This window comes from Methylobacterium sp. J-118, assembly GCF_057836565.1.
Genome location: NZ_JBYQFA010000001.1, coordinates 223,741 through 280,221, shown reverse-complemented (window position 1 = coordinate 280,221; position 56,481 = coordinate 223,741). Strand labels below are relative to the sequence as shown.

Genomic DNA, 56,481 nt, shown 5'->3' with positions numbered 1-56,481 from the left:
CGGAGCGAGGCCCCGAAGGCCGACTCGGGCAAGGCCGAGGCTCCGGCGCAGGAATCGTCGGCCGGCTACGGCAACCACGGCGCCGCGGCGTCCCCCGCGGCCCAGCAGCGCCCGGCGGGCGACAACGGCCCGGCGGTGGCCAAGCTCGCCCGCGAGTCGGGTGTCGACCCGTCGGGCGTGAACGGCTCGGGCAAGGACGGCCGCGTCACGAAGGGCGACATGCTCGGCGCCCTGGCCAAGGGTCCGGCCCCGGCCGCCCCCGCCAAGGAGGCCCGCCCGGCCCTGCCGCGTGCGCCCTCGGCGCCGGACGATGCGTCGCGCGAGGAGCGCGTGCGCATGACGAAGCTGCGCCAGACCATCGCGCGCCGGCTCAAGGATGCCCAGGACACGGCGGCGATGCTGACGACGTTCAACGACGTCGACATGTCGGCCGTGATGGCGATGCGCAGCCAGTACAAGGACATCTTCGAGAAGAAGCACGGCACGAAGCTCGGCTTCATGGGCTTCTTCACCAAGGCGGTGATCGGCGCCCTCAAGGACGTGCCGGCGGTCAATGCCGAGATCGACGGGCAGGATCTCGTCTACAAGAACTACTACCACATCGGCATCGCGGTCGGGACCGATAAGGGCCTGGTCGTGCCGGTGGTGCGGAACGCTGACGACCTGTCCATCGCTGGGATCGAGAAGACGATCTCCGGCTTCGGCAAGAAGGCCCGGGACGGCAAGCTCTCCATCGAGGACATGCAGGGCGGCACCTTCACGATCACCAACGGCGGCATCTACGGCTCGCTGATGTCGACCCCGATCCTCAACGCCCCACAATCGGGCATCCTCGGCATGCACCGCATCGAGGAGCGCCCGGTGGTCCGCGCCGGCAGGATCGAGGCGCGGCCGATGATGTACCTCGCCCTGTCGTACGACCATCGCATCGTCGACGGTAAGGAGGCCGTGACCTTCCTGGTGCGGGTGAAGGAAGCACTGGAGGATCCGGCCCGGCTCGTTCTGGATCTGTAAGGGCGCAACCGCGATCGCGGCATCGATCGGAAGAAGACTGATCGATGCCGACCATCGCGATCGTCGAGGGCGTTCGGATCGTGATATTTCTCAACGAACATCTTCCTCCGCATCTGCACGCGCTGTTCGCCGGCCAAGAAGCCAAGCTTTCGATCGCCACGGGAGAAGTCCTCAGCGGGAAGCTGCCGCGCGCGAAACTCAAGACGATTCAGACGTGGCTGGGTGCCAACCGCGAAGAAGTCGCCTACATCTGGCGAGAGATCCGGGCCGGACGCTACAGCGGAGGGATGATCGCGTGACGACACATCGGATCGCCACCGTGGAGGCTCTGGACTACCCAACACTCCGTATCACGTTCGACGACGGTCTCGGAGGCATCGTCGACCTGTCGGATCTGATCGCCGACGGACCCATCTTCGCGCCGCTGAAGGACGAAGCGTATTTCCGGACGGTTGCGGTCGGTGAGCACGGCTGGACCTTCGGCTGGAACCTCGATGTCGAGGGCGAGGAAATTGATTTCTGTCCCGACGCGACGCGGATCCGGATCGAGACCCAGATCGTGGAGGATCTGGCGAGCCGGTTCGAGACGCGACGCGTTGCAGCCGCATGAGTGAGCCGATGAACGGACCAAAGGTCGCCATCGTCACCGGCGGCAGCCGCGGCATCGGGCGGGCGGTGTCGCTGCTCCTGGCGGAGCGCGGCTACGCGGTCTGCCTGAGCTACGTGGCGGATGCCGCCGCGGCCCAGGCGGTGGCGGAGGCGATCACCGCAAAAGGCGGCCGAGCGCTGGCGGTGCGCGGCGACGTCGGCGACGAGGCCGACGTGATCGCCCTGTTCCAGGCCGCCGACGGCCTCGGCCGGCTCGCCGCGCTCGTCAACAACGCCGGCGTGGTCGACGTGAAGTCGGATGTTGCCGACATGAGCGCGGTCCGGCTGCAGCGGATGATGCAGACCAACGTGGTCGGCAGCTTCCTGTGCGCCCGCGAGGCGGTGCGGCGGATGTCGACCAGGCGCGGCGGGGCCGGAGGCGCCATCGTCAACCTGTCCTCGGTGGCGGCGCGGCTCGGCGGCCCCGGCCAGTTCGTGGACTACGCCGCCTCCAAGGGGGCCATCGACTCGCTGACGATCGGGCTCGCCCGGGAGGTGGCCGGGGAGGGCATCCGCGTGAACGCGGTCGCGCCCGGCATCATCGCCACCGAGATCCATGCCAGCGGCGGCGAGCCCGACCGGGTGGCGCGCCTCGGCCCGGGCGTGCCGATGGGCCGGGCCGGCACCGCCGAGGAGGTCGCCGCGCCGATCGCGTGGCTGCTCTCGGAGGAGGCCGCCTACACCACGGGCGCCATCCTCGACATCGGCGGCGGCCGCTGATCCCGACCTGACATTCCCTGCCCGTCCTGACGCGGCACGACCGAGCGGAAGCGAACGCACATGTCCTACGATCTCGTCGTCATCGGCACCGGCCCGGGCGGCTACGTCTGCGCGATCCGCGCGGCCCAACTCGGCCTGCGCACCGCCGTGGTCGAGAAGCGCGCGACCCACGGCGGCACCTGCCTCAATGTCGGTTGCATCCCGTCCAAGGCGCTGCTCCACGCCTCCGAGGCCTTCGAGGAGGCGAGCAAGCATTTCCCCGATCTCGGCATCGAGGTCAGCGGCGTGAAGCTCGATCTCAGGAAGATGATGGCCTTCAAGGCCGAGGGCGTGGCCGGGAACACCAAGGGCGTCGAGTTCCTGCTGAAGAAGAACAAGGTCGACACCTTCCACGGCACCGGCCGGATCGCCGGCGCCGGCCGGGTCGAGGTGGTGTCCGAGGATGGCGGCAACCAGATGCTCGAGACCAAGAGCATCGTCATCGCTACCGGCTCGGACGTGACGCGGCTGCCGGGCGTGACCATCGACGAGAAGGTCGTGGTCTCTTCCACGGGCGCCCTGGAGCTGGACCGGGTGCCGAAGAAGCTTCTGGTGATCGGCGCCGGGGTGATCGGGCTGGAGCTGGGCTCGGTCTGGCGCCGGCTCGGCTCGGAGGTCACCGTGGTCGAGTATCTCGACCGGGTGCTGCCGGGCATGGACGGCGAGGTCGGCAAGCAGTTCCAGCGGATCCTGACCAAGCAGGGCATCGACTTTCGGCTCTCCACCAAGGTGACCGGCGTCGAGGTCGGCAAGAAGGGCGTGGGCGTCACCGTCGAGCCGGCCGCGGGCGGCACGGCCGAGACGCTGCAGGCGGACGTGGTCCTCGTGGCGATCGGCCGGGTGCCCTACACCGGGGGTCTCGGCCTCGAAACGGTCGGCGTCCAGCGGGACGAGAAGGGCCGGATCCTCACGGATGCCCATTACGCCACCAACGTCACCGGCATCTACGCCATCGGCGACGTGATCGCCGGACCGATGCTCGCCCACAAGGCTGAGGACGAGGGGGTCGCCATCGCGGAAATGCTGGCCGGCCAGTCCGGCCACGTCAATTACGGGGTGATTCCCAACGTGGTCTACACGTTCCCGGAGGTGGCCTCGGTGGGCAAGACCGAGGAGGAGCTGAAGAAGGACGGCATCGCCTACAACGCCGGCAAATTCCCGTTCACGGCCAACGGCCGCGCCAAGGCGAACGGCACGACGGAGGGCTTCGTGAAGGTACTGGCCGACGCCCAGACCGACCGGGTGCTCGGGGTCCACATCGTCGGGGCGGATGCCGGCAACCTGATCGCCGAGGTCGCGGTGGCGATGGAGTTCGGCGCCTCCTCGGAGGATATCGCCCGGACCTGCCACGCGCACCCGACGCTCACCGAGGCGGTGAAGGAAGCCGCGCTCGCGGTGAACAAGCGCGCGATCCACGTCTGAGCGGGCGTTCGTCACCCGGGATTCCCCGGGAACGGGCGACGGCCAGATCGGTCGAGACCGGGCTCGCGCTCCCCCCTCCCTTGCGGGGAGGGGAGGCAAGCGGCGCTTGGTGCTTGGCTCATCCACCGACACTGCGCGAACGCGGTCCGCGCACGGGTGAATACTGCCCCGCCCCGTCCTGCTGTGTCGGCCCGTTCAGGCGATCTTGCGCCGGGGATTCGGCAGATCCGCGATCCGCAGCAATGCGCTCGGCGCAGGCGGCGCGGTCAGGGCGTTGAGGAGATACGGCCGGCGCAGGCCGAGGGCGTTGTGCAGGGCGAGGTCGATGTCGCGGGCGTAGAACGGCATCCGCAGCACGGCATCGACGCCGAAGTAGCGGCCGGCCTGCGCGACCGATTCCGGCTCGGAGGTGGTCAGCAGGGTGATCCGCGTCGCGAGACCGAGCGGCTGGATCTGGCAGGCGAGTTCGAGCCCGTCGATGCCGGCTAGCTTCACGTCGATGAAGGCGAAATCGTAGGCCGCGAGCTTCAGCTGCTTGAGGGCATGGCGGCCGTCATCCGTCTCGTCGAGGGTGATGGCGAACCCGCTCCGGGCGACCACGCGGCTGATGGCCGAGCGCCCGGCCGGCGTCGAGCAGGCGAGCAGCGCCCGCGTCGGCGTACGGCGGCGGGCATCCGCGTGAAGCAGCTGCTCGATATGGCTCGGGTCCAGGGGCGTCTTCAGGACCTCGTAGGCGCCGAGACTCGTGGCGATCTCCTGCCATTGCGCCAGCACGCGATTCGCGACCAGCACCAGGCAGGGCGGCTCCGCGCCCGCCCGCCGCGCCACAGCGACCGCCTCGGGTCCGCTCAGATCCTCCAACTCGAGGCCGACGAAGGCGAGGGTCGGGCGGTGCCGGAGCAGGATGTCGCAGAGTGCCTGCCCCGAGGTCGCCTCGTCGATCACGGCGGCGGGATCGAAGCGGCGCACGACGTTGCAGAGTGCCGCACGGCGACCCGCGTCACAATCCGCGATCACGACCCGTGCGGGCGTCAGCCCCCCCTCAAGCTCCATGACGTCCGTCCAAGCCATCCCAGTCCGTATCCGTCAGAGTGGCTGCAGATGGTGACAAAGCTCTTAAAGAAATCGACTGTTCACTCGTTCGAACGGATAAGCTGTCAATTCAGACCAAAATCGGCTCGGAATTCCTTGCCTATAATAATCTATGTGAGCGGCCGGCCCTCGGATGAGCCGCCGCGTAGGCACTCATCAGCCGGGCCGCGTCGACCTGGGTGTAGAGCTGCGTGGTCGAGAGGGAGGCGTGACCGAGGAGTTCCTGAATGGCGCGCAGCTCCCCTTTGCGGGCGAGGAGATGCGTGGCGAAGGAGTGCCGCAGGGCGTGCGGCGTCGCGCTGTCGGGCAGGCCGAGGGCGCCCCGGGCGCGGGCGACGGCATATTGGATGATCCGCGGCGACAGCGGGCCGCCCCGGGCGCCGACGAACAGCGGCCCGTCCGGCGCCAGGGGCAGCGGGCAGGCGGCGAGATAATCGGCCACGGCCTGCGCGACCACGGGCAGGATCGGTATCATGCGCTCCTTGCCGCCCTTGCCGAGCACGGTGACCTGATCGGTGCCCGGCAGCGGCGCGTCCCGACGCGTGAGGCCGAGGGCCTCGGAGATACGCAGACCCGCACCGTAGAGGAGCGCCAGCACGGCGGCATCCCGCGCCAGAACCCAGGGCTCGCGCTCCTCACCGGCACGGATCTCCGTCCCGGTGAGCGCCACCGCGGCGGCGACCGGCAGGGGACGCGGCAGCCGGCGCGGCACCTTGGGCGAACGCACGCCGCCCAGCGCCGAGACCGTGCCGTACCCCTCGCGTTCGAGGTAGCGCCCGAAGGACCGCAGGCCGGCGAGCATCCGCATCAACGAGCGCCCCGAGACCGCGTCGGCCCGGCGCGCGGCCATGAAGGCGCGGAGGTCGCGCACCTTCAGGGCCAGGAGCATCGGGATCGTCGGCGTACCCTGGCGCGTCGCGAGGTGGCGGAGGAATTGGCGCAGGTCGCGCTCATAGGCCTCGACGGTATTGGGCGACATCCGCCGCTCGCGCGCCAGCCCGTCGATCCAGGCCAGAACGACGGCGCGCAGGCGCGCATCGCCCGGGATCAGCAGGAGGTCGTCGGTGGTGGCATCGGCGCTCATGGGTCCAATCGACCGGTTCCCCCTTGCCGGACGCTTAACGCGCGCCGCGATCCACGCCCGACGTCACGGCGCTCGCCGCGCCCCGAGCCCTGTGCCAAGCCCCGATCATGACGTTCCTCACCTATGCCGGCGCCGCCCTCGCGGAAATCGCCGGATGCTTCGCGTTCTGGTCCTGGCTCCGGCTCGGACGGTCCGCCTGGTGGGCGCTGCCGGGCCTGGCCGCGCTCGCGGCCTTCGCCGTCCTGCTGACCCGGGTGGACAGCCCGGCGGCGGGGCGCGCCTTCGCGGCCTATGGCGGGGTCTACGTGGCCGCCTCGGTCCTGTGGCTGTGGCTGGCGGAGGGCCAGCGCCCGGATCGATGGGACCTCGCGGGCGGTGCACTCTGCCTCGCCGGGACGGCGATCATCCTGCTGGGCCGCCGGTGATCGGTCGGGTTCAGCGGCCCATCCCGTAGAACTCGGCGTTCGGGCGCAGATCCGCCACGCTGGCGATCCGGTTCGACAGGGCGAACAGGGCGGTGATCGCCGCGATGTCCCAGATGTCGCCCTGGCTGAACCCGTGCCCGGCGAGCGCGGCATGGTCCTGCGCCTCGACGGTCTGCGCCGCCGTCGCGACCTTGATGGCGAAGTCGAGCATCGCCCGCTGCCGCGGCGTGATCTCGGCCTTGGCATAGTTGATCGCGATCTGGTCGGCGATCCGCGCGTCCTTGGCCCGGACCCGCAGGATCGCCCCGTGGGCCACGACGCAGTAGAGGCAATCGTTGGCCGCGCTGGTGGCCACCACGATCATCTCGCGCTCGGCCTTGGTGAGGCCGCCGGGCCGGTCCATCAGCGCGTCGTGATAGGCCATGAAGGCGCGGAACTCGTCCGGACGATGGGCGAGCGCCAGGAAGACGTTGGGCACGAAGCCCGCCTTCTCCTGCACGAGGGCGATCCGGGCGCGCAGATCCTCCGGCATGTCGGAGAGATTCGGCAACGGAAAGCGGCTGATCGGCGTGTCCGCAGGCATCGATCGTCCCTTGGTGAAACCAGGCGTTCACGATACGTACGGCAGCCTCGGGCCGTTCGTCGAGCCGTGGAGCCCATGATCAGCCCTGTAAACAGCTCCGTCCGTATCCTCGGCATCGATCCCGGCCTCCGGCGCACGGGCTGGGGCGTCATCACCGCGCAGGGCACCAAGCTCACCTACGGCGATTGCGGCGTCGTCACGTCGGACGGCGACCTGCCGCTGGCCCTGCGGTTGCGCGAACTGTTCGAGGGGGTCGGGCGCGTGGTCGAGGCGGTGCGGCCCGACGAGGTCGCCGTGGAGGAGACCTTCGTCAACAAGGACGCGCAGGCGACGCTCAAGCTCGGTCATGCCCGGGCCGTGTCGCTCCTGGTGCCGGCGCTCGCCGGGCTACCGGTGTTCGAATACGCCGCCAACCTGATCAAGAAGACCGTGGCGGGCTCCGGCCACGCCGAGAAGGTCCAGATCCAGGCGATGGTGCGCTTCCTGCTGCCCAAGGCCGAGTTCCGCGTCGCCGACGCCGCCGACGCGCTGGCCATCGCGATCACCCATGCCAGTCACCGGGACGCGCACGCGCTCCGCAGGGCGCATCTGCCCGCGGGCAAGCGCCGGAGCCTGACAGGCCAGGCGGCCGCGGGGCAGGGGCTCGAAGGGAAGGGTTTCTCCGCCGCCGCAGCCGCGCGCATCGAGGCGGCGCTGGCGAAACAGGGCTGACGGGATCGGGATATCTTGGTGGGGGAAGTAGGACTCGAACCTACGAAGCTTACGCAGCGGATTTACAGTCCGCCCCCTTTGCCGCTCGGGACATTCCCCCAAGGCGGGTTTCTCGCCCGCGGCGCCCTTATGGTGAGGGGCTCGCCGGGTGTCAACGCTTGTCGTGCGCCGATCCGCCGAACCCGGTGCATCCGGCCGCCCGGCGCGAAGGAAACGCGAACGTTCCGCGACCGGAGGGATTCACAAAGGAATCGGGATCGGCCACGGTGCGCGGATGTCGCCCTGCTTCGCCGGCCATTGACCCGCCCCGCCCCGTCCCTGCGGTCCCACCAGCGCACGCTGATGGCCCTGGTCGACGCCATGGCGCGCGGCGAGGCGGCCCATATCCAAAAAATCCTCGCGGCGGTGACGCCCGGCGGCGGCAAGTCGCTGCTGCCGGTGATCGCCGCGCAGAGCCTGATCGCGGCCGGCCTGGTCGAGCGCGTCGTCTGGGTGGTCCCGCGGGATTCCCTGCGCCTGCAGGCCGAGGAGGCCTTCGCCGATCCGCTCTGGCGCAGCGTCTTCGGACACGCCCTCAGCGTGCGCGCGGCCGATAACGAGCGCGACCCGGCCCGCGGGCTCTCGGGCTACATCACCACCTATCAGGCGGTCGCCGCCGCGCCGGCGCTGCATCTCGCGGAAGCCAAGGCGCACCGCACCCTCCTGGTGATCGACGAGGTCCACCACCTACCGGTGCCCGGCCGACCGGGCGCGGAGGCGGCCGACGCGGAGGATGCGGAGGCGGGGGCCTGGTCCCGGGCGATGCTGCCGGTGATGGAGGCGGCCGCGATCAGTCTCTATCTGTCCGGGACATTGGAGCGGGCGGACGGGCGCCGGATCCTGGGGCTGCCCTATCACCCCGCCGCGCCGGGCCGCGGGCCCGAACTCAACCTGGAAGCGCCCGGGCTCGCGGTGGTCGGCTATTCCCGGACGCAGGCGCTGAGCGAGCGGGCGGTGCTGCCGGTCACCTTCGGGGCCATCGACGGCGAGGCGAGCTGGCTCGAGGGCGGCCGGATCTCCGGCGACGCGCCCCGAGTCGGGCCGCACCGGCTGGGCGCCGGATCGGTGCGGGTGACCACGCGGCCGGCCCTGTTCACGGCCCTGCGGACCGGTTTTGCCCGGGATCTCCTGAGCGAGGCGTTCTTCGCCACCAAACGCCTCCGGGCCCGCCGCCGGGCCGAGCACCGCCTCGCGCCGGGCGAGCCGGCGCGGGGCCTCGGCAAGCTCCTCGTGGTCGCGCCGGATCAGGCGAGCGCGCGCGCCTATCTGACGACCCTGCGCGGCTGGATGCCGGCGGGGCAGGGTGAGCGCGACGTCCGGCTGGCCACCTCCGGCCAGGGCGACGCCCACGCGGCCCTGGCGGCGTTCCGGCTGACCCCCGAACCCGCCGTGCTGGTGACGGTGGCGATGGCCTACGAAGGGCTCGACGCCCCCGAGGTCGCGGTGGTGGCGGCGCTCACCCATATCCGCTCGCGGCCCTGGCTCGAACAGATGCTGGCGCGGGCGACCCGGGTCGATCCGCATGCCGGCGCCTACGACACCCAGCAGGCCCTGATCTTCCACCCGGACGACCCGCTCTTCGCCCGTTTCCGCCTGGAGCTCGAGACCGAGCAGGGCAGCGCCGCCCGGCCCCGACGCGAGCGCCCGGCGAGCGCCCTGGTCCCGGAACGGACCCCCTGGCGCGACGAGGATCCGGGCGGAATCACCCCCCTGGAGAGCAACGCCATCGGGCTCCGCTACGCCCTGCTGCGCCCGCGCCTCGTCGAGGCTGTCCCGACGGCGCCCGCCCCCGAACTGCCCTCGATCACCGAGCGCACCCTGCGGCAGAGGCTCGCCGCCGCGGTAGCCGCGCAGGCGGTGGAGGACGAGGCGTCCCTGCGGGTGCCCCGCGGCGGCAATCTCGCGCATCGCTACAACGCCGTGCTAAAACGCGTGCTCGGCAAGGGCCGCGCGACCATGACCCTGCCCGAACTGGAGGCAGCGCTGAGCTGGCTTGAACGCAACCGCCTGTCGGACCATCTCGACCGTCTCGACGGCGATGCCCGCTACGCGTGGTCCGCCCGCCAGCGCCGGGGCCCCTGGCCGCCGGCACGCGCCGCCGGCCGATAGGGCGCTCGCCGCCGAGGTGGGCACCGGGCCGGTGTGAGCCCGCGCGGCGGATCAGGGGCTTGGAGCCGCCGCAGGAGGCGAGGAGAATGCCGTGACCGAGAGCCTGCCCGCCGCCTTCTCGGCGACCCTGATCGACGCCGCGCCCCCGGCGTCTTGGCCGGCCCCGTTGGCCGCGCTCTGGTGGCTGGCCCGGGATCCGTCCGGATCGGGTTCGACGGCCTGGGAGCGGGCACACGCCCTGGTGCAGGAGGCGCCGGGTCGTGATGCGGCCTGGGTTCACGCCCATCTCCACCGGATCGAGGGCGACGCGGAGAATGCCCGCTACTGGTACGGCCGCGCAGGCCGACCGGAATCGCGCCGGACCTGGGCGGAGGAACGGGCCGCCATGGCCACTGCGCTGTTCGACCCGGCCTGATCCGCCACGTCGCGAGGGATCGAAATCCGGTCCGACGCCGTTCCTGCCGGGCGTCGAACGCACACCCGCATCTTATAGGCGAGTCGGATTTTCTTTGATCTACTACAGGTTTAATCTTGTTCGATTGATCCCGCGGCCTGAACGCTCCGGGCGTTCATCAGCTCGACCTCCCTCGTCTCACAACGTCAGATCAAATTTTTCTTCGACAGAACACGCCCGCGCGATCGAACGCCCGTCATTCGGCCAATCCTGAATAACTACGTTCTTTTTTCGCTGGCATAGCGGCGAAAACTGACTATGGGTACGCACATCGATTCCGAAATCAGGGGAACACGCTGGTCGCCGTGATGAGCTTGGCTTGTTTGATCTGCGGCGTGTGTCTCGCCGCCGTCTCGTTGCGCGTTCCCGCCCGCTCCGCCACGTTGGAGCGCTGGAGCGGCGTCTGTCTCGTGCTCGGTCTCGGCCTGCTCGGCGTCGCGCTGCACGGCGCCCGCGGTTAGGATGCGTCGCCGGGGCCGATTCTCGGAACGCCCCGCGCCACCGCCAGTTTAACGCCCGCCCGACGCCTCAGTCGGGCTGTGATCATCGGAGCGGACTCATGAGCCTCCTCGGCAGCATCGTCGGCAAAATCCTCCACCCCTTCGGCGGCGGGAGCGCGGATGCGGCACCCGCACCCACGGCGGGTTCGGGCGGATCGGCCGGCTCGAGCAATCCGTCCACACCCTCGACGGCGGGCGCTCCCGGCGGCGGCGAGCCGGTCGACGTGGCGGCGGTCCTCACCGGCCTCGCGGAGAAGAACTCGCAGACGCTCGACTGGCGCCACTCCATCGTCGACCTGATGAAGCTGCTCGACCTCGATTCAGGCCTTGCCTCGCGCAAGCAGCTCGCCGACGAGTTGCACTACACCGGCGACAAGGACGATTCGGCCGCGATGAACATCTGGCTGCACAAGCAGGTCATGCAGAAGCTTGCCGAGAACGGCGGCAAGGTTCCGGACGACCTCAAGCACTAGGACTGGCCCGCGACCGTCGAACGCAAGCCCCGGCACGGCGCGCTGCCGGGGCTCCCACCGCCTGTGGACCCGTTCTGTATCCCGGCCTCTGCCTTGTCCTGAGGCGTCCGAGGCAGCGGGTCTCGAAGAAGCTCTCCAGAGTCCGGGGCGATCCCTCGATCCCTCCTTCGAGGCCTCCGCTACGTTGCGGAATCTCAGGATGAGCAGTCAGACCGGATCCCTCATCCCCCGACGTCCCCGCTCAGCGTCCCGTGCGAACCCGCGTCCAGAGTCGCGTGACGAAACGCTGCGTGCGGTCGTCCCAGGCGGTGTTGATCGACAGGCGCTGCATCGTCGCCTCGTCCGGGTAGATACCGGGATTGTTCAGGATCTCGGGCTTCACGAAGCGCTTCGCCGCGAGGTTGCCGCTGGCATAGGCCACGAAGTTGGTGTTGGCCGCAGCCACCTCCGGCCGCATCATGTAGTCGATGAAGGCGAGCGCCTCGGCCGGGTGGGCGGCGTCCTTCGGGATCGCGAAGGTGTCGAACCACATCAGCGCCCCCTCCTTGGGCACCACGTAGGCGATCTCGATCCCGTTCTTGGCCTCCTCCGCCCGGCGCTTGGCCTGCATCACGTCGCCCGAGTAGCCGACCGCCACGCAGATGTCGCCGTTGGCCAGGGCCTGGATATACTCGGAGGAGTGGAACTTCCGCACGGTGCCGCGCACCTTGTAGAGGGCATCCGTCACCAGGGTCAGGTCGTCCCAGCGCTTGGAATCGGCCTTGGCCCCGAAGGCCGGGAGCATGCTCGGGATCAGGTCCTCGGGGGAATCGAGCATCATGATCCCGCATTCCTTGAGCCTGTTGGCGGAGGCGGGATTGAGGACGAGGCTCCAGGAGTTCAGCGCCGCGCCGGCGCCCAGGCGCTCCCGCAGGGCGGCGACGTTGTAGCCGATGCCCGTGGTGCCCCACATGTAATCGACCGCGTAAGCGTTGCCCGGGTCGTAGACCGCGAGGCGGCTGCTGACCTCCGGCCAGAGGTTGCCGAGGTTCTTGAGCTTGGTCTTGTCGAGGAGCAGGAAGGCGCCGGCCCGGATCAGCCGTTGCAGGTACGGCCCGGACGGCACGACGATGTCGTAGCCGGACCGCCCCGCCAGCAGCTTGGTCTCCAGGATCTCGTTGTTGTCGTAGGTGTCGTAGACGACCTTGATGCCGGTCTCGCGGGTGAAGGCGTCGAGCACCGTCGGGTCGATATAGTCGGACCAGTTGTAGATGTTGAGGACCCGCTCCTCCGCGGCCGGAGCCGCGGCGCCGAGGGCAGCCAACAGGGCGGCCGCGACGGCCGCCAGAACAGTGCGGCGGGGGCCGGTCACCGGCTCCTCGCGGCCACGACCACGATCTCGACGAGGTATTCGGGTCCGGCGAGCTTCGCCTCGACCGTGGCGCGGGCGGGGGGATTCTCCGGCGAGACCCAGGCGTCCCAAGCGGCGTTCATCTCCGCGAAGGTCGCCATGTCGGCGAGGTAGACGGTGGCCGAGAGGATGCGCGCCTTATCGCTCCCGGCCACGGCCAGCAGCCGGTCGATCTCCACCAGGATCTGCTGGGTCTGGATCGTCACGCCGGTGCCGACCGTATCGGCGGCCACCTGCCCGGCGAGGTAGACCATGTCGCCGAAGGCAACGGCCTGCGACATCCGCTTGCCCGGCTCGATCCGCTGAACATCCATACCCGTCTCCACTACCTCGGAACAGGCGTATCTGCCGCGGCCCCGGGGCGGCCGTAAAGGGCGGCGCGTCCGCGCGCCGCGGGAACGGGCGGAAATTCGACGTCCCGTCACCGGGTGCGGGCAACCGTCGCGGGCCGCGGCGCGTTCTGCCGGCATCGTCAATCACGCACTGGGGTTTGTCATGGGTATCCTCTGGACCATCGTCATCGGCTTCCTGGCCGGCATCATCGCCAAGTTCGTCATGCCGGGGCCGAATGAGCCGTCGGGCTTCATCCTGACCACGATCCTCGGCATCGTCGGCGCCTTCGTGGCGACCTTCATCGGCCAGGCGGTCGGCTGGTACGGCCCCAATCAGGGCGCGGGCTTCATCGGGGCCATCGTGGGCGCCGTGGTGGTGCTGTTCATCTACGGCCTGATCGCGAGCCGGCGCAGCACCACGATCTAAGCGTTCCGGGACGCATGAAACGAGAGGGGCGCCCCGCGGGGCGCCCCTTTTTTGTCGCTCGGAGGCCAGCGGCCGCTCAGAGATGCTCGGAGGCGGCCTTCACGGCGCAATGGCCGGTCGCCCCGCGCACCGCGAGGCCGACACCGACGACCAGGGCCAGCAGGCTCAGAAACTTGTTGGGCCGCGGCTGCGCGGCTGCGGCGGCGATCCCGAGGCCTAGGGCCACCGAGACGGCGCGTTCCGTTGTCGACAGGTTCGGCTGTCCACTTAAGATATCGTGCATCATGTCGTTGGCCATGGAAAAATCCCTGCGTTGAGGTCGCCGGGCGAACGCGGAGGGGCCGGTCGCGTTCCCGCCGCCATCCGAACGGATTGCCGCCCACGGCAGGGGTACCGCCGGGCCGACATTCCCTCCGTGGCGGCGGATCGCCCGGAGGCGGGGACATGACGGCGGCATCGCGCCGCGGTTACGGGCCGAAGCGTCTGGGCGACAGAACCCTGCTCCCCCGGCGCGGCAGCGACGGGCTCCCGGTTCAGCGCGGTGTCGGCGCGGCCCAAAGAAAAAGGCGCGGCCCCGGAAGACCGCGCCCGTCATTGACGTCCCGCACCGGCCGGGGCCGGTTCGGGGCGCGGCTTACTCGCCCGCCTCGCGGCGGCGCTCGCCGCGGTGACGGCCGCCCTCGCGGGGCTCGCGCGGCTCGTCGCCGCGCTCGGGCCGGTCGGCGTCGCGCTGGGCCTTCACCTTCTCGGTGATGTCCTCGCCGGTCTGCTGGTCGACGACCTTCATGGACAGGCGGATCTTGCCGCGGTCGTCCTGGCCGAGGAACTTCACCTTGACCTTGTCGCCTTCCTTGACGACGTCCTGCACCTTGGCGACCCGGTTCGCGGCGAGTTCCGAGATGTGGACCAGGCCGTCCTTGGCGCCGAAGAAGTTCACGAAGGCGCCGAACTCCATGCACTTCACGATCGTGCCGTCGTAGATCACGCCGATCTCCGGCTCCGCCACGATCGAGCGGATCCAGTTGTAGGCCGCCTTGATCGCCTTGCCGTCGGCGGAGGCGATCTTGACGATGCCGGTATCCTCGATGTTGATCTTGGCGCCGGTCTTCTCGACGATCTCGCGGATCACCTTGCCGCCGGTGCCGATCACGTCGCGGATCTTGTCGGTCGGGATCTGCATCGTCTCGATGCGCGGCGCGTACTCGCCGAGTTCCGGACGGGCGGCCGTCAGGGCCTTGGCCATCTCGGCGAGGATGTGGGCACGCCCGTCCTTCGCCTGGTCGAGGGCGACCCGCATGATCTCCTCGGTGATGCCGGCGATCTTGATGTCCATCTGGAGCGAGGTCACGCCCTCGTCCGTGCCGGCCACCTTGAAGTCCATGTCGCCGAGGTGATCCTCGTCGCCGAGGATGTCGGACAGGACCGCGAAGCGCTCACCCTCGAGGATGAGGCCCATGGCGATGCCCGCCACCGGACGGCGCAGGGGCACGCCGGCATCCATCAGCGACAGCGAGCCGCCGCAGACCGAGGCCATCGAGGACGAGCCGTTGGACTCCGTGATCTCCGACACCACGCGGATCGTGTAGGGGAACTCGTGGGCCGGCGGCAGCACCGGGCGGATCGCCCGCCAGGCGAGCTTGCCGTGGCCGATCTCGCGACGGCCCGGGGAGCCCATCCGGCCGGTCTCGCCGACGCTATAGGGAGGGAAGTTGTAGTGGAGCAGGAAGCGCTCCTTGTAGGTGCCTTCCAGCGCGTCGATGAACTGCTCGTCCTCGCCGGTGCCGAGCGTCGCCACCACGAGCGCCTGGGTCTCGCCGCGGGTGAACAGCGCCGAGCCGTGGGCGCGGGGCAGCACGCCGACCTCGGAGAGGATCGGGCGGACCGTCTTCACGTCGCGGCCGTCGATGCGGGCGCCGCTGTCCAGGATGTTCCAGCGGACCACCTTCGACTGGGCCTCCTTGAAGGCAGCCTTGACCTTCTCGGCCGGGAATTTTTCCGCGCCCTCCGGGCAGAGGGCGGCCATCACCTTCGCCTTCACGGCGTCGACGGCGGCGTAGCGCTCCTGCTTGACGGTCTTGGTGTAGGCGGCGCGGAGTTCGGCCTCGCAGACCTCCAGCACCGCCGTCTCGACGTCGGCGTTCTCGGGGGCCCTGAAGTCGCGCGGCTCCTTGGCGGCCTTCTCGGCCAGGCGGACGATCGCCTCGATCACCGGCTGGAAGTGCTTGTGGCCGAACATCACGGCGCCGAGCATCACGTCCTCGGAGAGCTCCTTAGCCTCCGACTCGACCATCAGCACCGCGTCCTGCGTGCCGGCGACCACGAGGTCGAGGGCCGATTCCTCCTTGGTCTCGGTGACCGACGGGTTCAGCCGGTAGCTGCCGTTGATGTAGCCGACCCGGGCGCCGCCGATCGGGCCCATGAACGGGACGCCCGACAGGGTCAGCGCCGCGGAGGCCGCGACCATCGCGACGATGTCCGGATCGTTCTCGAGGTCGTGGGTCAGGACGGTGACGACGACCTGGGTGTCGTTGCGCCAGCCCTGGACGAAGAGCGGACGGATCGGGCGGTCGATCAGGCGGGAGACCAGGGTCTCCTTCTCGGAGGGCCGGCCCTCGCGCTTGAAGTAGCCGCCGGGAATGCGGCCGGCCGCGTAGGCGCGCTCCTGGTAGTTCACGGTGAGCGGCATGAAGTCGATGCCGGCCTTCGGCTCCTTCGTGGCGACCACGGTGGCGAGCACCGAGGTGTCGCCGTAGGTGGCGACCACGGCGCCGTCGGCCTGACGGGCGACCTTGCCGGTCTCCAGCACGAGCTTGCGGTCACCCCACATCAGCTCTTCGCGTTGAACGTCGAACATTCTTGATCTCTTCCTTGCCTGCGGCGGGCCCAAGCCCGGCGCCGCCCGGGGGCAAGACGGCGAGACACTTCCACGGCGAAGTGTCTCGCGATCCTGCCCCGATGCCGGCGCCTCGAAGCGGCCCGCTTGTGGGGCGGCCGGACCCATTCCGGCAGCCCCCGATGGTGAAACGCGGCCCCGGGCCGGGCCCGGAACCGCGCGAAACGTGCCTTAGCGGCGGATGCCGAGACGCTCGATGAGGGCGCGGTAGCGGGCCTCGTCCTTGCGCTTGACGTAGTCGAGCAGCGAGCGGCGCTGCGAGACCATCTTCAGGAGGCCGCGCCGGGAATGGTTGTCCTTGGCGTGGGTCTTGAAGTGGCCGGTGAGGTTGGCGATCCGCTCGGTGAGGATCGCCACCTGGACCTCGGGGGACCCGGTGTCCTTGGCGTCCTTGCGGTGTTCCTTGATGAGCGCGGTCTTGCGCTCTGCCGTGATCGACATCGCATGCCTTTCGGGTTGTGCTGGTCGGATGCGGCGCCCCAAACGGGCGCGCGCGGGCTCGGCGTTCGGCCGGTGCCGGGATGTCGTCCAGCACGGTCACAGCGCCAAGCGGCTCAAGCCCCGCCCGGTCACCCGGGTCGAAGCTGCCGGATCCATACACGAAACTGCCAGTTATGCCAGCCCCGGGCCCGATCGCGGGTCCTTGAGGAAACGGTTAACGCCCCGGTGCTAAGCGGGAGCCCGCACGAAACGCGGCCCGGCAATGAACGGCACCCTCTCGGATGCGTGCGGTGTCCTGCTCGCGACGCTGCTCGGCGTTCCCCTCGTCGTCCTGCCGGGCTACGCGCTCGGCGCGATCACCGGCATCCTCGGCTTCCGCACGCTCGCGACCGGCGACCGGCTCCTCTGCGCGGCGCTCCTCGGCATCGGGCTCCTGCCCGCCCTCGACGGGCTGCTGATCCAGGCGGCCGACGTGCCGGTGGCAGCCCTGGCGAACGCGGCACTCGGGCTCGCCGCCCTGAGACCGGCCCTCCGGGACCTGCGCGGTCCGGTCGACCGGGGGGCCCTGGCCCTCGCCGCGCTCTGGCTCGGGATCGTGGCCTATGCGCTGATCGACATCGACACCGGCGTCGCCCTCTACCAGCCGATCACGGTCATCGACCTCGTCAAGCACGCCGCCCTGACCCGGGGGATCGTCGAGCACGGCCTGCCGCCGGTGGATCCGTTCTTCGCCCGCCCGGAGCGGGCCGGCTACTATTACGGGTTCTACACGCTGACCGCCCTGGTGGACTGGGCCGGGGGCCGCCTCGTCGACGGGCGCACCGCCTTCGCGGGACTCGCCTTCTGGACCGGCATCGCGCTCCTCGGCCTGCTGGACCGGCTCCTCGCCGCCACTGGGCTCGTCGGGGACATCCCGCCCCGGCTCCTACGCCGGGCCGTGCTCGTGCTCCTGCCGGCGGGCGGCCTCAACATCCTGCTGGTCGCCTTCAACCGGGCGACCTCGGGATACTGGATCCCCATCCCGGAATGGCTGAACGAGCAGGTCGTGAACTGGCCGACCTCCCTGGTCTGGGTGCCGCATCACGTCGCCGCCGCCCTGGCGGGATGGCTCGGCCTCCTGGCGCTCGCCGAGATCGCCGACCGGGCGGAGTCGGATCGGCGCGCGCAGAGTGCCGGCATCGTCACGGCGGGGACGGCCTTCGCGGCCTGCGCGGCGCTGTCGGTCTGGGTCTGCCTGGGCACGGTGGCGGCGGCCGGGATCTGGCTGGGGCTGCTCGCCGTCGAGCACCGCTGGCGCGCCGCGGCCCGGCTCGCGGCGGCCGGGCTGCTCGGCGCGGTCCTGGCCGCGCCCTACCTTCTCGGCCTCCTGGCCAACCGGGCCGATACCGGCGGCACGATCCAGTTCGCGGTCCGGCGCTTCGGCCCCGTGGAGCCGCTTTTCGACGAACCGACCCTTGCCCTGCTCCGGCCGATCCTGCTGCCGGTCAACTACTACGTCGCGCTGGGGGTCTTCGCGGGGGGCGCGCTCCTGTTCTGGCGGATCGTCCCGCGGCGCGAGGCCCATGCCCGCGAGGCGGGCCGGCTGCTGACGATCGGCGCGGTGTCGAGCCTGCTGCTCGGTGGATTCCTGCGCTCGGCGATCCTCTACAACGACCTCGGCGCCCGGGTGGTCCTGCTCGCGCAGGTAGCGGCGCTGGGCTGGACCGTCGTGGCCCTGACCCGGACCCGCGACGGCACCCGGCTCAGACTCGCGGGATCGCTCGGCGCGCTCCTGCTCCTCGGCTACGCCACGACGCTCTACGGCTTTGCCGGGATGCGCGCCTATCCGGCCGCCGGCCATCCCAGATTCGCCTTCCTCAACGGCCGCCCCGACATCGACCGGGCCCTGCGCGCGGCCTATGCCTGGGCCGGCACGCACCTGCCCCGGGACCTGGTCCTGCAGGCCTCGCCGATCCCGGCGCGGGTGTTCCCTTTCGGCCTCTACGGCGGCCAGCCGGTGGCGGTGGCCGACCGCGAGGCGCGCCTGTTCGGCGCGGCCCCCGGGGCGGTCGCGGCGCGGCTCGCTACGGTCTCCCCGATCTTCGGCGCGACCCTGACCGGCGCGGAGGTGCGCCGCCGGGCCGCCGAGGCCGGCATCGGCGCGCTGGTGGTCACCGCGGCGGACGCCGCCTGGAACGCGCCGGACTCCTGGATCCGGCGCACACGAGCCGCCTATGCGGCGCCCCTCGTGCGGATCCTGCGCGTCGAGGACCTCGATGATTGAGGCTCCCACGCGCGCCGGCCGGATCCTGCGCTGGCTCGGCGCCCAGGCGCTGCTGCACGCGGGCGCGCTCGCCCTCGGCTTCGGCGGCTTCGTGCTGCTGTTCCAGACCGAGCTCTGCGCCGGCATGACGATCCTGTTCTACCGGGGCCTCGTCCTGCTGCTCGCGGCCTTCCTGATCACCCTCGCGGCGACGGCGTCCCTCGCCGGTCTCGGCCGGGGCTGGGGCCTGCGCCGCCGCGACGCGCTCGGGGCCTGCGCGCTGTCGCTGTCCCTGAACCTGAGCGTCCTCGTGGTCCTCCCGGTCACGGTCGACCGCTCGATCAGCGTGTTCCTGCTCGGACAGATGGCGGCCCATCCCGACGAGAGCTTCGATGCGGAGCGGGCCCGGACGCTGTTCGAGGCGATCTATCTCGGGGAGTTCCGCCAGATGGAGCGGCGCTTGGCCGAGCAGACGGCCTCGGGCAACCTGGCGCCCACGGCGGACGGGTACGTCATCACCCCGCAGGGCCGCGCCTTCATCCGCCTCGCCGGCCTCGTCGCCCAGGCCTTCCGGACCGATACAAGGCTGGTCGAGCCGCTGCCGACGCCCGAACCCGCGCCCGCGCAGCGGTGGAGCCTGCGTCGGGACCGGCCGGAGTGACGGGCGCGACGGCGGGGTCCGGTTCGACCGGCCGCGGGGCGTGCATCTTGCTCCGGCGCGCAGCAGGGTCGATCAGGGGGCGATCAACGTGGATACGCGCACGATGGCGGAACCGGCCGTGACGGGGCAGGGCAGCGACGCGTCCGGAGCGGACCGGACGCTGGCCCGGACTCTCACCGCGCCGGGGCTCGTCGCGATCGGCCTCGGCGCCACGATCGGCGCGGGCATCTTCGTGCTGACCGGGACGGCGGCGGCGCAATATGCCGGCCCCGCGCTGAGCCTGTCCTTCGTGATCGGCGGGATCGCCTGCGGCTTCGTCGGCCTGTGCTACGCCGAGCTGGCGGCCATGATCCCGGAGGCGGGCTCCACCTACACCTACACCCGGGCGAGCCTGGGAGCGTTTCCCGCCTGGATCATCGGCTGGGACCTCGTGCTCGAATTCGCCGTGGCGGCCGCGACCGTGGCGGTCGGGTGGTCGGGCTACGCGCAGTCGCTCGCGGCGGATTTCGGCCTGCGGCTGCCGCCGTCCCTGGCCGGCGCCCCCGGCGACGGCGGCCTCGTCAACCTGCCGGCGGTCGCCATCGTCCTGCTGCTCACCGGCCTGCTGACGCGCGCCACCCGGGAGGCCTCCCGGGTGACCGGGCTGCTGGTGGGCTGCAAGGTGGCGATCATCCTGGCCTTCGTGGCCGTCGGCGCGGTCCATCTCCGGCCGGAACTCTGGCACCCCTTCGTGCCGGACAATGCCGGCGCCTTCGGCGCCTATGGCTGGAGCGGCGTGTTCCGCGGGGCCGCGGTGGTGTTCTTCGCCTTCGTGGGGTTCGAGACGGTGGCCACCGCCGCGGGCGAGTGCCGGGCGCCGCAGCGCGACGCGCCGGTGGGGCTGATCGGCTCGCTCCTGATCACCACTGTGCTGTACGTGGCGATGGCCGCCGTGCTCACCGGCCTCGTCCCCTACCGCGACCTGGACGTCGCCGATCCGGTGGCCAAGGCGGTCGACGCCATCGGGCTGTCCGCCTTCGCCACGGCGGTCAAGGTCGGTGCCCTGATCGGTCTGACCACCTCGGCGCTGACCGCCCTCTACGGGCAGGGCCGGATCTTCTTCGCCATGGCCCGGGACGGGTTCCTCCCGAAGATGTTCTGCCGGGTCCATCCGGTGACCCGGGCGCCGGTGGCCAGCCAGCTGGTGATCGGCCTGTTCACGGCCGCGGTGGCGGGACTCGTGCCGATCGACGTCCTGGGCGAGATCGTCAGCATCGGCACGCTCCTGGCGTTCTGCCTCGTCTGCGCCACGGTGCTGATCCTGCGCCGGACCGATCCGGACCGGCCGCGCCCGTTCCGCGTCCCGGCGGCGACGCTGACGGCCTGGCTCGGCATCCTGTCCTGCGTCGCGCTGATGGCCTCGCTGCCGGCCGAGACCTGGATCCGCCTGGCGATCTGGCTCGCGATCGGGCTCGCCGTCTATGCCGGCTACGGCCGGCACCACGTCCGGATCAACTGAGGAGATTGATGGTCGCCTGCGTCAACCCGTCGAGGATGCCCGAGGCGCTGAGGTTGGCCTCGTAGTTCCGGACCACCGTCTGCAGATCGGCCGTCTCCGTTGCGGCATTCACGTTGGGCAGGCGGATATAGCCCCGGCTGTCGGCGGCGGCGCTGGATGGGTCGTAGCGGGTACGGAACGCGCTGGTGTCGCGCACGACGCGGCCCACCGGATCGCGCGGGCTGTCGGCGACGACGGGCGTGAACACCGCGATCTTGCGGGCGTAGGGCACCCCGCCGGGCGTTTCGGCGGCCGAATCGGCGTTGGCGAGGTTCTCGGAGATCGTGCGGATCCGGCCGCTCTGCACCTGCCGGCCGGCGGCCAGCGCGTCGGAGGCCGAATGGAGGGCGCTGGTATCCGGCATGCGAGGGCCTGGTCGGGCGTCGGGGAAACCGTCACCGTTTCTTTGACGAACAGGCTTAACCGCCGGTTAAGCGCCTCCCGGAACGGCCGTCGCGACGTCGTGCACCGCGGCGGCCCTCACGGCGCCTTGCCGGAGAGGCTCAGCGCCTCCCGGAGATCCCGCCCGTCGGTCAGCCGCAGGTTCCGGCGGCGCAGGGCGGCCAGCATCGTGCGATCGGGGAACGGGCAATAGGGTAGAACTTCGGCGGTCCGGCCCTCCGGCAGGGCGCCGGTGCGGGCGACGGCGTCGAGCAGCCGGTCCAGCATCCCGCGCCCGTGGGCGTGGAGCGCCACGGCCGCCCTCGTGGCGGTGGTGCCGGGGGGCAGGGGCACCGCCTCCTGGTCGAGGATCGCCCCGGTATCGATGGCGGCGGCCAGGCGGTGGAGAGTCATGCCGAAGCTGCCCGGACCCTCCGCCAGGGCGTGGATCGTCGGCACCGGGCCGCGGTGGCGCGGCAGCAGGCCGGGATGGCCGTTGATGCCCCCGAGCCGCGCCAGCCCGATGGTCTCGGGCTTCAGGATCTGGTCGAAATGGTAGGTGAGGATCAGGTCGGGGGCCGTGTCCCGCAGGGTCTGCGCCACGGCGGGGCCGTTGACGTCGTCGACCGTCAGGGTCGGGATGCCGAGGCGCCGGCACAGGGTCTTGAGCGGCGTCGATTCCGGCGCGTCACCGCTGCCGGCCACCGCCTGGGTCAGGGGTGCCAGCGGGCGCAGCAGATCGGGCAGGCCGAAATTGACCGCCAGATAGGGCAGGATCCCGGGGCCCGAGCGGGCGAGGTGCCGCCGGACCTGCCCGGTCAGGCCGCCGCTCGACGGCCGCTCGGCATTCGAGAGACCCACCAAGGCGATGTCGGCCCGATGATCGGCGACGAGCCGGCGCACCACGCGGGCGTTCGGCAGCGCCTCCAGGACGAACAGCGCGATCCGGGGGCGGCCCATCAGCGGCGCTTCCGCCGCTGGAACCGGAACGCGTAGAGCCCGGCCCTGCGGACGCTCTCCGGCAGGAGCAGCACAGTGCGCGCCAGAGCCGTGAGGATGAACGGGAAGGCGATCACGTCGCGGTTGGCCGTGATGCCCTTGGCGATGCGCACGGCCGCTTCCTCGGCGCTGATCTCCAGGGGCCGCCAGCCCTTCAGCTCGCCGCCCATCGGGGTCTTCACGTAGCCGGGCGTCACGACGTTGACCTTCACGCCCCGCGGCCCGACCTTCTGGCGCAGGGCCAGGCCGTGGGCGACGAGCGCCGCCTTGGCGCCGCTATAGGCCGGGGCGTCCTGGAGCGGCGCATAGGCCGCCAGGGACGACATCAGGACGATCTGCCCCTGGCCGCGCCGGAGCATCAGCGTCAGGCTGGGCAGCACCACGTTGAGCGAGCCGGTGTAGTTGATGTCCGCGGTCTCGAAGGCCACGTCCTCGGACTCGACCTGCCCCTCCTGATTGCCGCCGTTCACCGCGGCGTTGGCGACGACCAGATCGAGGGGTGCGGCGGCATCCGCCCGGTGCACGAGCGCCACCGTGGCGGCCCGGTCTCGGGTATCGAGGCGAGCGGTCTCGACGGCGGCGCCGCTGGCGCGGCAATCCCGGGCGACGATCTCGAGGCGCTCGGCGTTGCGGCCGACGATGATGAGGCTCACGCCGGTCCGGGCGTAATGGCGCGCCAGCGCGGCGCCGATGCCGCTCGACGCGCCGGTGATCAGGATACGGGGCATGCGGCGGGTTACGCTGCCCGGCGTGGAAAGATCAAGGCCTCGCCGGACTCACCGGCTGTGAAAGCCGTGTCCGAGGCCGAGACGGACCCATACGGCCATGAGCATGATCAGTAGACCGGCGCGAGCTCGCCGTTCCGGTCGGCCGCCTCGCGGATCGCCCGCGCCGCCGCCAGCATCGAATCGGGCAGGGCGGATTCCATGCGCGGCACGGAGCCGGCCACGGCCCGGTCGATGGCCTCCTTGGAGAAGAAGCCGCCATTGACCTGCGTCCTGTGCAGGACGACCCGGCGGAAATCGGCCATCAGGCCCATGTCGGGCGGCGTCGGGTTCTTCCAGAATCCGTCCAGATCGCCCTGATGGGTCAGCTCGGCCATGTTGTAGATCGCGGTGCCGACCGCGTGGGTCGGGCACCCCATCTCCAGGGACAGCATGCCCACCGTCGAATTGACGATCACCACGCCGCGGGCCCCCTTGATCAGGGCCGGCAGGTCACCGCCGTCGATGAAATCGAGCCGGTCGCTGACGCCGTGCCGCCGGGCCGAGTCCCGGGCGAACCGGCGCCAGTTGATCAGGCCGCTGTCCAGCGGATGCAGCTTCACCAGAAGCCGGGTCGGCGCCGCGGAGGCGTCCGCGAAGGACTTGATCACCCGGTCCATGAAGCCCTCGACGCCGAGGAACGGCGAGTGGACCCGGATCTGGTAATCGCTGTCGAGCTGGAGCGGCAGCAGGAAGTAGTCGCAGCCGACCGCGCGGTAGATCTCGTCGCAGCGCGCCGCCTCGCGGCGGGTATGGGCGCGGCGGGCGAACTTCTTGATCCAGCCCGCGTACTCGGCGGCGATATGGGTCGGCCGGTGGCTGCGGAAATGCGGGAAGAGGTAGGGGAACAGGATGTTGGCGAGGTTGTAGCCGACGTCCCACACGCTCCGGCGCGCCATGTCGCCCGTGGAGGGCATCGCCCGTCCGGGCTGGGGCAGCCGCCGCGCCAGGGCGCGGATCGCGTCGGCCGTCCGGGGCAGGGACGAGAAGCCGTTCACGCCGCCGAGCTCGCAGGTGATCCAGTTCGGGCGGATATAGCCCTCCTCGAACACGTGGACCCGCAGGCCGCGGTATTCGGCGATCATCCGGGCGGCCTTGTGGAACGGCCGGCAGTCGCCGAACAGCACGATGTCGGTCACGCCCTCGCGGGTCAGATAGGCCTCGAGGTACTCCCCCCAGGCCTCGCGGCGGCCGCGGTAATTGTCCGCCGCACCGGTCCAGAACAGCCAGTCGCCGGGGCAGAGATTGATGCGCCGGACCTCATGGCCCCGGGCGCGCAGCGCCTTCCCGAGATCGGAGAAGAACGGCGTGGCGATTCCTTGCAGGAACAGGAAGGTCGCGGGGCGGTTCCGGACTGCGTCGAGGGCGGGTTGTTGCATTCCGCGGCGCTTCTATCCTTGACCCTGTGACCGGCTGAACCGCACCGGCGAGAGACCCTGAGGTGGCACGGCGCCCGGCGGCCCCGCAATCCGAGGCCGTGCCGCAGCACGGCTTTTCCGCACCCGCGTGACCCGTCTGCAACGGTCGCACGGCAGCGGCTCCGCCTGGATTGAGCGGGCAATCACGGCGACGGTATGTCCGAATCCTTTCAAGGACGTGGCGCCCGCGCGACGGACCTTGGGTTGTCCCCGAAATCCCACACCATCCCATGCCGGCGAAAATGCGCTACAGGCGGGCGGAGCCCTTCGATCGCGCGGAGCCGGACGCCCAGACCATGCCCCTTGAACCGACCCCGTCGCTCTACGCGACCGGCCGGACGATCCGCCGGCTCCGGGCCGAGATCGAGGCCGCGACGGGCCTCGCCTTCGCGCGGGCGCATCCCGGCGCGGCCGGCGCGGTCTGGGGTGCCGGGAGCCTGGCCGACCGGATGCTGGCGCTCGCCGGCCGCCGCCGCCTCGTGGTCGCCCCCGGCCCGCTGCTGAGCCCCTACGACGATCCGGAGCGCGGGTTCTCGTCCCTGCGGATCAGCCTCGACGGCAAGCCGCTCGGCGGGGAGGGGGGAATTCACTACCTCGATCCCTGGACCCGGGCACCGGTCGGCCGCGTCGCCTGCGCGGAGCGGGTGGCATGGCTCGCCGCGCGCTTTTCCGAGAACGACCGGCGGGTGGTCTATGTCGGGATGTCGCGCTGGAAGCGGCCGGCCCTCGACGTGCTCGCGGCCGGGCCCGCCGGACGGCCGGTCCACACCATGACCACCGAGGCCGCGATCGCCGCGGGGCGGCGCCACCGCGGCCGGATCCTCGCCTGGGCGACCCGGGCGCCGGGCCGGCTAGAGGAGGCCTGCGCCGGGGCCGGGCTGCCCCTGGCCCGGGTGGAGGACGGCTTCCTGCGCTCCGTCGGCCTCGGCGCGAGCCTCCAGCCCGGCGCCTCCATCGTGGTGGACGATCTGGGCATCTACTACGACCCGCGCCGGGAGAGCCGCCTGCAGCGCCTGCTGGCGGAGTCGGACTTCACCCCGGACCTCGTCGCCCGGGCCCGACGCCTCCGCGAGGAGGTCGTGGCGCGCCGGCTCAGCAAGTACAATGTCGGCCTCGACGCGGCAGCGCTCGACTGGCCCGCCGGGCGGCGGATCGTGCTGGTGCCCGGGCAGGTGGAGGACGACGCCTCGGTGCGCCACGGCTCCCCCCTGGTCCGCTCGAACCGGGCGCTGCTGGAGGCGGCGCGGCGGCGCAACCCGGATGCGTTCCTGCTCTACAAGCCGCATCCCGACGTGGAGGCGGGCTTCCGCCCGGGCCTCATCCCGGAGGCGGAGGCGCTGACCCTCGCCGACCGGATCGTGGCCGGGATCAGCATCGTCGACCTGCTCGACCGGGTGCACCACGTCGAGACCATGACGTCGCTCGCTGGGTTCGAGGCGCTGATCCGCGGGCTCAGCGTGGCGACGCATGGCCGGCCGTTCTATGCGGGCTGGGGGCTGTCGGAGGATCTCGCGCCGGGGGCCGACCGCGGGCGCAGGCTCGGCCTCGACGAGCTGGTCGCCGGCGCGATGATCCTCTATCCGCGCTATCTCGATCCCGTGGCGATGAAGCCGTGCAGCCCGGAGCAGCTCCTCGATCGCCTCAGCGCGGCCCGGGAGACGGCCCCGCGCAGCGCGCTCTCCATCGGCCGCACCGCCCATCTGGTGATGCGGGCCCGCTACGGGCTGCTCAATCCGCTGGTGCGGGCGCTGCGCAGCCGCCGCGGCGTGGGCCGCGAGGCCGGGGGCGGCCCGGGATAGGGCGTGACGTGCCCGCGACATCAAAGCGATAGCGCGGGCTTCTAACCTCGGCGGCCAGCCGTTCGCCCCGGGGCCGGCCCCGATCCTGCTGGATCAGGAACGGCCCGCAACACCTTGCTCCCGCGCGCTCTTCACCGCCGGACCCGCCCGGTCCCGGCCACGAGGATGCCCGCTCAAACGTCGAGTGCCCGAGTCTTGACGACGTTCCTCACCGCCACCGGCCTCGCCCTCGCGCTCTGCCTTCTCCTGGAGGTCGTCGTGGGCGATTCGATCACCCGGGCGAGCCTCGCCCCGCGCGACCTCGCCCTGCGCCTCACCGGCTATCTGCTGATCCTGCTGTTCTGGTTCGCCTTCTCCTGGCGTCCCTGGCTCGCCGGGCTGACCTGCCTGATCTCGGTCGCGGCGCTCGTCTACGTGAGCCGGGCCAAGCGCTCGGTGATCGGCGAGCCGCTGCTGTTCAGCGATTTCGCCCTGCTGCCGCAGGTGCCGCGCCATCCCCAGCTCTACTACATCCCGCCCCTGTGGGATCCGCGGGTCTGCGTTCCCGCCCTCCTCACCCTCGCCGCCACCGTGATCTGGTACCGCACCGAGCCGAGCGTGCTGCCGGCCGCCACCCTCCCGCGGATCCTGGCGCTGATCGGCCTGCCGCTGCTGCTCGGGCTGCTGGTCCGAGCCGCACCGCATCCGCCCCTCGCCCGGCTGATCGCCCGCTGGTTCCCCCGCCCCGACCTGGAGGCGGACGTGGCCCGGGTCGGCCTGCCGGCGAGCCTCCTCGGCTACACCGCCCGGGCGCTGGCGGGGAGCGAGCCGGCGCCTCCGGCGCCCGCGCTGCCCCCGGGGCCGGGGGACGACGTCGTGGTGGTGATCCAGCTCGAATCGTTCATCGACCCGGAGCGTCTGGGGGGTGCGCCGTTGCCGGCGATGGCGCTGTTCCGCAGCCGGGCCGCCCAGTACGGCCGGCTCGAGGTCCCCGCCCACGGCGCCTACACGATGCGCAGCGAGCACGCCGTGCTCACCGGCCGCCCGTCCGACAGCCTCGGCTTCGGCCGGTACGACCCCTACACCTCCCGCAGCGGCGACGAGCCGACGAGCCTCGCGCGGCTCGCCCGCGGCCGGGGTTACGGGACCCTGTTCCTGCACCCGTTCCACCGGGACTTCTTCCGCCGGGCGCAGGTGATGGAAGCCTTCGGCTTCACCGAGCAGGTGATGGAAGAGGCCTTCCGGGACGCGCCGCGGGTGGGCCCCTATGTCGGCGACGTCGCCCTGGGCGAACGCCTCCTGGCGGAGGTCCGGGCGCGGCCGACGCCCCTGCTCCTGTTCTGCGTGACCATGGAGAACCACGGACCGTGGAAGCCCGGGCGCCTGCCGGGGATCGATGATCCACAGGCGCAATACCTCCATCACGTGGCCCATACCGGGCAGATGGTGGAGGCAATCGTGGCCGGGCTCGACCGGCTGGCCGGGGAGCGGGGCCAGACCATGACGCTCTGCGTGTTCGGTGACCACGCCCCCTCGCTGCCGAGCTGCAAGCCCGGCTTCGGCGGTCGGACGACCGAATACGCCCTGTTCCGCTTCGGCCACCCGGCTGCGCCGGCGCGCCGGATCGACCTCGCGGCCGACGCCCTGGGGCGCGCGCTGCGCGGGGCCCTCGCCCGCATGCCTGCGGACAGCCCCGCCGGGACGTGATATGGTCAAGCTTGCCGCCGGGCCGCGCGGCAGCGCCACGCTGGTGACGCATTACCGGCGGTATAGCACGGCCGTCCGCCACGCGGTTTCCGCCCTGGCACGACCGTTAAAGCGATCGCAGCGTTTTGCGGTCAATCTGAACGTCCGGTTCGGGCCAGCGATGGTGCGGAACCGGCTGGAGAAAACTCTGTGATGCTGCGTAAGACGGCGCGCACCGCCCTGATGGCCGCCCTGGCGGCCGGATCTGCCGGCGGCTGCACGTACCTGCCCGCGGCGGGTCCGACGGCGAGCGCGATCCAGGCGGGCGCGGAGGTGGCCACCCCGGATGGCGGGATGCTGGCGCGCTACGAGATCATCGACGTCACCCCCGCGGTGGTCGAGGCCCTGCGCGGACGGCCGCTGGACAGCCTGCTCGCCTCCTTCGGCGACCACCGGTCGTCGGCCGAGCCGGTCATCGGCATCGGCGACATGGTCTCGGTCTCGGTCTGGGAGGCCGGCTCCGGCGGCCTGTTCTCCGGGCCGCTGGTCGCCGACCGCTTCTCCGCCGGCTCCAAATCCGCCCTCATCCCCGAGCAGCCGGTCGGGCGCGACGGCGCCATCTCGGTGCCCTATGCCGGCCGGATCAAGGTCGCCGGCCGCCGCCCCCAGGACGTCCAGTCCCTGATCGAGAACGAACTCGCCGGCAAGGCCATCCAGCCGCAGGTGCTGGTCTCGGTCACCCGCCCGATCTCCCAGGCCGTCACCGTCACCGGCGAGGGCGCCGCCGGCGCCCGCCTGCCGCTCTCCGGCCACGGCGACCGCATCCTCGACGTCATCGCGGCCGCCGGCGGCAACCGCTCGCCGGTCTCGGAGACCTTCGTGCGCCTGTCGCGCGGGCCGGTCACCGCCACCGTGCCCCTGACCACCGTGGTGTCCAACCCCAAGGAGAACATCTACCTGCGGCCCAACGACGTGCTCACCCTGGTGCGCGATCCCCAGACCTTCCTGGCGGTGGGCGCGCTCGGCCAGGCCACCGAGCTGCCGTTCCAGGCCGACGGCATCACCCTGGCCCAGGCCCTGGCCAAGGCGCGTGGCCTGTCGGATTTCGCCGCCGATCCGGCCGGAACCTTCATCTTCCGGTTCGAGCCCGCCAGCGTCGTGCGCCGGCTCAACCCCGGCTCCAAACTGCTGGCCACGCCGCTCGTGCCCGTGGTCTACCGCATCGACATGCGCGACCCCAACAGCCTGTTCGTCTCCCAGGCGTTCCGCATGCGCAACCGCGACCTCGTCTACGTGTCCAACGCCCCCTTCACCGAACTGTCCAAGGTCCTCTCCGCCTTCAGCGGCGTCACCGGACCCGTCTCCTCCGTCGCAACCGCCTACTACTACGCGAAGTAGGTTGCCTGTTCCGGGCTCGGGGCGGAGCGTGTTACCGCGATTTCGGGTTGAGATGGGGATCCGGACGGCCTTGGCGCGCCGCATCGAGGCGAGGCGCAGGATCGACCCCCGATCCCGCACCGCCATTGAGGAGCCTGTATGGCCATGATCACCTCTCCTTGGCGGTGATGCACACCATCGCCGCGGCTTGAATAATACGGCAATCTGCCGTATTTTCGAAGCCGGAGGTTGATCCATGGTGTCGAGGAAGGATGATGGAACGGCACGGCTGGAGGCGAGGATCCCGGTGCCGGTTTACGACATGCTGCAGCGTGCGGCACAGCTCCGTGGCATGACCCTGACGAGCTACCTGATCGCGACGGCCGGCGAGGATGCCCGACACGTGGTCGAAGAGGCCGAGATTCTGCGGCTTGCCCGCTCCGATCAGCTGCGATTCGCTCAGGCGCTGATCGACCCGCCGAAGCCGACCGATCGTCTCAAACGCAGTGCGGAGCGTCACGCGACCCTAATCCGGCCGCGTTGACGGGGATGACGGCGCCCTTCGTGATCGAACCCTTGTCCAAGGGCCACGATCGACGCGGCTTCACGAGCGGAAATACCCGTGTGGACGCCTATTTCCGGCAAACCGTCTCTCAGGACGTGAAGCGCCGATACGCGGCCTGCTTTGTCGCCCGGGAAATCGCGACCGGGCGCGTTGGCGGCTTCTACACGTTGTCCTCGAACAGTGTGCCGCTCACGGACATCCCGGATGGACTGGCCAGAACGCTGCCGCGCTACCCGACCGTGCCGGCTGTCCTGTTGGGCTGGATGGGGCGGGACGAGGCCTTCCGTGGCCGCGGGCTCGGGGAGGCCCTTGTGTTCGATGCGATCCGCACCGCCGCCTCAGCCGCCATCGCCAGTCACGCGATCTTCGCGGACGCCATCGATGAGAAAGCCGCGCGCTTCTACGTCGACCTCGGCTTCGCGCCGCTGACGAATAAGCCGATGCGGCTGTACCTGCCGATCGCGACGGGCCTCGCTCTGCTAAACCAAGAGCCCGGATGAAGGCCACTCGGCCTATCGCGCCGACATCAAGCCCAAGACTTGATGTCGGCATCGATCGAGGCGACCGAACGCGAAGGGCCCGCGCGTCGTCCGGAAGAGGAAGCGGAGGGCGTCGAATAATGCCGGCGCCCCGCAGCGCCGGCTGCTGTCAAGCCCGCTTGGCCAGCAGCTGCTCGATCAGCGAGCCGCCCTTGTCGATCGCCGCCAGCTCCTCGGCCACCGCGTTCACGGTATCGCGGATCTGGTCCGCGCTGTGCTCGGAGGTCAGGAAGAAGCGCAGGCGCGATGCCCGCTCCGGCACCGCCGGGTGGATGATCGGCTGCACGTTGATGCCCCGGCGGAACAGCCGGTCCGACAGGGTGACGGCCTTCAGCGAATCGCCCACGATGATCGGCACCACGGCCAGCCCCAGGCTGAAGCCGGTGTCGAGGCCGAGCTTCTTGGCGGTGGCCAGGAACAGGGTCCCGTTCTGGCGCAGGCGCTCGACCCGCTCCGGCTCGGCGTGCATCACGGCCAGCGCCGCCTCGGCGGCGGCGGCGAGGGGCGGGGACATGCCGACGCTGTAGACGAAGCCGCCGGCCGAGTGCTTCAGGTACTCGATCAGCGCGATCGGTCCGCAGATGTAGCCGCCGCAGGTAGACAGCGTCTTCGACAGCGTGCCCATCCAGATGTCGACCTCCTTGGGGTCGACACCGCAATGCTCGAACAGGCCGGCGCCGGTGCGGCCGGTGACGCCGAGGCCGTGGGCCTCGTCGACCATCAGCCACGCGTCGTAGCGCTTCTTGAGGGCGACGAGCCCGGCCAGGTCCGGCGCGTCGCCGTCCATGCTGTAGAGGCCCTCGACCACGATCAGCGCCCGGCGGTGCTCGTGGCGGGTGGCCTGGAGCAGGCTCTCCAGGGCGTCGAGATCGTTATGCGCGAAGGAGCGCCGCTGCGCGCCCGAGAGCTGCGCGCCGGTCACGATGCTGTTGTGCGACAGGGCGTCGTGGAAGATCACGTCGCCGGCTTCGAGCAGGGCGCCGATGGTGGTCACGTTGGTGGCGTGGCCGCTCACCATCACGACGCAGCCCTCGGAGTGGTAGTGCTTGCCCAGCGCCTGTTCGAGGCTGATATGCCCCGGCCGCTCGCCCGCCACGACCCGGCTCGCCGACGCGGAGGTGCCATAGGCGTCGATCGCCTCCCGGGCCGCATTGCTCACCCGCGGGTGACCGTTGAGGCCGAGATAGTCGTAGGACGAGAAGTTGGTGAAGGTCTTCTGGTCGATCCGGGTGGTCGCCCCCGCCTTCGCGTCGTGAACGCGGAAGAACGGGTTGCCCAGGCCGATCAGTTCGGCCGCCTGGCGCTGCAGCTTCAGCTCCCGGTAGCCGGGCAGGTTCTCGAAGTTCTGCGCCGCCGATTTTCCGGCGGGGGAGGCCGCCTTGGCGGGGGCCGGGCGCGGCGTCGCGCGCCCGAGCCGGTTGGTCACGAAGCCGGCGAGCGCCGCGCGTCCGCCGTCCGGCCGTGCCGTATCGGTCATGAGTTGGTCTCTTTGATCTCGCTGGACGTCTGCTCGATGAGTTCCCGGAGCGGCGCCATCATCTGCGCATCGATCTCACCGCCGACATGCTTCGAGACGAGACTCATCGCGACGCCGGCTGCCTCGTCCATGGGCGCGGAAACCGCCTGAATTAAGGACTCCGACAGCTCGTTGACGGTCATGCCGGACGAGAGCCCGGCGGGCGGCGCGTCGAGGGCGAAGCGCTCCTGCAGGCTGGCGCCGAGCTCGACGCCCATCAGGGAATCGAGGCCGATCTCCGAGAGCTGGCGCACGCGGCTGATGTCGTCCTTGGGCAGGCGCAGGATCCGGGCGATGTCCTCGACGATCGCGTCCGACACGGTCTTGCGGACCGAGTCGAGGTCGCCGCCCTTAAGGAGCGCCCCGATGTTGATCGCCTGGACGCCGCCGGCCTCGGCCTGCTGGTCAGACCCGAGTTCGGCGTAGCTCGGCGAGCGCATGGTGGCGAGCCGCTCGCGCGCCTTGCCCCAATGCATCGCCGCGATGGCGATCACCGCCTCGTCCGGGGACGTGCCCTGGCTCCCCAGCGCCTCGGCCATCAGGTCGAGGCAGCGGCGGGCCTCCATCGGCGTGACGCCGACGCGGCCGGCGAGGCCTTCCATGACAGCCTTGTTGCGGGCGAGCATCCCGACATCGCCGATCGCACCCCAGGCCACCGCCAGGGCGGGCAGGCCGCGGCGGCGGCGCTGCCGGGCCAGACCCTCCATGAAGCCGTTGGCGGCCACGTAGGAGCCCTGGCCCGGGTTGCCGATGAAGGTCGTCGCCGAGGAGAACATCACGAAGTAGTCGAGACTGCGGTCCCGGGTGGCGGCGTCCAGGTGCTGGGCGCCGATCACCTTCGGGCCGATCACTGCGTCGAGCGCAGCCGCGTCGATGTTGGCGATCAGGCCGTCCTGGAGCACCGCCGCGGCGTGGAGCACGCCCGCGAGCTTCCTCCCGCCCTGCTCGATCTCGGCGATCAGGCGATCCACCGACGAACGGCTGGTGATGTCGACCGCCTTGGCCGTGACGCTCACGCCCCGGCCGGCGAGGTCGGCGACGATCGCCTTGGCCTCGTCGGTGGCCGCGCCCTTGCGGCCGGCCAGCACGAGGTGCCGGGCGCCCCGGTCGATCAGCCAGCGCGCCGCCTCGAGGCCGAAGCCGCCGAGGCCGCCGGTGAGCAGGTGGACGCCCTCGGCCGAGACCGTGAACGGCCGCCTGGTGTCCTTCATGATCGTGCCGGCCCTGGGCGGGCTGATCACGATCTTCCCGATGTGGCCGGACTGCTGCATCAGCCGGAACGCGTCCGAGGTCTCGGCCGCCGTGAACGGCTGGTAGGGCAGGGGCTTCAGGCCGCCGTCGTTGAACAGGGCCATCACCTCGCGGAACATCCGCGCGCCGTCATCGCCCTGGTGCTGGATCACCTGATCGAGGTCGACGCCGAAGTAGCTGAGGTTCCGCCGGAACGGGCGCAGGCCGATATGGGTGTTGGCGACGTAGTCGCGCTTGCCCAGCTCGACGAAGCGGCCGAAGGGCCGGAGTGCGTTGAGCGAGCGCTCCATCGCCTCACCGAACAGGCTGTTCAGGACGATGTCGACCCCGTCGCCGGTGATCGCCCGGACCTCGTCCACGAAGGCCAGCGAGCGGGAATCGAGCACGTGCTCGGCGCCCAAAGCCTTCACGAGCGCCCGCTTCTCGCGGGACCCCGCGGTGGCGATGACCCGCGCGCCCTTCAGCTTGGCGATCTGGAGCGCGGCGAGGCCGACGCCGCCGGCACCGCCATGGACCAGCACCCACTCGCCGCGCCGCATCCGGGCGCAGGAGACGAGGCTGTAATAGGCGGTGAGGAACGCCACCGGCACGGTGGCGGCCGCCATCGGGTCGAGGCCCTGCGGCATCGGCGCGACCACGAGGTCGGGCACGACGATGTGGGTGGCGAAGCCCGACTGGGCGAAGGCGACGACCGGATCGCCGACCTTGAAGCCCTTCACCCCCGGACCGACGGCCGTGACCCGGCCGGCGCATTCGAGGCCCAGCCGCGGGCCGGCGAAGCCGTCCTCCAGGATCTCCTCGGGGAGCATCGAGAGCGCCCAGAGCACGTCGCGGAAGTTGAGGCCGGTGGCCTCGACCGCGATCTCCAACTCGCCCTTGCCGGGGGTGCGGCGCTCGGCCGGCCCCCAGACCATCTCGCTGAGGCCGCCGGTGTTGCTCCGCTCAAGGCGCGCCGCCTCCGCCGGGACGGCATCGGCGGGATCCCGGTGCTGCGGCCGGCCGGCATGGAAACGCACCACCTGCGTCCGCTCGTCGTCGAGCACGATCTCGGTCTCCGGGGTGCCGGAGAGGATCAGGTCGCGCAGGCGCTCGGACGCGCGCTTCGACGACATCTCGGGGGAGAGGTCGATGCGGCGCACATCCAGATTCGGGGCCTCGTTGGCCAGCGTGCGGGAGAAGGCCCAGACGCCGGCCTCGACGTTGGTGGCCTGGCCGCCGCGGTCGCGGGTCGCACCCGGCGCCACCACCCACAGACGGGTCTGGCGGGCACCGAGATGCTCGATGCAGCGCTTCAGGCTGAGGCAGCGGTCGCGCAGCCGCTCGGCCGCCTCGCCGCCGCGGGTGAAGGCGCCGGCCAGGAACACCACCGTATCGGGGGTCTCCTTCTCCAGCTCCATCAGGGAGGTCTCGGAATCGAGGATGATCGAGACGTGGACGCCGCCCGCGACCAGCAGAGTCGCCAGGGACGAGGCGGTCTCGGCCGCGAACTCGTCGTCCGAGCCGATGATGAAGGCGAAGCTCTGCGCCGCGGCCGGGCCCGGACGCACCGGTGCCTCGGCCGTCAGCAGCAGGTCGTCGCCGTTGGCGGAGGCCGCCCGCTCGACCTCGACCTTGACGAGGCCGTGGGCGCTGAGCGTGCGCTGCCAGCCCTCAATATCCTCGAGCCGGCCGACCGGCAGGCCGCCCACGGCCTCCTCGAACCAGCCGGCGGTGAGGCCGAACACGAGGTCGCGGAACAGGGACGCGCCCGGCTCGACGGCCACGAGCAGGCCGCCGGTGGCGAGCGCCCCGGCGAGCTGGCCCGGCAGGGCGCGGTCGCCCCGGTGGAGGCTGCCGGCCGCCAGGATCACGTCGAAGCTACCGGGGGCGAGCTCCTCGGCGGTTTCGACCACGGCGGCGGCGCGGCCGAGCGACAGGCGGGCGCGCTCGGCGAGCCTGCGGTCGGTCTCGAACACGGTGAGCCGGGCCTCGGCGGCGGCCGCGAAGGTCGCCGCCTGAGCCGAGAGCGGGCCGAAGCCGACCTGCAGAACCCGCAGCGCCCGCTCCTTCGGAAGCTGCACGCGGCTCCGCTCGATGAGCTTCGCGACCACGTCGGCGCCGTGGCGCGCGGTGGCCGAGCGCAGCACGAAGGCGTCGATGGCGCCCTGCGGCAGGGCGGGCGCGTCGGTCAGCGTGCCGGCGAGCAGGCGATCGACCAGGGCGCCGACATCGGCGATCAGCACCAGCTCGGCGGAGAGATCCGGATGATCGCCGGCGATCCAGCGCATGATCTCGTCGGGGGCCGGCAGCGCGGACCCGTCGCCCAGCGCCCAGTTCTCGCCGGCGCGCTCGGCCAGGCCGCTGCTCTCCAGGGCATAGAGGGCGTTCAGCAGCCAGGGGCGCAGGGCCTCGGGGACGCGGCGATCGGCGACCGACACGGTCTCGCCCTGCGCCAGCCCGGAGGCGAGGCGGTAGGCCAGGGAGGTCGCCCAGCCCTCCAGCAGGAGGTGCCCCGGCGACAGGGCGGCGTCGGCCGGTCCCTTCGCCTCGGCGGCGAGCGGCCGCAGGCGCGCTGCCACGCTCGGCCGGCGCTCCATCGGGATCGCGGTCGGCTCGGTGGCGAGTTCCGGCACCTGGGAGATCGCGAAGGCCGAGAGGTCGCCGCCGCTCTTGGCGCGCAGGGCCTGGAACCGGCCCTCGCGGATCGTGGCGACCACGGCCCCCTCGGCGTCGAGGAGGGTGAAGTCGGCCAGGATCGAGCGCTCGTTGCACCGGCGGGTCCGGATGATCGAGCGGGCGATCACCGCGCCGGGGCGCAGCAGCCGGACCTCGCCGAAGCGCACCGGGATATAGGCCTTGCCGCCATTCTCGCCGAGGAGGTCGGCGAAGAGCAGGATCAGCCCGTGGAAGCAGGCGTCGAGCCGGTTCGGCACCAGGGCGTAGCGGCTGTCGGGCTCGGCCGGCAGCAGGTCGGACACGATGGTCGCGTCGTCCAGCCGGGCGCTCATGGCGACCTGCTGGAAGCTCGGGCCGAAGGCCAGGCCCGAGGCGAGGGCCTTGGCGTACAGCGCCTCGCCGGCGAGCACGTGGTCACCCGCGGTCTCGAAGCTGAACCCGTTCAGCTCCGGCACCTTCGGGGCCGAGAACGTGCCCTCGACGATCTTGGCCTGGGCGTGAATCTGCCAGGGCGTCTGCGTCAGGCGCGGACGGCTGAGGACCTGGATGCCGTTGCCCGAGCCCGACAGGCGCACCGCGACCTCGCGCAGGGCGTCCTCGGCGAACACCATCGGCGCCACGATCTCGAAATCCGCCAGCACGACCTCGTCGTCGCGCAGGGCCTCGCGGACGCAGGCCAGCGCCATCTCGACGAAGCCGGCGCCAGGCATGATCACCTGGCCGTCGACCTTGTGGTCCTCCAGCTCGGGGACCGTGGCCGGATCGACGAAGCCGTTCCACTCCAGGCCGTCGAAGGTGGTGCGCGAGCCGATCAGCGGATGATAGGGCCGGGGGCTCATGGCGCCGACGCCCTCGGTGGTGTCGGCCAGGCGGAACGGGCGGCGCTGCCACGGATAGGTGGGCAGGCGCACGTCGCCCTTCGGCGCATCGCCGAACAGCAGGGCCTCATCGACCTGCGCGCCCTGGACCAGGGCGGCGCTGACCGCCTTGGCGATCGGGTCGCCGCCGGAGGCCTTGCGGTGCATCACGCCGACCGTGGCGGTCTCGATGCCCAGCGGCTCGACCGCGTCGCCGACGTGGGACATCAGGGTCGCGCGGGGTCCGACCTCCACGAAGATGCGGGCGCCCCGGCGGGTGGCGTCCTGCACGGCCTCGCTGAAGCGCACCGGCTCGCGGATGTTGCGCCACCAGTAGCCGGCGCCGAAATTGGACCCGTCCAGCACAGAGCCGGTGACGGTGGAGACCATGGCGGTGGTGCCCGTCCGCGCCTTCAGGCCGGCGAGATCGCGCAGCAGCGGCTTCTCGGTCGGATCCATCAGCCGTCCGTGGAAGGCGTAGGCGAGGTCGAGCTTGCGTCCGCGCCGGCGCTTGCGCGACAGGGCCTTGAGGGCGGCGTCGATATCGGCCACCGGCCCGGCCACCGTCACGGCCTTCGGGCTGTTATAGGCGGCGATGTCGAGGCTCGGATAATCCTTGAGGAAGCTCTCGACCTCCTCGGCCGGCATCAGCAGCACCGCCATGGTGCCCTGGCCGTGCGTCGTCTCCTGATGGTGGCTGCGGTAGTAGATGACCCGGACCGCGTCCTCCAGGCTCAGGATCCCGGCGGCCTCGGCGGCGGCGATCTCGCCGACGCTGTGCCCGAGGACGTAGGACGGGATCAGGCCCTTCGCCCGGAGCGCGGCCGTCGAAGCGCTCTCGATGGCGAAGATCAGCGGCTGCGAGACGCTGGTGAGCGCGAGGCGCTCGTCCAGGTCCTCGGCGTAGAGGGCGTCCTTCAGCGACCAGTCCGCATAGGATTGGAACAGCGTGTCGACCCGGTCGAAGGCGGCGCGGAACGCGGGGTTCTCCGCGTAGGCCTCGCGGCCCATGCCGGCCCACTGGCTGCCGTTGCCGGAATAGACGAAGGCCACCTCGGCGACGCGGTCGACCGCGGTGCCGGTGAAGGCGTCCGGCGAATCCTCGCCCTCGCCGACGGCGCGCAGGGCCGCGGCGATATCGGTCTTGCCGTCCAGGGCGACGGCGAGGCGGGCGGGCATCCGCTCCCGGCGATGCGCCACCGCGGCGGCGATGGCCGGGGCCCGGGCGGGCTCGGCCTCGAGCCGCTCGGCATAGTCCAGGGCCAGCTCGTTCAGCGCGGCGCGGCTCTGGGCCGAGAGCAGCAGCACCTGGGCGGAGGCCCGGGGCGCAGCGGCGTCGGGCTTCGCCCAGGCGGGGGCGTCGGTGATCACGACGTGGGCGTTGGTGCCGCCGAAGCCGAACGAGTTCACGCCGGCGAAGCGCTCGCGCGGGCCGCGGCTGATCGGCAGGGCCTTTCGCACGACGCTCAGCTTGAGTTCGTCGAACGGGATCTCGGGATTGAGCTCGGCCGCGTGCAGAGACGGCGGCACGAGGTCGTGCTCCAGGGCGAGCGTCGCCTTCATCAGGCCGGCGAGGCCGGAGACCGGCTCGGTGTGGCCGATATTGGTCTTGATCGAGCCGATCGGCAGCGGCGCCTGCCGGCCGCGACCAAGCTTGGAGCCGATGGCCGAGGCCTCGATCGGGTCACCCACCGGCGTGCCGGTGCCGTGCGCTTCCATGAAGGCGAGGTCGTCGAGGTTGATCTCGGCCTCGCGGTAGACCTTCTCCAGCAGGGCGCCCTGGGCATAGCCCGACGGCAGGGAGATTCCGGTGGTGCGCCCGTCGGAGTTGATGCCGGAGGCCGCGACCACGGCGCGCACGGTGGCGCCGTTGCGCCGTGCCGCCTCGGCCGATTGCAGCACGAACACCACGCCGCCCTCCGAGCGCACGTAGCCGTCGGCGTTCTTGGAGAACGCCTGGCACAGGCCGGTGCGCGAGAGCATCTGCGCGCTGGAGAAGCAGATGAAGTTGAACGGGCTGGCGAGCACGTTCACGCCGGCGACCACCGCCGTGTCGACGCGGCCCGAGCGGATCGCCTGGACGGCGTTGTCGAAGGCGACGAGCGAGGACGAGCAGGCGGTGTCGACCGTGAAGCTCGGACCCTTCAGGTCGAAGATGTACGAGATGCGGTTCGAGATGATCGAGAGGGTGTTGCCGGTCGCCGCGTAGGCGTCGCCCGACGGCGCGTCGAGGATGCGCAAATTGCCGTAATCGAGGGACGAGGCGCCGACGAACACGCCGATATGGCTGCCGGCCACGCTCGACGGGCGCAGGCCCGCATCCTCGAGGGCTTCCCAGGTGAGTTCCAGCAGCATCCGCTGCTGCGGGTCCATCTGCTCGGCCTCGCGGGGCGAGATGCCGAACACCGCCGGGTCGAACGACCACACGTCGTCGATGACGCCCGCCGCCCAGGTGTAGCTCTTGCCGCGCTCATGGGCCCGGGGATGCGCGAACCGCTCCAGGGAGAAGCGGTCGGCCGGTACCTTGCTGACGGCGCAGCGCCCCTCGGAGAGGAGGTGCCATAGCCCGTCGACGCTCGGGGCCCCGGGCAGTCGGCATGCGCGTCCGACGATCGCAATATCTGTACGTTGTGTCACGTTCGGTTCGCACACGCTCGTTATCGGAAGTCGGCTCGGCTCTCGACGAGTGAGTACCCTCTCACCCCTTACTGTGGCACCATTGCGGTGTCCAACCAGCCCCGATGCCAGGTCATCCCCGCCCGGCGAAATTGCCGAAGGCTGTGACATGTATTCATCAGAAGCTTATCCAATCCCGGGGCTCAGAACGCCAGGATAGGACGGGTCGACTGGTTTGAGAGACGCCTAGACGATCATCAGAAAGCCATAGTTTCGCGTCGCAGGCGAAGGACCGTCTACCGGCACGCCGCGCACGCCACGGAGAGATCTTCCAAATGGCCACGCGGCACCGGCGCCGGTTCGGCATCGCGCGGACCGCTGCGGCCCCGGCTCAAGACGGATACGGCGCGCGGGCGGCCCCGCTGCGTCCGACGCTGCAATAGGCGAAACCGTGGCGCGTGGCGGTTTCGGGGTCGTAGATGTTGCGCAGGTCGACCAGCACGGGGGCGGATCCGCCGGACGCCATGGTCCGGCGCACCCGGTCGAGATCGAGCGCCCGGAAGGCGTTCCATTCGGTGACGATCACCAGGGCGTCGGCGCCCTCCGCGCAGGCATAGGGGCTCTCGGCATAATCCACCGTCGGCATCAGGGCGCGGGCCTGCGCCATCCCCTCGGGATCGTAGGCGCGCACCGTCGCACCCGCATCCTGGAGCCCGGCCACGATCGCCAGCGACGGTGCGTCGCGCATGTCGTCGGTGTCGGGCTTGAAGGTCAGGCCGAGCAGGGCGACGGTCTTGCCGCGTACGGCGCCGCCGCAGGCCTTGATCACCTTGCGGGCCATGGCGCGCTTGCGCTGGTCGTTGACCGCCACCACGGTCTCGACGAGGCGCAGCGGCGTGCCGGCATCCTGGGCGGTCTTGACCAGGGCCAAGGTGTCCTTCGGAAAGCACGAGCCGCCGTAGCCCGGCCCGGCATGGAGGAACTTCGACCCGATGCGGTTGTCCAGCCCGATGCCGCGGGCGACCTGCTGGACGTCGGCGCCGACCTCTTCGCACAGGTCGGCCACCTCGTTGATGAAGGTGATCTTCGCGGCCAGGAACGCGTTGGCGGCGTATTTGGTCAGCTCGGCGGTGCGGCGGCTCGTCACCAGGATCGGCGCGGCGTTGAGGTAGAGCGGCCGGTAGACCTCGCGCAGCACCGCCTCGGCCCGGGCCTCCTCGGTGCCGACCACGATGCGGTCGGGGCGCTTGAAGTCGGCGATGGCCGCGCCTTCGCGCAGGAATTCGGGGTTCGACGCCACGGAGAAGTCGGCGGCGGGATTGGTCTCGCGGATGATGCGCTCGACCTCGTCGCCGGTGCCGACCGGCACGGTCGACTTGGTGATTACCACGGTGAAGCCCGACAGCGCCCCGGCGATCTCCCGGGCGGCGTCGAACACGAAGCTCAGATCGGCAAATCCGTCGCCCCGGCGGGACGGCGTCCCCACCGCGATGAACACCGCGTCGGCCTCCGCCACCGCCTCCCGCAGCGTCGAGCGGAATGCGATCCGCCCCTGGCGGACGTTCTCGGAGACCAGCGCGTCGAGCCCGGGCTCGTAGATCGGCATGCGGCCGGCGTTCAGCGCGGCGATCTTGTCCGGGTCGCGGTCGATGCAGACCACGCTGTGCCCGAAATCGCCCAGGCACGCTCCGGAGACAAGGCCGACATAGCCGGCCCCTATCATCGCAATCCGCATCCGGCCCTCCCGGCAGCCAGCCCCCGGCTCGCTGCAATGCAGCATGGTCCGGGCGTCACGGCGGCGCAACCCGGGCGGCGCTGGATCGGATCCAGCCTGTCGCACGGACGCAACACACCGGAAGCATGACTGTTCTTTGACAATGCGGCCGTCGCGGCGGGCCGATTCCGCTCGGGCACCGCCTTTTCTTGCCCGGCCCCTGCCCGGATGCGGCTTCGCAGGGGCGGCGGCTTCCTGTAGAAGCGCCACCGCCCGACGGGTGTGGTCGAAGTCCCGCCCCGAGGCCCTGACCCAAGGATCGGCGAAGGACCGTGATGACCGAATTGCCGAACGTGCACGTGCGCGCCGAGGTCCTGGCCCAGGCGCTGCCCCACATGCAGCGCTACGACCAGGAGATCGTGGTGATCAAGTATGGCGGCCACGCCATGGGCGACCGGTCCGCGGCCGAGGATTTCGCCGAGGACATCGTCCTCCTGGAGCAATCCGGGCTGAAGCCGATCGTCGTGCACGGGGGCGGCCCCCAGATCGGCAAGATGCTCGATCGGCTCGGCATCCAGTCCGAGTTCCGCGGCGGCCTGCGCGTCACCGACGCGGCCACCGTCGAGGTGGTCGAGATGGTGCTGGCCGGCCTGATCAACAAGCAGATCGTCGGCTGGATCTCGGCCGAGGGCGGACGGGCCATCGGCCTGTGCGGCAAGGACGGGAACATGGTCCGGGCCAAGCGGGCGCTGAAGACCCTGGTCGATCCCGAGAGCCAAGAGGAGCAGACCATCGACCTCGGTCTCGTCGGCGAACCGGAGCATGTCGAGCGCGGCGTGCTCGACGCGGTGCTGAAGGCCGAGTTGATTCCCGTGCTCGCCCCGGTCGCCTACGGGGCGGACGGACAGACCTACAACGTCAATGCCGACACCTTCGCGGGGGCCATCGCGGGGGCGCTCCGGGCCAAGCGCCTGCTGCTGCTCACCGACGTCCCGGGGGTGCTCGACAAGGACAAGAAGCTGATCCCGGAACTCACCGTGGAGGATTGCCGCCGGTTGATCGCCGACGGCACCATCACGGGCGGCATGATCCCCAAGATCGAGACCTGCATGTACGCGATCGAGCGGGGCGTCGAGGCGGTCGTCATCCTGGACGGCAAGGTCAACCACGCGGTGCTGCTGGAGCTGTTCACCGATTACGGCGCCGGCACGCTGATCCGACGCGGCTGAAGCCGGTCGCCGCGCGATCGGGCGACCCGATTCGCGCGGGGCGGCAACTTCCGCTCCGCGCGCGCATTGTCCTGCTCCGGGTCAGCCCCGAGCAAGCCAGCCTTGCAAGCCTGGCCCCGTGGGTTCACTCATCCCCCCTGGGGATCACGATTCCAAAGGGATACGGTGCACCACCCCGACAAGGCCCAGTTCACCACCTCCGGCGCGCGCGGGTTCGCCGATGTCGACACCTGGGTGTTCGACCTCGACAACACCCTCTATCCGAGCGACGCCCGGGTCTGGCCGCAGGTTGACGAGCGGATCACGCTCTACGTCATGGGGCTCTACGGGCTCGACGGGCTCTCGGCCCGCGCCCTGCAGAAACATTTCTACCACACCTACGGCACGACCCTGAAAGCCCTCATGGTCGAGGCGGATATCGATCCCCACGAGTTCCTCGACTTCGCCCACGACATCGACCATTCGGCGATCAAGCTCGACAAGGGCCTCGGCGACGCCATCGAGCAACTGCCGGGGCGCAAGCTGATCCTGACCAACGGATCGCGCCGGCACGCCGAGAACGTGGCGGCCAAGCTCGGGATCCTCGACCATTTCGAGGACGTGTTCGACATCGCCGCCGCCGATTTCGTGCCGAAGCCCGAGCGGTCGACCTACGAGCGGTTCCTGCACGCGCACGGCGTCGAGCCGACCCGCGCGGCCCTGTTCGAGGACATCGCCCGCAACCTCGCCGTGCCGCACGACCTCGGCATGGCGACCGTCCTGGTGGTGCCCAAGATCGCCGATCCCTACCGGGAGGCGTTCGAGCAGGAGGCGGTGCGCGAGGCGCATATCGATCACATCACGGACGATCTGGCGGCCTTCCTGTCCGGCTGCGTGCTGCCCGAGGCCGGCGCGGTGCCGGCCTGACGGCGCGGAGCGCGGCGCGGCTCTCATCGGCAATCGACAAGGCGGTGGCGATCCTGTAGAGAGCCGGCCAACTCACAACAGGATCGCCGAAATCCTGGTGCCCGCCGCCCATGAGGGGCAGCGCGGCGCAACGGCCGGAGCTTTGTCATGAATATCATCGAGCAGCTGGAGCGCGAGGAAGTCGCGCGCCTCGCCAAGACCATTCCCGATTTCGAGCCGGGCGACACGCTCATCGTCAACGTCCGCGTGAAGGAAGGCGAGCGCACCCGCGTCCAGGCCTACGAGGGCGTCTGCATCGGCCGCCAGGGCGGCGGCCTCAACGAGAGCTTTACGGTCCGCAAGATCTCCTACGGCGAGGGCGTGGAGCGCGTCTTCCCGGTGCATTCCCCGATGATCGATTCGATCGAGGTGGTCCGCCGGGGCAAGGTGCGCCGCGCCAAGCTGTACTACCTGCGCGACCGCCGCGGGAAGTCGGCCCGCATCGTCGAGCGCACCGACCGCTACAAGGCCAAGGACAACGCGGGCAAGGACAACGCGGGCAAGGGCACCCCGGCCGAGGCGCCCGCCGCCGCCGAGTGATCGACGCACGGCCGGCCTCGCCGCGCCGGCGCCACATCGCGGCCCGCTCCGATCGCTCGGGGCGGGTTTTTCTTTGGGTGCCGCGCGCCGTCACGCCGCCCGCGGGCGGCGGCGCGCGAAAAGCCAGGGCAGGACGCAGGCCGCCGAGACGGCGATCGAGAGGGCGTAGGCCAGGACCGGATCGACCTGCCCGAGCGTCAGGTGAACGCAGATGTAGAAGGCGAGCACGCCGAACGCGCCCTGGGCACTGCCGCGCACCACCTCGAGCGAGGCGCCGACCCCGTCCTGCAGACGGGCGAAGACGATGAGCGGCCAGGAGATGATCGGGATCGGCGCCAGGACGCCGCTCAGGCCCGACCCGAGGCGGGGCGCCAGGGTCGAGACCAGCAGGACCAGGGCGGTGGCCGCCGCCAGCCGGGCCGGCATGTCCCAGCGCGGGGGTCGCGCATCGCGGACCGGCGCGGCGGCCTCGGGGGCCGGCCGGCACAGGGCGATGACGGCCGCCATCGCCGGGAGGTCGATCACTGTTGCGAGCCACAGGCCCGGCCGGACGAGCCCGTGCAGCAGGGCGCCGCCCAGGACGAAGGCCGCCAGGGCGAGGGCGACGGCCGCGACGGCGCCGATCCGCCGAGCGCAGAGAACGTAGGCCAGGTAGCAGGCCGTCACCGCCCCCAGCCCCTCCACCGACCCGACGGCGGCATCGGCGGCGAAGCGCTCGCCCTGCTCGGCGGCGAGGTAGATCGAGATCGGCGCCGAGGTGAGCGGCAGGCCGGAGAGCAGGCCGCCGACGAGGCTGCCCCAGCGGCGCGCCGCCGCCGACACGGCCCACATCAGCGTCGGGGTGACAAAGATCTTGGCGGCGATCAGGCTCATGGCCGGTGCCGCTCAGGCCGCTTCGGGCGGCCCGTCGTCGTCCGGCGCGCCGGGCGAGTTGAGGATGTCGTCCAGTTCGTCGACCAGCCGGTCGATCTGATCCTCTGTGGCGAGCACCTTGAGGATCTCGCCGGTCTCCGTCTCCACGGCCAGCTCGATATGCGGCCCGACCCGGGCGGTGAGGATCCGGGCCAGGATCTTGATGGCACTCATGCGATTGTCTTCTCCGCGGCAATGAGGCCGACCGCCGCCGCCGGCCCACAGGTCGAGATCCCGTCACGCGGCCCGGCGATCCGGTCGCCCAGCAGGTCCACGAGCGGGACGGAGGCGCGGCCGAGCCGATCCGCCAGGCGGGCCCCCAGGAAGGCGCCGGCGCCGCACGGGATCAGGGGCGCCCGCGCGTCCATGTCCGGCCGGCCGAGCAGGAGCGCGGCCGCATCGTGCAGCAGGCGCAGCTGCGCCTCTGCGAAATGCCCCGCCAATGCGGCCCAGGCCGGCGCGGGGGCCTCGGCCCGGTCGCGCCCGACGATCCGGGCGAGCCGGGTCTCGCTCTCGGCGACGGACTTGCCCTTGCGGTCGCCGCTCGCCTGCTGGTCGGCCCCCCCGGGGAGCAGGCCGAGGATCCGGTAGGCATCGGCCATGTGGGCGAAGGTCTCGGTCATCAGCCGGGTCCGGCGGCCGCCGAAGGGCGCGTGGTCGGCGAGCGCGATCACCGGCGTGCGCACGATGCCGGTATAGACGAGTTCCGATGTCGCCAGGCGTTCCGCATCGCTGTAGCCCGCGGCGGCCGGGCGGCCGCCCACGATCGGGATGAGGTCGGTGGTGGTGGAGCCGATATCGACCAGAAGGGCGTCCGGGGCGATCCGCCCGGCGAGCGCCGCGGTGGCGTGCCAGTTGGCCGAGGCCACGTCGGCGGCGCGTTCAGCCGCCGCCTCCGGGGCGATGAAGCCGGACCGGCCGGCATAGATCCGCACAATCCCGGCGAGATGCGCCCCGGCCCATCCGGAGAGCGCCGCCACGCCCTCCCGCCGGTCGGCGAAGCAATCGGTCAATTCCCCCGTCATGGTGACGGCGTGCGCGGCCTCGCCGCGCGCCCAGTCCGGCAGGGCCGCGAGCGCCTGCGCCAGGGCCGGCAGACCCTGCCAGAGCGGGCAGGGAACCTGGGCGGCGGCCACGACGCGTCCGGCCTCCACCAGAGCGGCCTTGACGTGAACCCCGCCGAGGTCCCACCCGATCGTCCTGGGGGATGGTGAGCGCATGGGACCGCGATGAACGCCTCGATGGACCACAGGATCGGGTGCCCCGGCTTCGCGGTGATCCCGGTGCTCGACCTCCGGGGCGGCCGCGTCGTGCGGGCGCGCCGGGGCGAGCGCTCCTCCTATGCCCCGATCGAGACGCCCTTGGCAAAGGGATCCGCACCCGAAGCGGTGGCACGCGGGCTCCTCGACGCGTGGCCGGCCGCGACCCTCTACGTCGCCGATCTCGACGCGATCATCGATCGTGCCGCCCCCGATCTCCGCGCCCTGACGGCGATCGCCCGCGCCTGCCCGGGCACCGCCCTGTGGGTGGATGCCGGCTTCGCCGAGCCCGCCGGCCTGGACGCGTTCCTGACCTCCGGCCTCGGGCGTCCGGTGATCGGCAGCGAGAGCCAGACGGATGCCAACCTGGTGACCCGGCTCGGGGACCGGGCGGTGTTCTCCCTCGACACGCGCGGCGCCGACCGGCTCGGGCCCCCGGCGCTCCACGACGATCCGTCGCTGTGGCCGCCGGAGGTGATCGCCATGACCCTGGCCCAGGTCGGGGCCGGGGCCGGTCCGGACCTTACGTCCCTCGGCGCCCTGCGGGCGCGGGCGCCGGAAACCCGCCTCTACGCGGCCGGCGGCGTCCGCGGCCCGGACGATGTGCGGGCGCTGCGCGCGGCCGGGATCGCCGGGGCGCTGGTCGCCTCCGCGCTCCACGACGGCACCCTGTCCCGGGCCACGGCGCCCGATCTCGCCTGACGCTTCCGACCAGCCCCCGCGGCTGCTAAAGCCGCCGCCAGGGAACAACCGTCACGAGATCTTCAGCCGATGGAAAAATTCACGACCCTGGAGGGCGTCGCGGCGCCCGTGCGGACGATCAACGTCGATACCGACCGGATCATCCCGGCGAAGTACCTGAAAACGATCCGACGGACGGGGCTCGGCAAAAGCCTTTTTGCCGAGATGCGCTACCGCGAGGACGGCTCCGAGAACCCGGACTTCGTGCTGAACAAGCCGGCCTACCGGAACACGAAGATCCTGGTCTGCGGCGACAATTTCGGCTGCGGCTCCTCCCGGGAGCACGCGCCCTGGGCGCTGGCCGATTTCGGCATCCGCTGCGTGATCTCCACGAGCTTCGCGGACATCTTCTTCAACAACTGCGCCAAGAACGGCATCCTGGCGATCGTGGTCGCCCCGGAGGACCTGGAGAAGCTGTTCGCGGATGCCGAGCGCGGCGCGAACGCCACGCTGTCGGTGGACCTCGAAGCCCAGACCATCAAGGGACCGGACGGCGGCACCCTGCATTTCGACATCGACGCCGGCCGCAAGCACAATCTCCTGAACGGCCTCGACGAGATCGGCCTGACCCTCGCGCGCGGCGCCGCGATCGACGCCTACGAGCAGAGGCTCGCCCAGCGGGACTGGGCCTGATTGGGCCGGGCCGGACCTCGCCCCGTTGGGGAAGGTCCGGCATCCCGTCACGCCGCCTTCACGTCGGCCAGGAAGGTGGCGACCGCCCGGCCGAGGTCGTTGGAGTATCGCGACAGGCCCTGCGCCGCGCCGAGAACCTGGGTTGCCGCGGAGCCGGTCTCGCCGGCGGCCCGCTTGACGTCGACGATGTTGCTGGTGACCTGCTCGGTCCCCGACGCGGCCTCCTGAACGTTGCGCGCGATCTCCTGAGTCGCCGCGCCCTGCTGCTCCATGGCGGCTGCGATCGCGGTCGAGCCGTCGGCGATCTCGCCGACGGTCCGGGCGACCGACCGGATCGCGTGGACCGCCTGGCCGGTCGCCGCCTGGATCTCGGCGATCTGTGCGCTGATCTCGTCGGTGGCGCGGGTGGTCTGCGCGGCGAGTTCCTTCACCTCGGTGGCCACGACGGCGAAGCCGCGCCCGGCATCGCCGGCCCGGGCCGCCTCGATCGTGGCGTTGAGTGCCAGCAGATTCGTCTGGCCGGCGATGTTCGAGATCAGGGCGATCACGCCGCCGATCTTCTCCGCGGTTTCGGCCAGGCTCTTGACGGCCCCGTCCGTCTGCACCGCCTCGTGGGCCGCCCGGCCGGCGGCCTGGGCCGCACGGGAGACCTGGCCGTTGATCTCCCGGATCGAGATCGACAGCTCTTCCGTGGCCGCCGCGACCGTGTTGACGTTCGACGAGGCCTGCTCGGCGGCACTCGCCACCGCAAGCGCCTGAACGTCGGTCTGCTCCGCGACGCCGCTCATCGAGCGGGCGGTCGCCTCGAGTTCCGTGGCGGCGCCCGCCAGCGCCTGCGTCAGGCTGGAGACCTCGGTCTCGAAACGCTGGACCGTGGCGTCCAGATGAAGGGCCCGACGGGCCTTGGCCTCGGACTCTTCCACGGCCGCGGCGTCGCTCGCCCGCTTGGCGATGAGCGCCTGCCTGAACACCTCGACGGCCGTGGCCATGCGGCCGATCTCGTCGCGCCGCCCCCGATGCGGCACGGCCACGTCGAAGTTGTCGCGGGTCATTTCACCCATCACGTCGGTCATCTGGCGCGTCGGGACGGCGATCAGCCGGGTGAGCAGCCAAGCGCACGCAGCTGCACTGCCGAGCAGGGCCAGGATGGTAATCAGCGTCGTCAGGTATGAGGTCGCGAACGCGTCGGCCGCATCGGCCTGACGTGTCTTCAGCAGGGCGCGCTCCGTCGCATCGATCTCGTCGACCAGGGTCCGGATGCCGTCCATGAACGCCTTGCCGACGCCGCTGGTCAGGAGGGCGCGGGCAGCAGCCTGCGTGTCGGCCTGCGCCATCATGGCGATCTCAGGCTCGGCGACCTCGGACTGCCACCGTTGGGCCAGGGCTTCGATCTGCCCGATACGGTGCTGCTGGGCCGGGTTGTCCACCGTCAGGGTCCGGATCCGCTCCGCGGCGACCGCGAAGGCTTTGGCACCGGCCTCGTAGGGGGCGAGGAACTTGCGGTCCCCGGCCACCAGATAGCCGCGCACCCCGGTCTCGCGATCCACCATGCTGCTGATCAGATGATCGTTCACGTTCAACACGTCATAGGTATGCTCGGACCATCCGGTGGTTTCGTTTATGAAAGTCAGTTTGTTGTAATTTATAAATCCACCCACAATGTTGATGAATATCAGTACCAAAAAGCAAACAATAATTTTCTTCGCGATCGATATGTTTGAAATGCGCATCATCACCTCCCCCGGCATCGAGCCGGCATGATACGCGACAGAGATTAGAAAGCCACTAATTTGCCTTCAAAAATGTACACGCTATGGCGCGAGAACTGATTTTACCCTCAAGATGAATATCGGTCACTTCCGGAAGTCACACCGATCACAACAACGACATGATCAGATCCACGGCGAAGTGGCCAACAGCACAATCTGCTATCGATACTTCAATTTCCGCCGCGCAGCTCCCGGCGCAGGGCGCGCGAATCCGGGCCTATGCCTGCGACAGGTCGCGGCGCACCACGGCGGCGCAGGCGACCTGACAGCCCGTCGCTCCAGGTGCCGGGCGGACGCGGCGATCGATAGCCGGCGCGGCGCAGTGTCAGGCCGATCTCCCGGACCACCCGCTCTCGGCCGGCTCCTCCGCTAACGCGTCGTTAACCCTCGTGCTGCCTGATTCGGCCGCTAGACGACGGGCGACACACGGGAACGCCAGGATGCGGAATCAGTCCCTCGGGTCGGGCGTCGCGCTCGGATTCGGCCTCCTCTGCGCGGGCGCCGCGAGCCTGCCGGCGCGCGCCGATTTCGACAGCTGCCTGGCCGGCATCCAGGCCCAGGCGGCCGCCGCTGGCGTCTCGGCGCAGACCTTCCAGGCGGCCACGCGCGGCATCAGCTTCGACGACAAGGTGATCGAACTCTCGCAGGCGCAGCCCGAGTTCAAGACGCCGATCTGGGACTACATGGCGGCCTTGGTCGACGACGAGCGGGTCGAGGACGGGCGCGCGGCCATGCGGCAGAACGCGGCCGCCCTGGCCCAGGCGGAGGCGCGCTACGGGGTCGACCGCTACACGATCGCGGCCGTCTGGGGCGTCGAGTCGAATTTCGGCAAGAACCTCGGCAAGATGCCGCTGGTGCAGTCCCTGGCGACCCTGGCTTGCTCGAACAACCGGCGCCGCGACTTCTTCCGGGGCGAGCTGATCGCCACCCTGCGGATCATCGAGCGCGGCGACATCGCGCCGGAGCGGCTGACCGGCTCCTGGGCGGGGGCCTTCGGCCAGACGCAGTTCATGCCGACAACCTATCACCGCCTCGCCGTCGACGGCGACGGCGACGGGCGGCGCGACGTGGTCGATTCGGTGGCCGATGCGGTCGGCTCGACGGCGAACTTCCTGCACGTGGCCAAGTGGCAGCACGGCCAGGTCTGGGGCTACGAGGTCAAGCTGCCCCGCGGCTTCAACGTCGCCGCCGCCGGGCGCAGGAACAAGAAGCCGATCGCCCATTGGGCGTCCCTCGGCGTGACCCGTATGGACGGCCACCCGCTCTCGGGCGACGGGCCGGCCGGGATCATCGCGCCGGCCGGAATCGACGGGCCGGCCTTCCTGGTCACGAAAAACTTCGACGCGATCTACTCGTACAACGCCGCCGAATCCTACGGCCTCGCCATCGCGGTCCTGTCCGACCGGCTGCGCGGCAAGACCGGTGTCCAGGCGCCCTGGCCGACCGACGATCCGCCCCTGTCCCGCGCGGAGCGGCGCGATCTCCAGACCCGCCTGGCCGCCCGCGGCTACGACGTCGGCGAGCCGGACGGCAAGGTCGGCCAGAAGACCCGAGACGCGATCAAGGATGTCGAGCGCAAGCTCGGGATGCCCCAGACGGGCCGCCCCGGCGGCAAGGTCCTGGAGGCGCTGCGCGGCAGCTGACCGGGTTCCGGCGCCGCCATAGCGCGGTCCGATGCCTCTCTGAACGCGCCACCTCGGCGGTGATCGCCGCGCCGCCACGGCGCCCCCAAGCCACGGCCGCGGCGCGGGAGCCGCAATTCATCCCCGACCCCTCACGGGCCTTCGCCCGGCCTGCGCCCCGCGGCCAGGACGTCGCCGGTCCGTCGACCGCCATGAACCGGGGGCCGTGCCGGGGTCTCGCCGGCCCGGCGAACCGCTCAGCAAAAAGGCCGCCGCGGGATGCCGCGGCGGCCTTTCGCATTGAGCAATGCCCCGTCGCTCAGGCGGCGGTGCGCTTGCGGGCTTCCTGCTTGGTGTCCACGCCGGCCGCTTTGATCTCGGACAGCTTCTGCGCGACGTTGCGCGAGAACACGAACTCGGCCGGGCGCTGGTTCTCCAGGCTGACCTCCGGGGCCATGGCGCCGTCGGTCTTGATGCCGCGGATCGCGTGCACCAGCGGCTTCCAGGGCTTGCGGACCGAATCGACCACCGAGGATGCCTCGTAGCCCGAATGGACCATGCAGTCGGCGCACTTCTCGTAATTGCCGGTGCCGTAGGCGTCCCAGTCGGTCTCGTCCATCAGTTCCTTGAAGGTCGCCGCGTAGCCCTCGCCGAGCAGGTAGCAGGGCTTCTGCCAACCGAAGACGGTGCGGGTCGGGTTGCCCCACGGGGTGCAGTGATAGGTCTGGTTGCCGGCCAGGAAGTCCAGGAACAGGCCCGACTGCTGGAAGGTCCACTTCTCGCGGCCCTTCTCCTTGCCGTGCCGGAACACGCCGCGGAACAGATCCTTGGTCGCCTTGCGATTCAGGAAGTGCTTCTGATCGGGGGCGCGCTCGTAGGCGTAGCCCGGGGAGACGGTGATGCCGTCGATGCCCATCCGGGTCACGCTGTCGAAGAAGTCGGCGATCTTCTCGGGCTGCGAATTGTTGAAGAAGGTGCAGTTGATGGTGACGCGGAAGCCCATCTCCTTGGCCTTGGCGATCGCCGCCACGGCCTTGTCGTAGACGCCGCGCTGGCACACCGACTGGTCGTGCATCTCCTTGTCGCCGTCCAGATGGATCGACCAGGTGAAGTACGGGCTCGGCTTGTACTCCTTGATCTTCTTCTCGAGGAGCAGCGCGTTGGTGCAAACGATCGCGAACTTCTTCTGGGCGATGATGCCCTCGACGATCTGCGGCAGATCCTTGTGCAGGAGCGGCTCGCCGCCGGCGATCACCACCACGGGGGCACCGCACTCGCGCACCGATTCGAGCGCGTCGGCCACCGGCAGGCGCTTGTTCAGGATCTCATCCGGGTAATCGATCTTGCCGCAGCCGGCGCAGGCGAGATTGCAGCGGAACAGCGGCTCCATCATCATCACCAGCGGGTAGCGCTTGCGACCCGTCAGGTGCTGTTTCAGGATGTAGCCGCCGATCTTCGCGACGTACCGGAGGGGGATACCCAAGATTGCGGCTCCTTCACTTCGTCGGCCCAGGGGCGATCGGGGTGCTTAACACGAAAAAAATCGCGATTTCCAGCGATCTAGCTTGGAACTAATCTCAATCGACCCCGTTTCGGCGGGATCATGACATCTTATTCTGCGCCTGACGCAACGGCGCCACATGGGCCGCGCACGCCAGATCCGTGGGCGAGGACTGCCCGCCCTTGAGGACAGCACGTGCATTGCGTCGGCAATGCGACCGGGGACGCGCGATTTCGATCGCATCGGCGCCATTTCCGTGCGCTAACGCACATATCCTCCGTACGGACCGCGGCAGAGCGGCCGCGTTGCAATCTGGCATCGCGCTCTTTACTGAGCCTCGTGGCGGCGATGCAAGCCGTGGCCGACGGCGAACGGCCGCGCCACGGTCCATATCGGCCAGGCTCGGCGTGCGCATGCGTGTTGCACGGCTGGGGCGGACCGTGTGGCGTTCCGCGAACCCGGTGCGCGTTCGAACGGATCGCGGGGCGGTCGGCATGCGGGCTCTGCGCCGCGCCGGTCCCCGGGATTCCGAAGAGCTGGATGGCAAGTTCCGGGCGCGCCGGGGGTGCGTCCGAGGCGAACAGGCAGGGTGCTCGTGATCGAAAGTCTCGTCGCGTTCTCGGTGCGGTATCGGTGGATCGTGATCGCCCTGGTGGCGCTCGTCACGGTCGCGAGCGGCGGCGTCGCGGCGCATCTGTTTCGAATCAACACCGATGTCGAGCGGCTGATCGATCCGAAGGAGCCCTGGCGCCAGGACGAGATCAACTTCGAGCAGGCCTTTCCGCAGCGCACCAACACCATCGTGGCGGTGATCAACGGCGCGACGCCCGAGGTCACCGAAGAGGCGGCCGCCAACCTCGCCAAGGCGCTCACCGCCCACAAGAACCTGATCGAGACCGTCTATCGGCCCGACGGCGGCCCGTTCTTCGACAAGAACGGCCTGCTGCTGATGTCCCAGGCCGAACTCGACAAGACCCTCGAGGCGCTCACCCAGCAGCAGGGCCTGCTCGGGCCGCTCGCCGCCGATCCGTCCCTGCGGGGCGTCATGCGGGTCCTGTCCCTCGGCGCGCGCGGGGTGAAGACCGGCGACGCCAAGCTGGAGGATCTCGAGAAGCCCATGGGGCAGATCGACGCCACCCTTCAGCAGGTACTGGCGGGCAAGCCGGCGCGCATGTCGTGGCAGGAGCTGCTGGCGAACGGCCAGAGCAGCGTCACCGACAAGATGAAGTTCGTGTTCATCCAGCCGGTCCTGGATTTCAACGCCCTGGAGCCCGGCTATCAGGCGACCAAGCTGATCCGGAACGTCGCCCAGGATCTCAAGATCGACGGCGAGCACGGGCTGCGGATGCGGCTCACCGGCACGGTGGCGGTGGCGGACGAGGAATTCGCCACCCTGTCGGAGGATGCCGGCGTCAACAACAGCATCATCGTGGGCGCGATCGTGCTGTTCCTGTGGTTGGCCTTGCGCTCCGGCAAGCTCGTCGGCGCGGTGCTGATCACCACCTTCGCGGGCCTCATCGTCACCGCCGCCCTCGGCCTGATCATGGTCAAGGAGCTGAACCCGATCTCGGTGGCCTTCGCGGCCCTGTTCGTCGGCCTCGGCATCGATTTCGGCATCCAGTTCTCGGTGCGCTACCGGGCGGACCGCTACGAGCAGCCGACCTTGCAGAGCGCGATCCGCGCCGCTGCCCGCGGGGTCGGCTGGTCGCTGACCCTGGCCGCCGTGTCGCTGGTGGCGGGCTTCTTCGCCTTCCTGCCGACCGCCTTCCGCGGTGTCTCCGAACTGGGGCTCATCGCCGGCGTCGGCATGGTCGTGGCCTTCCTGTTCGCGCTGACGCTGCTGCCGGCGCTGATCGCGGTGTTCGAGCCCAAGGGCGAGAAGGCGGCGGTGCAGACCTCATGGCTCGTTGGTGTCGATCCCTGGATCATCCGCCACCGCAAGCCGATCCTGATCGCCGTCGGTCTGGTGACCCTGGCGGGCGCGCCCCTGCTCTGGCACCTGCCCTTCGATTCCAACCCGATGCACCTGCGCAGCACGAAGACGGAATCGATCGCCACCTATCTGGACCTGATCAAGAACCCCGAGACCAGCCCGAACCTCATCGACGTCCTGGCTCCGAGCGTGGAGGCGGTGCCGGCGCTCTCGCAGAAGTTGGCGGCCCTGCCGGTGACGGCGTCGGTCAACAGCGTCGACACCTTCGTGCCCCGGGATCAGGACAAGAAGCTCGCGGCGATCGCCGACACGGCGCAGCTCCTCGACCCGGTGCTGAACCCGGGCCGCAGGCCGCCGCCGCCGACCGATGCCGACAACGTCAAGGCGCTCAAGGATGCCGCCACGGCGCTGAACGGCGTCGCCGGGGACACGAAGGGCGACGCCAAGGGTGCGGGGGCGGCCAAGCAGCTCGCCGGCACGCTGGACAAGCTCGCCGCCGGCCCGGTGCCGCTGCGCGAGGCGGCCTCGGTCGCCCTGACGAAGGACCTCGGTCCGCTGCTGGCCCGGCTGCGCGACCTGCTCCATCCGGAAAAGATCACGCTCGACAACCTGCCGCCGCAGCTCAAGGCCGACTGGGTCGCGGCGGACGGGCGCGCCCGCATCGAGGTCCATCCCAAGGGTGATTCCAACGACGACGAGGTGCTGCGCACCTTCTCGGACGAGGTGCTGAAGGTCGCGCCTCATGCCACCGGCGCGCCCGTAGCGACGACGCAATCGACCTACACGATCCTGGGCGCCTTTGTGCAGGCGGCCGTGACCGCTTTCGTGCTGATCTTCGTCATCCTGTCGGTGGCCCTGCGCAAGCCCTGGGACGTGGCGATGACGCTGGGCCCGCTGGTGATCGCGACCCTGTGGACGCTGATGGCCCTGCGCATCATCGGCATGCCGCTGAACTTCGCCAACATCATCGCCCTGCCGCTGATGCTCGCGGTCGGCGTCGCCTTCCACATCTACTACGTCATCGCCTGGCGGGCGGGGGTGACCGACATGCTGGCCTCCAGCCTGACCCGGGCGATTTTCTTCTCGGCGCTCACGACCGGCAGCGCCTTCGGCTCCCTGGTCCTGTCGAGCCATCCGGGCACGGCCAGCATGGGCAAGCTGCTGGCCCTGTCGCTGTTCTTCACCCTGATCGCGGCGTTCTTCGTGGTGCCTGCAACGCTGGGGGAGCCACCGGCGCAGCCCGACGAGGACCGGCCCGAGGCAGAGAAGGCGGTCGGGGCGGCTTTGCGCAAGAGCACGGCCCGCCAGGATCCGGTGCCGGCCAAATAGGCCCCCCGCTCAGAGGGCCTTCTCGAAGAAAAGGTCGGGGTAGGGATCGTCGTTGAAGCGCGCGATCTCCACCCAGCCCGCCCTGCGATAGAGCGACAAGGCCTCCGGCAGGGCACTGTCGGTGTGGAGGCGCGGCACCGCGATCGAGGGTTCCCGGACGATGGGGTCGATCCAGGGTTACTTCACCTCAGCGGTCGGGCCTCCATTGCCCTTCGGGCCGACGCATCCGCCGGGCAACCCGTCCATCATGGTGGGCAGGACTACGCCGAGCCACTGGACCTTCGCCTCCGGTCCAGAACCGTGCGTCGCGGGCGCCGACATCCGCGGCGACGGCACGAGCGAAGCGGCTCGATAAGTGGTCACCCCAAAAAGTCGGAAAACCCGCCCCTGAGCGCGCCCGACGCATCGACGGTCGTCCGAGCGGCGGCGGCGATCAACGCATCGCGCTCGTCGGCGTAGAGATAGCCGGGCGCCTCGCCCGGAAAACCGCCGGTCGTGGCCGGGTGGGTATAGAGCTCGGTCAGGCCATCGGGAAGGTGGGCCAGGAGCGCCGCCACCCGCGGCGGGGTCATCGCACCGGACCAGGCCAGACCGAGGGTCCGATCGGGGATCAGCAGGCCGGCCTGGCGGGCGCGCACGGCGAGCAGGGCCGCCCAGGGGGCGATGTCGAGGGCCGCCCGGGGTCGGGCGCCGGGCTCGGCCCGGCGCAGCAGCTC

At 70.7% G+C, this 56,481-nt stretch carries 48 protein-coding genes, 1 tRNA gene and 1 pseudogene (2 of these 50 cut by a window edge); 27 read left to right on the top strand and 23 right to left on the bottom strand.

What is annotated here, in order from left to right:
- The 5 genes in view from odhB to lpdA are tightly spaced (at most 60 nt apart) and all read left to right on the top strand, a layout consistent with a single transcriptional unit that may run on beyond the window.
- Positions 1-1,014: the 3' portion of a 2-oxoglutarate dehydrogenase complex dihydrolipoyllysine-residue succinyltransferase gene (gene odhB, locus AC3IF3_RS01355; protein ID WP_489226895.1), read on the top strand. Its footprint begins 306 nt before the window's first position; the window shows 1,014 of its 1,320 coding nt (coding positions 307-1,320); the start codon falls outside the window, past its left edge; its stop codon occupies positions 1,012-1,014.
- Between the two features lie 44 nt (positions 1,015-1,058).
- The gene (locus AC3IF3_RS01350) at positions 1,059-1,313 is read left to right on the top strand and encodes a DUF4160 domain-containing protein (protein ID WP_489226893.1); all 255 of its coding nucleotides are present in this window, start codon (positions 1,059-1,061) and stop codon (positions 1,311-1,313) included.
- On the top strand, positions 1,310-1,624 hold the full coding sequence (locus AC3IF3_RS01345; RefSeq protein WP_489226892.1) for a DUF2442 domain-containing protein: 315 nt from the start codon (positions 1,310-1,312) through the stop codon (positions 1,622-1,624). Before AC3IF3_RS01350 ends, AC3IF3_RS01345 begins: the two co-directional genes overlap by 4 nt.
- 8 nt (positions 1,625-1,632) lie before the next feature.
- The gene (locus tag AC3IF3_RS01340) at positions 1,633-2,382 is read left to right on the top strand and encodes an SDR family oxidoreductase (protein WP_489226890.1); all 750 of its coding nucleotides are present in this window, start codon (positions 1,633-1,635) and stop codon (positions 2,380-2,382) included.
- A gap of 60 nt (positions 2,383-2,442) precedes the next feature.
- Positions 2,443-3,843 carry a dihydrolipoyl dehydrogenase gene (gene lpdA / locus AC3IF3_RS01335; protein WP_489226888.1) on the top strand — a complete coding sequence of 467 codons (1,401 nt, stop codon included), beginning with the start codon at positions 2,443-2,445 and terminating at the stop codon, positions 3,841-3,843.
- Positions 3,844-4,038: 195 nt separating this feature from the next.
- Here the strand turns inward: lpdA and AC3IF3_RS01330 are convergent, their stop codons facing one another.
- Positions 4,039-4,914, bottom strand: a complete 876-nt coding sequence (locus AC3IF3_RS01330) for a response regulator (protein ID WP_243967949.1) — start codon at positions 4,912-4,914, stop codon at positions 4,039-4,041.
- Between the two features lie 121 nt (positions 4,915-5,035).
- Positions 5,036-6,019 carry a tyrosine recombinase XerC gene (locus tag AC3IF3_RS01325; protein WP_489226885.1) on the bottom strand — a complete coding sequence of 328 codons (984 nt, stop codon included), beginning with the start codon at positions 6,017-6,019 and terminating at the stop codon, positions 5,036-5,038.
- Positions 6,020-6,123: 104 nt separating this feature from the next.
- Between AC3IF3_RS01325 and AC3IF3_RS01320 the strand changes: the two genes are divergently transcribed.
- On the top strand, positions 6,124-6,444 hold the full coding sequence (locus AC3IF3_RS01320; protein WP_489220443.1) for a YnfA family protein: 321 nt from the start codon (positions 6,124-6,126) through the stop codon (positions 6,442-6,444).
- Between the two features lie 10 nt (positions 6,445-6,454).
- Here the strand turns inward: AC3IF3_RS01320 and AC3IF3_RS01315 are convergent, their stop codons facing one another.
- Entirely contained in the window at positions 6,455-7,027 is a 573-nt protein-coding gene (locus tag AC3IF3_RS01315; RefSeq protein ID WP_489226883.1) for a peroxidase-related enzyme, read from the bottom strand.
- A 75-nt stretch (positions 7,028-7,102) separates the two neighbouring features.
- On the opposite strand from AC3IF3_RS01315, the gene ruvC reads away from it, so the two are divergent.
- A complete protein-coding gene (ruvC, locus tag AC3IF3_RS01310) occupies positions 7,103-7,738 on the top strand; it encodes a crossover junction endodeoxyribonuclease RuvC (RefSeq protein WP_279598321.1) in 636 nt (211 codons plus the stop codon).
- A 16-nt stretch (positions 7,739-7,754) separates the two neighbouring features.
- Here the strand turns inward: ruvC and AC3IF3_RS01305 are convergent.
- Positions 7,755-7,838, bottom strand: a tRNA-Tyr gene (locus AC3IF3_RS01305).
- A 197-nt stretch (positions 7,839-8,035) separates the two neighbouring features.
- Here AC3IF3_RS01305 and AC3IF3_RS01300 point away from each other — a divergent pair.
- The 3 genes from AC3IF3_RS01300 (at position 8,036) to AC3IF3_RS01290 (ending at position 11,313) form a co-directional block, all read left to right on the top strand.
- Positions 8,036-9,886, top strand: coding sequence for a DEAD/DEAH box helicase (locus AC3IF3_RS01300; RefSeq protein ID WP_489226882.1), 1,851 nt, complete (start codon positions 8,036-8,038; stop codon positions 9,884-9,886).
- Positions 9,887-9,977: 91 nt separating this feature from the next.
- Positions 9,978-10,301: a hypothetical protein gene (locus AC3IF3_RS01295; RefSeq protein ID WP_489226880.1), complete on the top strand. Its 324-nt coding sequence runs from the start codon at positions 9,978-9,980 to the stop codon at positions 10,299-10,301.
- Between the two features lie 598 nt (positions 10,302-10,899).
- Positions 10,900-11,313 carry a DUF3597 domain-containing protein gene (locus AC3IF3_RS01290; protein WP_243967939.1) on the top strand — a complete coding sequence of 138 codons (414 nt, stop codon included), beginning with the start codon at positions 10,900-10,902 and terminating at the stop codon, positions 11,311-11,313.
- Between the two features lie 241 nt (positions 11,314-11,554).
- On the opposite strand, the gene AC3IF3_RS01285 is transcribed toward AC3IF3_RS01290, so the two are convergent.
- Entirely contained in the window at positions 11,555-12,640 is a 1,086-nt protein-coding gene (locus tag AC3IF3_RS01285; RefSeq protein ID WP_489231208.1) for a polyamine ABC transporter substrate-binding protein, read from the bottom strand.
- 20 nt (positions 12,641-12,660) lie between these two features.
- A complete protein-coding gene (locus AC3IF3_RS01280; RefSeq protein ID WP_243967938.1) occupies positions 12,661-13,017 on the bottom strand; it encodes a RidA family protein in 357 nt (118 codons plus the stop codon).
- Between the two features lie 181 nt (positions 13,018-13,198).
- On the opposite strand from AC3IF3_RS01280, the gene AC3IF3_RS01275 reads away from it, so the two are divergent.
- A complete protein-coding gene (locus tag AC3IF3_RS01275; protein ID WP_243967937.1) occupies positions 13,199-13,462 on the top strand; it encodes a GlsB/YeaQ/YmgE family stress response membrane protein in 264 nt (87 codons plus the stop codon).
- Between the two features lie 76 nt (positions 13,463-13,538).
- Here the strand turns inward: AC3IF3_RS01275 and AC3IF3_RS01270 are convergent, their stop codons facing one another.
- From AC3IF3_RS01270 to rpsO, 3 genes are all read right to left on the bottom strand, one after another.
- Positions 13,539-13,760, bottom strand: coding sequence for a YgaP-like transmembrane domain (locus AC3IF3_RS01270; protein ID WP_489226878.1), 222 nt, complete (start codon positions 13,758-13,760; stop codon positions 13,539-13,541).
- 336 nt (positions 13,761-14,096) lie between these two features.
- Positions 14,097-16,316: a polyribonucleotide nucleotidyltransferase gene (gene pnp, locus AC3IF3_RS01265; RefSeq protein ID WP_243967935.1), complete on the bottom strand. Its 2,220-nt coding sequence runs from the start codon at positions 16,314-16,316 to the stop codon at positions 14,097-14,099.
- Between the two features lie 210 nt (positions 16,317-16,526).
- Positions 16,527-16,796, bottom strand: a complete 270-nt coding sequence (rpsO, locus tag AC3IF3_RS01260; RefSeq protein ID WP_243916762.1) for a 30S ribosomal protein S15 — start codon at positions 16,794-16,796, stop codon at positions 16,527-16,529.
- A gap of 262 nt (positions 16,797-17,058) precedes the next feature.
- On the opposite strand from rpsO, the gene AC3IF3_RS01255 reads away from it, so the two are divergent.
- The 3 genes from AC3IF3_RS01255 to AC3IF3_RS01245 all read left to right on the top strand — a co-directional run bounded on the left by AC3IF3_RS01255 (position 17,059) and on the right by AC3IF3_RS01245 (position 21,197).
- Positions 17,059-19,059: a hypothetical protein gene (locus AC3IF3_RS01255; protein ID WP_489226876.1), complete on the top strand. Its 2,001-nt coding sequence runs from the start codon at positions 17,059-17,061 to the stop codon at positions 19,057-19,059.
- A complete protein-coding gene (locus AC3IF3_RS01250; protein ID WP_489226874.1) occupies positions 19,052-19,699 on the top strand; it encodes a hypothetical protein in 648 nt (215 codons plus the stop codon). Before AC3IF3_RS01255 ends, AC3IF3_RS01250 begins: the two co-directional genes overlap by 8 nt.
- A 103-nt stretch (positions 19,700-19,802) precedes the next feature.
- Entirely contained in the window at positions 19,803-21,197 is a 1,395-nt protein-coding gene (locus AC3IF3_RS01245) for an amino acid permease (protein WP_489226872.1), read from the top strand.
- Here the strand turns inward: AC3IF3_RS01245 and AC3IF3_RS01240 are convergent.
- The 4 genes from AC3IF3_RS01240 to AC3IF3_RS01225 all read right to left on the bottom strand — a co-directional run bounded on the left by AC3IF3_RS01240 (position 21,190) and on the right by AC3IF3_RS01225 (position 24,759).
- Positions 21,190-21,600: a flagellar basal body rod protein FlgC gene (locus AC3IF3_RS01240; RefSeq protein ID WP_243967930.1), complete on the bottom strand. Its 411-nt coding sequence runs from the start codon at positions 21,598-21,600 to the stop codon at positions 21,190-21,192. The two genes, AC3IF3_RS01245 and AC3IF3_RS01240, sit on opposite strands and share 8 nt — an antisense overlap.
- 116 nt (positions 21,601-21,716) lie before the next feature.
- Positions 21,717-22,577 (bottom strand): formyltransferase family protein, encoded by an 861-nt coding sequence (locus AC3IF3_RS01235; RefSeq protein WP_243967929.1) that lies wholly within the window; start codon positions 22,575-22,577, stop codon positions 21,717-21,719.
- A complete protein-coding gene (locus AC3IF3_RS01230) occupies positions 22,577-23,344 on the bottom strand; it encodes an SDR family NAD(P)-dependent oxidoreductase (RefSeq protein ID WP_243967928.1) in 768 nt (255 codons plus the stop codon). Before AC3IF3_RS01230 ends, AC3IF3_RS01235 begins: the two co-directional genes overlap by 1 nt.
- A 107-nt stretch (positions 23,345-23,451) precedes the next feature.
- A complete protein-coding gene (locus AC3IF3_RS01225; protein WP_243967927.1) occupies positions 23,452-24,759 on the bottom strand; it encodes a capsule polysaccharide biogenesis protein in 1,308 nt (435 codons plus the stop codon).
- A 335-nt stretch (positions 24,760-25,094) separates the two neighbouring features.
- Here AC3IF3_RS01225 and AC3IF3_RS01220 point away from each other — a divergent pair, with 335 nt between their 5' ends.
- The 6 genes from AC3IF3_RS01220 to AC3IF3_RS01195 all read left to right on the top strand — a co-directional run bounded on the left by AC3IF3_RS01220 (position 25,095) and on the right by AC3IF3_RS01195 (position 30,704).
- On the top strand, positions 25,095-26,597 hold the full coding sequence (locus AC3IF3_RS01220; RefSeq protein ID WP_489226870.1) for a capsular polysaccharide export protein, LipB/KpsS family: 1,503 nt from the start codon (positions 25,095-25,097) through the stop codon (positions 26,595-26,597).
- Positions 26,598-26,792: 195 nt separating this feature from the next.
- A complete protein-coding gene (locus tag AC3IF3_RS01215) occupies positions 26,793-28,283 on the top strand; it encodes an LTA synthase family protein (RefSeq protein ID WP_489226868.1) in 1,491 nt (496 codons plus the stop codon).
- A gap of 1 nt (position 28,284) precedes the next feature.
- A complete protein-coding gene (locus AC3IF3_RS01210) occupies positions 28,285-28,476 on the top strand; it encodes a hypothetical protein (RefSeq protein WP_489219406.1) in 192 nt (63 codons plus the stop codon).
- Positions 28,476-29,660 carry a polysaccharide biosynthesis/export family protein gene (locus AC3IF3_RS01205; RefSeq protein ID WP_489219404.1) on the top strand — a complete coding sequence of 395 codons (1,185 nt, stop codon included), beginning with the start codon at positions 28,476-28,478 and terminating at the stop codon, positions 29,658-29,660. Before AC3IF3_RS01210 ends, AC3IF3_RS01205 begins: the two co-directional genes overlap by 1 nt.
- Before the next feature lie 235 nt (positions 29,661-29,895).
- Complete coding sequence (locus AC3IF3_RS01200) at positions 29,896-30,183, top strand: type II toxin-antitoxin system TacA family antitoxin (RefSeq protein WP_489226867.1); 288 nt, start codon at positions 29,896-29,898, stop codon at positions 30,181-30,183.
- Positions 30,184-30,188: 5 nt separating this feature from the next.
- Positions 30,189-30,704, top strand: coding sequence for a GNAT family N-acetyltransferase (locus AC3IF3_RS01195; protein ID WP_489226866.1), 516 nt, complete (start codon positions 30,189-30,191; stop codon positions 30,702-30,704).
- 148 nt (positions 30,705-30,852) lie between these two features.
- Here AC3IF3_RS01195 and AC3IF3_RS01190 read toward each other — a convergent pair whose 3' ends face one another.
- The 3 genes from AC3IF3_RS01190 to AC3IF3_RS01180 form a co-directional block, all read right to left on the bottom strand.
- On the bottom strand, positions 30,853-32,220 hold the full coding sequence (locus AC3IF3_RS01190; protein ID WP_489226864.1) for an aminotransferase class I/II-fold pyridoxal phosphate-dependent enzyme: 1,368 nt from the start codon (positions 32,218-32,220) through the stop codon (positions 30,853-30,855).
- Positions 32,217-39,659 (bottom strand): SDR family NAD(P)-dependent oxidoreductase, encoded by a 7,443-nt coding sequence (locus tag AC3IF3_RS01185; RefSeq protein ID WP_489226863.1) that lies wholly within the window; start codon positions 39,657-39,659, stop codon positions 32,217-32,219. The genes AC3IF3_RS01190 and AC3IF3_RS01185 overlap by 4 nt, the downstream gene beginning before the upstream one ends.
- 370 nt (positions 39,660-40,029) lie before the next feature.
- A complete protein-coding gene (locus tag AC3IF3_RS01180) occupies positions 40,030-41,373 on the bottom strand; it encodes a UDP-glucose dehydrogenase family protein (protein WP_489226861.1) in 1,344 nt (447 codons plus the stop codon).
- A gap of 314 nt (positions 41,374-41,687) precedes the next feature.
- Between AC3IF3_RS01180 and argB the strand changes: the two genes are divergently transcribed.
- The 3 genes from argB to rplS all read left to right on the top strand — a co-directional run bounded on the left by argB (position 41,688) and on the right by rplS (position 44,066).
- Entirely contained in the window at positions 41,688-42,581 is an 894-nt protein-coding gene (argB, locus tag AC3IF3_RS01175) for an acetylglutamate kinase (RefSeq protein ID WP_243973848.1), read from the top strand.
- Between the two features lie 165 nt (positions 42,582-42,746).
- Complete coding sequence (locus AC3IF3_RS01170) at positions 42,747-43,487, top strand: pyrimidine 5'-nucleotidase (protein WP_489226859.1); 741 nt, start codon at positions 42,747-42,749, stop codon at positions 43,485-43,487.
- Positions 43,488-43,634: 147 nt separating this feature from the next.
- Positions 43,635-44,066, top strand: coding sequence for a 50S ribosomal protein L19 (rplS, locus tag AC3IF3_RS01165; RefSeq protein WP_489226858.1), 432 nt, complete (start codon positions 43,635-43,637; stop codon positions 44,064-44,066).
- Positions 44,067-44,156: 90 nt separating this feature from the next.
- Here rplS and AC3IF3_RS01160 read toward each other — a convergent pair whose 3' ends face one another.
- Genes AC3IF3_RS01160 through AC3IF3_RS01150 form a run of 3 tightly spaced genes read right to left on the bottom strand, consistent with a single transcriptional unit; the run spans position 44,157 to position 46,198 of the window.
- A complete protein-coding gene (locus tag AC3IF3_RS01160) occupies positions 44,157-44,939 on the bottom strand; it encodes a hypothetical protein (protein WP_489226857.1) in 783 nt (260 codons plus the stop codon).
- A gap of 12 nt (positions 44,940-44,951) precedes the next feature.
- Complete coding sequence (locus AC3IF3_RS01155) at positions 44,952-45,152, bottom strand: hypothetical protein (protein WP_243973852.1); 201 nt, start codon at positions 45,150-45,152, stop codon at positions 44,952-44,954.
- Positions 45,149-46,198 carry a hydantoinase/oxoprolinase family protein gene (locus tag AC3IF3_RS01150; protein WP_489226855.1) on the bottom strand — a complete coding sequence of 350 codons (1,050 nt, stop codon included), beginning with the start codon at positions 46,196-46,198 and terminating at the stop codon, positions 45,149-45,151. Before AC3IF3_RS01150 ends, AC3IF3_RS01155 begins: the two co-directional genes overlap by 4 nt.
- Before the next feature lie 9 nt (positions 46,199-46,207).
- On the opposite strand from AC3IF3_RS01150, the gene AC3IF3_RS01145 reads away from it, so the two are divergent.
- Positions 46,208-46,939, top strand: a complete 732-nt coding sequence (locus tag AC3IF3_RS01145; protein WP_489226854.1) for a HisA/HisF-related TIM barrel protein — start codon at positions 46,208-46,210, stop codon at positions 46,937-46,939.
- Positions 46,940-47,008: 69 nt separating this feature from the next.
- Positions 47,009-47,611 carry a 3-isopropylmalate dehydratase small subunit gene (gene leuD / locus AC3IF3_RS01140; protein ID WP_243973855.1) on the top strand — a complete coding sequence of 201 codons (603 nt, stop codon included), beginning with the start codon at positions 47,009-47,011 and terminating at the stop codon, positions 47,609-47,611.
- A 47-nt stretch (positions 47,612-47,658) separates the two neighbouring features.
- On the opposite strand, the gene AC3IF3_RS01135 is transcribed toward leuD, so the two are convergent.
- Entirely contained in the window at positions 47,659-49,341 is a 1,683-nt protein-coding gene (locus AC3IF3_RS01135; protein ID WP_489226852.1) for a methyl-accepting chemotaxis protein, read from the bottom strand.
- A gap of 479 nt (positions 49,342-49,820) precedes the next feature.
- Between AC3IF3_RS01135 and AC3IF3_RS01130 the strand changes: the two genes are divergently transcribed.
- Positions 49,821-51,023, top strand: coding sequence for a lytic murein transglycosylase (locus AC3IF3_RS01130; RefSeq protein ID WP_489226851.1), 1,203 nt, complete (start codon positions 49,821-49,823; stop codon positions 51,021-51,023).
- A gap of 298 nt (positions 51,024-51,321) precedes the next feature.
- Here the strand turns inward: AC3IF3_RS01130 and hpnH are convergent, their stop codons facing one another.
- Positions 51,322-52,485, bottom strand: a complete 1,164-nt coding sequence (gene hpnH / locus AC3IF3_RS01125; RefSeq protein WP_243973858.1) for an adenosyl-hopene transferase HpnH — start codon at positions 52,483-52,485, stop codon at positions 51,322-51,324.
- Between the two features lie 613 nt (positions 52,486-53,098).
- Between hpnH and AC3IF3_RS01120 the strand changes: the two genes are divergently transcribed.
- Positions 53,099-55,765: an MMPL family transporter gene (locus AC3IF3_RS01120; protein ID WP_489231207.1), complete on the top strand. Its 2,667-nt coding sequence runs from the start codon at positions 53,099-53,101 to the stop codon at positions 55,763-55,765.
- A gap of 9 nt (positions 55,766-55,774) precedes the next feature.
- Here the strand turns inward: AC3IF3_RS01120 and AC3IF3_RS01115 are convergent.
- Together AC3IF3_RS01115 and hpnK are read right to left on the bottom strand one after the other, a co-directional pair.
- A pseudogene (locus AC3IF3_RS01115) lies at positions 55,775-56,056 on the bottom strand (PadR family transcriptional regulator); the annotation flags it as partial.
- 68 nt (positions 56,057-56,124) lie between these two features.
- Positions 56,125-56,481, bottom strand: the end of a protein-coding gene (gene hpnK / locus AC3IF3_RS01110) for a hopanoid biosynthesis-associated protein HpnK (RefSeq protein ID WP_489226849.1). The gene runs 486 nt beyond the window's last position; the window shows 357 of its 843 coding nt (coding positions 487-843); the start codon falls outside the window, past its right edge; the stop codon is at positions 56,125-56,127.

What these genes read in the sequence shown, in the direction of transcription:
- argB (WP_243973848.1), top strand. Translation starts at nt 41,688, where the DNA reads ATGACCGAATTGCCGAACGTGCACGTGCGCGCCGAGGTCCTGGCCCAG.
- AC3IF3_RS01280 (WP_243967938.1), bottom strand. Translation starts at nt 13,017, where the DNA reads ATGGATGTTCAGCGGATCGAGCCGGGCAAGCGGATGTCGCAGGCCGTT.
- AC3IF3_RS01205 (WP_489219404.1), top strand. Translation starts at nt 28,476, where the DNA reads ATGCTGCGTAAGACGGCGCGCACCGCCCTGATGGCCGCCCTGGCGGCC.
- AC3IF3_RS01150 (WP_489226855.1), bottom strand. Translation starts at nt 46,198, where the DNA reads ATGCGCTCACCATCCCCCAGGACGATCGGGTGGGACCTCGGCGGGGTT.
- AC3IF3_RS01220 (WP_489226870.1), top strand. Translation starts at nt 25,095, where the DNA reads ATGCCCCTTGAACCGACCCCGTCGCTCTACGCGACCGGCCGGACGATC.
- AC3IF3_RS01255 (WP_489226876.1), top strand. Translation starts at nt 17,059, where the DNA reads ATGAACGGCACCCTCTCGGATGCGTGCGGTGTCCTGCTCGCGACGCTG.
- AC3IF3_RS01275 (WP_243967937.1), top strand. Translation starts at nt 13,199, where the DNA reads ATGGGTATCCTCTGGACCATCGTCATCGGCTTCCTGGCCGGCATCATC.
- AC3IF3_RS01340 (WP_489226890.1), top strand. Translation starts at nt 1,633, where the DNA reads ATGAACGGACCAAAGGTCGCCATCGTCACCGGCGGCAGCCGCGGCATC.
- AC3IF3_RS01135 (WP_489226852.1), bottom strand. Translation starts at nt 49,341, where the DNA reads ATGCGCATTTCAAACATATCGATCGCGAAGAAAATTATTGTTTGCTTT.
- AC3IF3_RS01130 (WP_489226851.1), top strand. Translation starts at nt 49,821, where the DNA reads ATGCGGAATCAGTCCCTCGGGTCGGGCGTCGCGCTCGGATTCGGCCTC.
- AC3IF3_RS01250 (WP_489226874.1), top strand. Translation starts at nt 19,052, where the DNA reads ATGATTGAGGCTCCCACGCGCGCCGGCCGGATCCTGCGCTGGCTCGGC.
- AC3IF3_RS01230 (WP_243967928.1), bottom strand. Translation starts at nt 23,344, where the DNA reads ATGCCCCGTATCCTGATCACCGGCGCGTCGAGCGGCATCGGCGCCGCG.
- AC3IF3_RS01240 (WP_243967930.1), bottom strand. Translation starts at nt 21,600, where the DNA reads ATGCCGGATACCAGCGCCCTCCATTCGGCCTCCGACGCGCTGGCCGCC.
- AC3IF3_RS01315 (WP_489226883.1), bottom strand. Translation starts at nt 7,027, where the DNA reads ATGCCTGCGGACACGCCGATCAGCCGCTTTCCGTTGCCGAATCTCTCC.
- AC3IF3_RS01235 (WP_243967929.1), bottom strand. Translation starts at nt 22,577, where the DNA reads ATGGGCCGCCCCCGGATCGCGCTGTTCGTCCTGGAGGCGCTGCCGAAC.
- AC3IF3_RS01245 (WP_489226872.1), top strand. Translation starts at nt 19,803, where the DNA reads ATGGCGGAACCGGCCGTGACGGGGCAGGGCAGCGACGCGTCCGGAGCG.
- AC3IF3_RS01145 (WP_489226854.1), top strand. Translation starts at nt 46,208, where the DNA reads ATGAACGCCTCGATGGACCACAGGATCGGGTGCCCCGGCTTCGCGGTG.
- lpdA (WP_489226888.1), top strand. Translation starts at nt 2,443, where the DNA reads ATGTCCTACGATCTCGTCGTCATCGGCACCGGCCCGGGCGGCTACGTC.
- AC3IF3_RS01200 (WP_489226867.1), top strand. Translation starts at nt 29,896, where the DNA reads ATGGTGTCGAGGAAGGATGATGGAACGGCACGGCTGGAGGCGAGGATC.
- AC3IF3_RS01270 (WP_489226878.1), bottom strand. Translation starts at nt 13,760, where the DNA reads ATGGCCAACGACATGATGCACGATATCTTAAGTGGACAGCCGAACCTG.
- AC3IF3_RS01195 (WP_489226866.1), top strand. Translation starts at nt 30,189, where the DNA reads ATGACGGCGCCCTTCGTGATCGAACCCTTGTCCAAGGGCCACGATCGA.
- AC3IF3_RS01330 (WP_243967949.1), bottom strand. Translation starts at nt 4,914, where the DNA reads ATGGCTTGGACGGACGTCATGGAGCTTGAGGGGGGGCTGACGCCCGCA.
- AC3IF3_RS01160 (WP_489226857.1), bottom strand. Translation starts at nt 44,939, where the DNA reads ATGAGCCTGATCGCCGCCAAGATCTTTGTCACCCCGACGCTGATGTGG.
- rpsO (WP_243916762.1), bottom strand. Translation starts at nt 16,796, where the DNA reads ATGTCGATCACGGCAGAGCGCAAGACCGCGCTCATCAAGGAACACCGC.
- AC3IF3_RS01325 (WP_489226885.1), bottom strand. Translation starts at nt 6,019, where the DNA reads ATGAGCGCCGATGCCACCACCGACGACCTCCTGCTGATCCCGGGCGAT.
- AC3IF3_RS01210 (WP_489219406.1), top strand. Translation starts at nt 28,285, where the DNA reads ATGGTCAAGCTTGCCGCCGGGCCGCGCGGCAGCGCCACGCTGGTGACG.
- ruvC (WP_279598321.1), top strand. Translation starts at nt 7,103, where the DNA reads ATGATCAGCCCTGTAAACAGCTCCGTCCGTATCCTCGGCATCGATCCC.
- AC3IF3_RS01190 (WP_489226864.1), bottom strand. Translation starts at nt 32,220, where the DNA reads ATGACCGATACGGCACGGCCGGACGGCGGACGCGCGGCGCTCGCCGGC.
- AC3IF3_RS01290 (WP_243967939.1), top strand. Translation starts at nt 10,900, where the DNA reads ATGAGCCTCCTCGGCAGCATCGTCGGCAAAATCCTCCACCCCTTCGGC.
- AC3IF3_RS01225 (WP_243967927.1), bottom strand. Translation starts at nt 24,759, where the DNA reads ATGCAACAACCCGCCCTCGACGCAGTCCGGAACCGCCCCGCGACCTTC.
- pnp (WP_243967935.1), bottom strand. Translation starts at nt 16,316, where the DNA reads ATGTTCGACGTTCAACGCGAAGAGCTGATGTGGGGTGACCGCAAGCTC.
- AC3IF3_RS01155 (WP_243973852.1), bottom strand. Translation starts at nt 45,152, where the DNA reads ATGAGTGCCATCAAGATCCTGGCCCGGATCCTCACCGCCCGGGTCGGG.
- rplS (WP_489226858.1), top strand. Translation starts at nt 43,635, where the DNA reads ATGAATATCATCGAGCAGCTGGAGCGCGAGGAAGTCGCGCGCCTCGCC.
- AC3IF3_RS01350 (WP_489226893.1), top strand. Translation starts at nt 1,059, where the DNA reads ATGCCGACCATCGCGATCGTCGAGGGCGTTCGGATCGTGATATTTCTC.
- leuD (WP_243973855.1), top strand. Translation starts at nt 47,009, where the DNA reads ATGGAAAAATTCACGACCCTGGAGGGCGTCGCGGCGCCCGTGCGGACG.
- AC3IF3_RS01180 (WP_489226861.1), bottom strand. Translation starts at nt 41,373, where the DNA reads ATGCGGATTGCGATGATAGGGGCCGGCTATGTCGGCCTTGTCTCCGGA.